This window comes from Pseudomonas sp. HMSC08G10 (genome assembly GCF_001808425.1).
GTDB lineage: Bacteria > Pseudomonadota > Gammaproteobacteria > Pseudomonadales > Pseudomonadaceae > Aquipseudomonas > Aquipseudomonas guariconensis.
This window is the reverse complement of sequence record NZ_KV793294.1, coordinates 1-56,439: the sequence shown is the minus strand read 5'-3', so window position 1 is coordinate 56,439 and position 56,439 is coordinate 1. Positions and strand designations below refer to the sequence as shown.

Genomic DNA, 56,439 nt, shown 5'->3' with positions numbered 1-56,439 from the left:
AGAACTGCACTTTGGACGTGCGGCCCAGCAATTGGGGATTTCCCAGCCGCCCTTGAGCCAGCAGATCCAGGCCCTGGAGCAGGAGCTGGGCGCGCGCCTGTTCGAACGCACTAATCGGCGGGTGGAACTGAGCGAGGCTGGGCGCTTGTTTCTCGAAGAGGCGCGTCAGGTCCTGGCCCAAGTGGAGAAGGCTGCCGATGTCGCCCGGCGAGCGCAGTTGGGCGAGTTGGGCGAGATGAAGATCGGCTTCACCTCATCGGCCCCCTTCACGTCAAAAATTCCCAGAGCATTGCATGCGTTCCGCCAGCGGTTTCCGGCGGTACACCTGAGCCTTAGAGAGATGAGCAGTCGAGATGTGGCCGAGGCGGTGTTCGACGAGTCCATCGAAGTCGGCTTGATGCGGCCGATGCCCTTGCCGGAGGGGTTGGTCGCCACCGAGTTGTTCAGCGAGCCGCTGGTGGCGGTGATCAATGCCTCTCATCCGCTGGCCCAGGGCAATGAGCAGGGGCTGTATATGGAAGCCTTGGCCCATGAGCCCTTCGTGTTCTTTCCGCGCAGCTACGGCAGTGGCCTGCATGCGCAGTTGCTAAGCCTGGCGCGCCAGGCTGGGTTCAGCCCGCATTTTGCCCAGGAAGCAGGGGAGGCGATGACCATCATCGGGTTGGTGTCGGCGGGGTTGGGGGTGTCGGTACTGCCGGCGTCGTTCCAGCGCATGCGCATCGACGGGGTGGTCTATCGCACGTTGCTGGACGAGGGCGCGATCACGGCGGTATGGCTTGTCCAGCGCCAGGTCGGCGGATCGGCCATGGCCCGTGCCTTTGCCGAGTTGTTGACGCAGCAAGTACTGGATTGAGGATGGACGTGGTCTGCGGTGCTGTTCGCGGGTAAAACCTGCTCCCCGAGGAACCAGTGCAAGCCTCAGCGCCAGCGCCGGAAGATCAACGAGGTGTTCACCCCGCCGAAGGCGAAGTTGTTGTTCATCACATATTCGTGGCTCATGGTGCGCATGCCTGCGCGCAGGTAGTCCAGCTCGGCGCAGCGAGGGTCGATGTCATCGAGGTTCAGGGTGTGCACGTACTGGTCGCGATTCATCATCTCGATGCTGAACCAGGACTCCAGCGCGCCGCAGGCGCCCAGGGTATGGCCGAGGAAACTCTTCTGGGAACTGATCGGCATGCGCGGGCCGAACAGCGCGTGGGTGGCCAGGGTTTCGGCGATGTCGCCCTGTTCGGTGGCAGTGCCATGGCCGTTGACGTAGCCAATGGCCTCGGCGGGCAGGCCGGCGTCTTCGAGCGCCAGCTCCATCGCTCGACGCATGGTGACCTGCTCGGGGCGGGTGATGTGCTGGCCGTCGGCGTTGCTGCCAAACCCGACGATCTCGGCATGGATATGCGCGCCTCGGGCCAACGCATGCTCCAGCTCCTCCAGTACCAGCATGCCGGCGCCTTCACCCACCACCAGCCCATCGCGTGCGCGGTCATAGGGGCGCGGGGTCAGGGTGGGGGTGTCGTTCTTCAGGCTGGTCGCGTACAGGGCATCGAACACCATCGCCTCGCTGGGGCACAGCTCCTCGGCACCCCCTGCCAGCATCAGCGGCAGGCGCCCGAACTTGATTGCTTCATAGGCATAGCCGATACCCTGGCTGCCGCTGGTGCAGGCGCTGGATGTCGGGATCAGGCGTCCGGTCAGCCCGAAGAAAATGCTGATGTTGGCGGCTGTGGTGTGCGGCATCATGCGCACGTAGGAGTTGGCATTGAGCCCGTCGGCCTTTGAATTGAGCAACATGTTGCCGAAGGCCTTGATCTCTTCGGTGCTGCCGATCGATGACCCGCAAGCCACGCCCATGCGTCCGTCGCGGATGCTCGGGTCGTCAAGCAGCCCGGCATCGGCCAGGGCGCGTTCGGCTGCGGCGACCGCCAGCCGTGACACGCGTCCCATGCTGCGCAGTTGCTTGCGCGTCCAGTGCCCTGGCACCTGGAAGTCATCCACAGGGCCGGCCAGGCGAGTGTTGAGTTCTTCGAAGCGGTCCCACTCGTCCATGCGCCGGATACCACTGCGATTGGCGGCGAATTGCCGGGCAATGCTGGCCCAGTCGCTGCCCAGGGCAGTGATGCCGGCCATGCCGGTGACCACGACGCGACGCATCAGCACAGCCCTCCGTTGACGGCCAGCACCTGACGGGTGATGTAGGCCGCTTCGTCCGACATCAGGAAATTGACCGCGCCGGCCACTTCCTCCGGGGTCCCCATACGTTGGGCAGGAATCATCTTGAGCAGTTCATCGACCGGCACCTGGTCATCGAGCATGTCGGTGTCTATCAGCCCCGGGGCCACGCAGTTGACCGTGATGCGGCGCTTGCCCAGCTCGATGGCCAGGGCTTTGGCCGCGCCGATCAGGCCTGCCTTGGAGGCGCTGTAGTTGACCTGGCCGCGGTTGCCGATCAGGCCGGATACTGAAGTGATGCAGACGATGCGACCAGGTGCGCGGCGGCGGATCATGGGCATCATGAGCGGGTGCAGGACGTTGTAGAAGCCGTCCAGGTTGGTCCGCATGACCTGGTCCCAGTCGTCTTCACTCAACGCAGGGAAGGCGCCATCGCGGGTCAGCCCGGCATTGCACACCACCCCGTAGTAGGCCCCGTGAGCTTCGACGTCCTCGCCCAGGATGCGGGCGCAGGCCGCCCGGTCGGCGACGTCGAACTGCAGGATCCGCGCCTGACGCCCCAGCCCACGCACCTGTTCGGCGACCGCCTCGGCCGCGTCGCGGCCGCTTCGGCAATGCAGCACCAGGTCGAAGCCTGCGCGTGCCAGGCGCAGGGCAATGGCGCGGCCGATACCGCGGCTGGAACCGGTGACCAGGATGGTGTCAGTCATGGGGTGTTTCCTCGGGGGCCGCTTCGGCCAGGTAGCCGGTGGCCTGGGGCGGACGGTAGACGTTCAGGCGCGCGCTGGCATGGATACCCTCACCGCGCAGGTGACATTCGAACACGCCCATGCCGCTCTCGTCTTCAAGCGATCGCAGGGCATGGATGCGCAGTTCGGCGCCGGCGGGGAACTGTGCCACATCGCATTCGAAGCGACGGGTACCCAACAGAAAGCCCATTTCCACCGCACGCCCGGCGCGGCGAGCCTGGTACCCAGCATAGGCGGCTACGCTCTGGGCCATCAGCTCCAGGCCCAGCCAGGCGGGCAGGCTGCCGTCGGCGCGGTTGAACTGACCGCCCGGGCGGACCGTTGCACGGGTATGGATCTGTTCGTCGTCGCAGCTGTCGATGCGGTCGATGAGGATCATATCTGCGGCATGCGGCAGCAGTTCGGCCAGTGGCCAGGTATTCATGGAGCGTCTCCGAGAATCAGGCTGACATTGTTGCCACCGAAGGCGAACGAGTTGCTCATCAGGCGGCGCGGCCCCTGCGAGCGCAGGCGCTGGCTGCCATTGACCAGGTTCAGCGTCGGCAACTGAGGGTCGCGCTGGCCATCCCAGACATGGGGTGGCAACAGGCCCTGTGGGTTGTGCCTGCTCAGGGCGAGCCAGCAGAACGCCGCTTCCAGCGCGCCGGCGGCTCCTAGAGTGTGGCCGGTCATGGGCTTGCTGGAGGAGCAGGGCACGCGATCGCCGAACAGCCCGTGCACGGCGAGGCTCTCCATGGCGTCGTTGTGGACGGTGGCGGTGCCGTGCAGGTTCAGGTAGTCGATCTGTGTAGGCGTTAGGCCGGCATTGTCCAGTGCTTTGCCCATGGCCTGCAAGGCGCCCTTGCCGTTGGGCTCTGGTGCTGAGATATGAAACGCATCGCAGCTTGCGCCTGCGCCGATCAGGGCGATGCCAGGGCCGTCGCCTGAATGGTCGCGGGTCATGAGAAACAGGGCTGCGCCCTCGCCGATGTTGATACCGTCGCGGTTGGCCGAGAAGGGATTGCAGCGCTCGGCGCTGACGGCCTCCAGCGCGCTGAAGCCGTTGAGCGTCAGGCCACACAGGGTATCCACGCCCCCGCACAGCACGGCATCGCATAGGCCCAGGTCGATCAGGCGGCGGGCACTGAGCAACGCTCGGGCACTGGAGGTGCATGCGGTCGACAACACATAGGCCGGGCCTGACAGTTGCAGCCACGCGGCCAGGAATGTGGCCGGTGCGCCGAGCGCTTGTTGATCGTAGTCGTAGCTGTCCGGGAAGCGGCCGGTGCGCACGTACTGCGCGACGCCGTCGCTGCCTTCGGCGATCCCCGAGGTGCTGGTGCCCAGCACCACGCCCACGCGCTGTGGGCCGTGGCGTTCGATGGCGTGGCGAATGGCAGGCTCGATTTGCAGTGCCGCGCTATAGAGTAATTGGTTGTTGCGGCTTTGGTGACCGGGCAATGGCAGCTCGGGCGGAGGACCCGGCACGGCCCCGACGGGCAGGCGGCGTCCGGCTACCCAGCCCTCTTGCGGCTGCATGCCGCCGCAGTCGCCAGCAAAGAGTGCGCGGGCAACCTGGGCTTGGCCGTGGCCGAGGGCGCAGACCAGGCCCAGGGCGTCGAGGAAGGCGGTCATGGGGTGTTCTCGCTGGGCAAGGGGCTGACTAGATAGCGCAGGCCCTGGCCGAGGTTCAAGGTGAAATCATCCGGGTCTTGGTAGTCCACCTGCCAACGCGTCTGTAGCGAACGCTGCTGTCCGCGCTGGAGGGCGCTGGGATAGAGCTGCCTCAGTTGGGCCTCTGGGGTAAGCGCGAAGAGCACGGCGGCGAACAGTTCGCGGGCGGCCGGGTTGGGGGGCAGCAGGCCGTCTGCGTGCCATTGGCGGCCATCGAGCAGTTGGCGCGCCTGGGGAATGCCCATCGGATCGAGCAACGACCAGCGCAAGCGGCCCTCCTCTCGCTGGATCACCAGCAGCCAGTCCTGGCGCTGGCCATCCTGCTCGCGTTGTACATGCAATTGACGAGGCAGCTGCAGCTCCGGCAACTGCTCAGGCAGGGGAGCTCGCCCGGTGCAGGCGCCGAGCAGCAGGCAGGCCAGCAGAATCCACAGGTGTTTCATGGTTGCCGATGCCCTCCATCATTGGCGCCGGCCCAGGGCGCCAGGAGAAAACTGAACACCAGGCCCAGGCTCACGGCCAGGCCGAAATTACTCACTGCCGGGGTGCTGGAAAGCGCCAGCAAACCGAACGACAGCCACGTGGTGAGCGCTGCCAGCAAGGTACCCAGCAGGCTGACGGCACTGCCGCCGATGCGCTCATGCATCAGGATTGCATAGTCCACGCCGATGGCGGTCACCAGCAGCAGGCCGAACAGGCTGAACAGGGTCAGCGGTTGTCCCAGCCAGCCGAGACTGGCCAAGCTGCACAACGCCGCGAGCAGCGGCAGGGCGACGATGCGCAGGGCGCTGCGCAGGCCGAACGGCAGCATCAGCACCATCCCTATCAACGCGCAAGACAGCAACTTGAGTTCGGCGGCACTGACCTGAGTGGCGGTGAACAGCTGGTTGAGCTCGCCGAGGCGATCGACCAAGTGTACGCCGGGCAGGTCCTGTGCCTGCAGGCGTAACAGCGAGACATCTGCATGGCCTTGCAGGCTGACGATCGCCGCCACGCCCTGGCCGTCCTGGCCCAGCCACAAGGGGCGCCAGGCTTCGCCCAGCGGCCCCTGCAGGGCCTCGTCGATCGACAGCGGTGCCAATGCCTGCAGTTGCGCAAGCTCCGCGTACAAGGCCTGCTCGGGCACACCAAGGGCCAGCAATGGCTGCCAATGCCCAGGCAACTGCAGCAGGGCGCTGCGCACTTGCTGCTGCGTCGCTGGGCTGGTTACCAACTGGCTGAGGGACAGGTAGCCCTTGAGCTTGCCCAGGTCGACCAACTCATCGAGCTTGCCGCTGAGCGTCTGCAAGCGGTCGAGCAATTGACTCTGGTCATCGGCACGCACCAGGAAGAACTGGCTGGTCGGCTGGTAGCCGGTGATGCGCGCCACGGCCTGGGCCTGTTCGAGCAGTTGCGGTGGGGCGCTGATCCACTGGCGGATGTCGTTGCGGCTTTGCAACTGCCACAACCCGGCCACACAGAACACCAGCAACAGACCGAGCAGCATGACGCTGGGCACTTTGCGCAGCAGGCGCTCGCGCAGGTCGGTCAGGGCCTGGGCCACGCGCAGCGGCCAGGGGGAAGGACGCAGGTCCATGTGCTGCAACAGCGCAGGCAATAGGCAGACGGCGCACAGGTAGGCACCCAGCAAGCCTGCGGCGGAAAACGCTGCGATCTGGGTCAATGCCGGGAACGGCGTGAAGGCCAGGGCCAGGTAGCCGATGCAACTGGTCGCAAGGCTCAAGGTCATGCCGGGCAAGGTCAGGCGCAGCGCCGTCCAGCTGTGCCAGGGGCGCAGGCTCCAGCCCTTGGACAGGTAGTGCAGCGGGTAGTCCACCGCCACGCCGATCAGGCTTGCCCCGAGCACCAGGGTCATCACGTGCATCTGGCCGAACAGCGCGACGCAGGCCACCGAGCCGAACAGCATGCCGACCGCCACCGGTAGGAATGCCAGCAGCGCGCGCCAGCGCCGCAGGGCCAGCAAGAGCAGCAGGAAAATGCCCACGGTTGCTCCGCCGCCCACCCAGGTGATCTCCCGGCTGGCCTGGCGTTGACCGGCGGCGGCGTGCAGCAGGCCGCTGGCCGCCAGCAGCTGGGCGCCTGCCTGGTCGGCCTGCCGACGGGCCTGGGCGAGCAACGCCTCTACTTGCAAGGGCAAGTTCAGGTCGAAGGCGTTGCCCACGGTGCGCGCGCGCAGCAGCACCCAATGTTTGCCGTCCGCCTCGGCCACCAGCACGCCGCTGGCGGTGTCGAGCTGGACATTGGCGGGCCTGGGCTGGCTGGCCTGGATGCGTCCGCTCAGGCCCAGCCAGTCGTCCTGGCTCGAGACCAGGCTCAAGCCCGCAAAGGGGTCGACCAGGCTCTGGACGCGTTGCTCGATGAAGGCGTCGGGCTGTTCGGCCAGTTGCTGGCGGTCAGCGGCCGAGAGCATCGCCAGGCGGCCTCGCAGGAGCTGCGCACGCACCGCTTGCAGGTCGGTGTGCAGGTTCCATTGCACCTTCTCGAACAGGCCGCTGGCCTGCCACCGGGTGGCCAGGCCCTCGGCCAGGGCAAGGGCTTGCTGGCGATCGGGGTGGCCAACCAGCACCAGCATTTCGCGGTTCAGCGGCGCCTGCATGCGTTGTTCGGCGCGTTGCACCAGCGGGTCCTGGGGCGCGCCAGGCACCAGGGTCATCAGGTCGGAGGACAGGGGCGCACCGCGGTGCCACTGCCAGGTCGCGAGCGCGAGCATGGCCAGCAACAGGGTGAGGAACAGGCGCGGTAACAGGCGTTCAATCGGCAAAGTCACGACGCTCCGAGTCGCTCAAGGCGCTGGCACTGCGGCTGTCCTGCATGCGCAGGACCGTGCTGTCGCCCTGGGTTTCGGCGAGCACGATGCGTTCGACGAAACGCCCGCCGGTGATATCGATGCGGGTGAAGATCTGCTTGAGCAACATCGAGCGCGGCGTCAGGCGCAGTTGCCAATGCTCGGCGTCACCGCTCAGGCTCAGCTCGAAGTCCCGTTGCAGGCCGCTGCTGTCGCCTTGCAGGACCGCGAAGAACAAACGGTTCTGCTGTGCTCCGGCGCTCTGGCTGGGCAGCGGCTGCCAGCCACCCGGATCACGACGGGCGATGCCGCTTGCATCGATGCGGTAGTCCTGGCGCAGCGGGGTGCGCAATAGCCAGAGCAAGCCATGGTCGCGTGCCAGGACGAAGCGGCCCTGGCTCGTCAGCGGTTGCGCCAGGGCACGCAGGTGTTTCTCCTGCACGAAGTTGCCGCTGACCACCGCTGGCGCGCTCAACTGCTTTTGCAAATCGGCCAGGTCGAAGGCCATCGCCATCGGGCTTGAAAGCAGCACCAGCAATGCTGCCAGCAAGCGGTGCAAGCGGTTCATGGCAGCACCTTGGCTACGGCATCGAGCATCACCTGGGGCGAGGCCAACTGCATTTCGCCGCTCTCGATGTGCACCGCGACCTGTACGGTGCTGGCGCGGGTCATGCGCTCGCCGGTGTCTGCGTCGCTGATCAGGTAGTGGATTTTCAGGCGGCTTTCCCATTCCACCAGGCTGGCGCGGACCTTCAGGCGTTGGCCGAAGGTGGCGCCACGGATATAGCGCAACTGTAAGTCGATCACCGGCCACATGTAGCCGCTGGCCTGCATGCGCCGATAGTCCTGCCCGAGGCGTTCGAGCAGCGCGCAGCGGGCGACTTCGAGGTATTTCACATAATGGCCGTGCCAGACCACGTGCATGCTGTCCACGTCGAAGAAGGGCACGACGATCTCGCTGTCGACATGGAACACGCCGGGGTTACGCATGCAGCCTCCAATGGCGTTCGCCGATACGCGTCAGGCACAGCCGCAGTTCGTGCTCCAGGGCGCGGTCTTCGGTGACCGGGGCGAAGTCCGCCAGCAGCGCTTGGTGCATCTGCGCAAGGGCAGGCGGCAGCGGGGCGGCACCGGCTTGGCGGCCGCGCAGCCAGACGCCCTGGTTGGCGGCCAGCAAGGTGGCGGCGGCGACCTGTTCGGTCAGTTGCAGAACGCGCAGCGCGTCCCGGGCGGCGATGGTGCCCATGCTGACTTTGTCCTGATTGTGGCATTCGGTGGAGCGCGAGAACACGCTGGCCGGCATCGTTTGCTTGAGCGCCTCGGCGGCCCAGGCGCTGGCGCCGATCTGCACGGCTTTGAAACCATGGTTGAGCATGGCCCGGTCGGCTTGGGCCCCGGACAGATTGCTGGGCAGGCCATGGTTGTAGCGGGTGTCCACCAGCAGGGCGAGCTGGCGGTCGAGCAGGTCGGCGACGTTGGCCACCAGGGTCTTGAGGCTGTCCATGGCAAAGGCGATGTGCCCGCCATAGAAATGCCCGCCGTGCAGCACCCGCTCGGCATCGCCATCGATGATGGGGTTGTCGTTGGCGCTGTTGAGTTCGGTCTCGATGAAGCTGCGCAGCCAGCCCAGGCTGTCGGCCAGAACGCCCAGCACATGCGGCGCGCAACGCAGCGAATAGCGGTCCTGCAGGCGGTGCAGGGGGGCGGCTGGGGCGTCGAGGGCCAGGTCCTGGCGCAGCCAGGCCGCGACTTGGTTCTGGCCTGGGTGCGGCTTGGCGGCGAACAGGCGTTCGTCGAAGTGCTCGGGGTTGCCTTGCAGGGCGATGACGTTCAGCGCGGTGATGCGCGTTGCCAGGTGCAGCAGATAGTCGGCGCGGGCGTAGGCCAGGCAAGCCAGGCCAGTCATCACGGCGGTGCCGTTCATCAGCGCCAGGGCTTCCTTGGGGCGTAGCACCAATGGCTGCCAGCCCAGTTCGCGGTGCACGTCCGCGCTGCGGCGGCGCACGCCCTGGTACATCACGTCACGCTCGCCCGAGAGCGCGGCGGCGACGTAGGAGAGCGGCGTCAGATCGCCGCTGGCGCCCACCGAGCCTTCTTCGGGAATCAGCGGCAGGATGTCGTGGGCGAGAAAATCGCGCAGGCGCTCCAGCAGTTCCAGGCGCACGCCGGACATGCCATGGCTCAGCGAGCGCAGACGCGCCGCCAGCACCGCACGGGTGGCGGGCGCATCGAGCAACTGCCCCAGGCCGCAGCCATGGAAGGTGTACAGGTGGCGCGGCAGGGCCTCGACGTGCTCCAGGGGTACGGCCACCACGCAGGAGTCGCCGTAACCGGTGGTGACGCCGTAGATCACCCCTTCCTTGTGCAGCAGGGTATCGAGAAAACGTGCGCCGCGGGCGATGCGCTCCCGGTACTCGGCGTCGGCCTGCAGCAAGGGGCGGGCGTGGCGTTGGCTGAGGGCAAGGATGTCCTCGATGGCCAGCGGCGCTTCGCCGAAGGTCACGGACTCATGCGGATGCGTCGTCATCGTCGCTCCAGAAAGGGTAGAAGTTGAACCATTGGTCCGGTGCCTGCTGGCAATAATGGCCCAGGCGGGCGGCATAGCGACCGGCCCATTGGGCGATTACCTGCTGGCGCTGCTCGCGGCGCCAGTGCAGTTGCTCGGCAAAGGGCTCCAGGGTGATCCGGTAGCGCCCGTCCTGCTTGAGACAGAACAGCAGGTTGACGGGACACTTCAAAAGGCCGGCCAGCAGCCAAGGGCCCTGGGGAAAGGCCGCCGGATAGCCGAGGAAGTCCACCTCGACCGTACGGGCGCCATGCAAGGGGATGCGGTCACCGGCAATTGCGAGCCATTCGCCGCGCTCCAGGCGCTCGGAGAGCTGCAGCATGATCGCCGGGTCCAGCTCGCTGACCTGGATCAGCCGCAGGTGGCTGGCGCCGGCCTCGCCGAGCAGACGGTTGAAGCGTTCGGCGTGGCGGGTGTGCACCAGCACGTTCATGCGCACCTGCTCACCCAGTTCGGCAAGGGCTCGGCATACCTCCAGGTTGCCCAGGTGCGCGCCCACCAGCAATTGCCCACGTGTGCCGCGCAGCTGCTGGCGCAGTTCGCTGGTGTCGCGGATCTCGATGTCTTCCAGGCGCAGCCTGCCGTTCCAGGCATCGAGTTTGTCCAATAGGGCTTCTGCAAAGGCCATGAACTGGCGAAACACTCGCCAGTGACTGGGCGGCGGAGTTCGGCCACCACTGCATTGCCACAAACGCTGCTGGTATTGCCAGGCACTGCGCCGGGCCTTGCGACCGAACAGGAAGAAGTACAGCACGATGGCATGAATCAAGGGGCTGAGCAGGCGACGACCGAGCAGGCGCGCCAGCACGGCGGTGAGTTTCATCAACCAGAAACTGCCGCGTTCACGTTGCGCCGCCCAATGCTGCGATCGGTCGCTCATCGACGCCACCTGCGCCAGAGGATCATCGGCGCGCGCAGGAGCATGCCGACGCACAATCTGGCGTGCATGCGCGAAATCAGAGCGTTGTCATGGAACAGACGAAAGTGCGAAACACCGTCAGCGGGGTAGTGCACCCGGGTCGGCAGCCAGCGCATCGGTTGTCCACGCCACGACAGGCGCACCAGGATTTCGGTGTCGAAATCCATGCGTCTGCCCAGGCGCACCGAGTCGATCAGCGCCAGGGTCGGCGGCAGGGGATAGACACGAAAGCCGCACATGGAGTCCGGAATGGCCAGGGACAAGGTGTTGATCCAGACCCACACGTGGGTCAGGTAGCGGGCGTAGAGCCGGCCCTTGGGAACACTGGCGTCATACTGTGGATAACCGCACACCAGCGCCTGGGGCTGGGCACGCGACAGGGCCAGGAAGTCCCCGACCGCCGTCAGGTCATGCTGGCCATCGGCGTCCACTTGCAGGGCATGGCTGAACCCCAGTCGGGCTGCCTCGCGCAAGCCGGCCATCACCGCGCCGCCCTTGCCCTGGTTCAGGTCCAGGCGCACGAGGAACGTCTGCGGCTGCTGCGCCAGCCCGCGCAGCACCTGGGCACAACCAGGGTGACTGGCGTCGTCCACGAGAATGCAGGGCAGCCCGGCACGCAACAACTCGGCGACCACCGTGGGCACGGCGCGCTCATGGTTGTACACCGGAATCACCGCACAGGGATTATGCACCGGCGGGCTCCAGGAGGATGCGGCCACTGGAACAGGCCTGTTCGCCGTTGGCATAGGTGAAATAGAGCTTGCCGCGCTCGGCGTCGAAACGAAGCGTCAGCTCGATCTCGTCTCCGGGGCGGACCAGTTGCTGGAACTTCAGCACTTCCATGCCGGCAAACCGATGCCCGCTGGGAATCAGCGGCGCGGCAAGGTCCATGGCCCAGTCGATCTGCACCACACCCGGCAGAATAGGGGTGCTCGGAAAGTGGCCGGTGAAGCAGGCCAGATCCGCTGGTACTGCCAGTTTCACGCGCAACTGATGGGCGTCCTGCAGGGTATCGAGGACCTCCGGCGCATTACGCCTGGGCGCTGCCAGCAGGGCCTGAACCTGCGCCTGGGGCAGCTTGCCCTGGGCATTGAGCGGCAGTTGGCGCACCAGGCGCCATCGCCGGGGCAGGGCCACGGCTTCGCAGTGCTGGGCCAGGTGCTCGCGCAGCGCCTCGATCAGGGCACGCCGTCCATGGTTGCGCAATTGATGCAGCCCCAGAGGGCTGAGTACCAGCAAGACGCCGAGGAAGGCACGGCCTTGCTCGACCATGCCCAAGCGCGCCTCGCTGACCCAGGCATGAGTGCACAGGGCTTGCTCCAGCCTGGGCAGGGCGATGCGTTTCTCTTCGAGCTTGACGATCCGGTCCAGCCGCCCGAGCAGGCGTACGCGTCCGTCGGCCTCGATGTGCGCTGCATCGGCGGTGTGTTCCACGTGCCCCTCGGGCAGGTAGGGCGAGCTCACGCACAGGGCACCCTCGGCCGACAGGCTCAAGACCACGCCTGCGAAGGGCGACCAGCGCTGCTCCCCTTGGCGCCAGGCGATGCCACCTGTCTCGGAGCTGCCGAGGATTTCCACCGGCCATTGCCCCAGGCGCTGCTGCAAGCGCTGCGCGGCATCGCCGGGCAGTTCGCCGCCCGATGAGAACACGCAGCGCACCTTGGCCAGGGCCGTCCAATCCAGATTGTCGCCCATGCGCTTGAGCAGGGCAGGGCTGGCGACCCAGGCAAAGGCTGGCTGGGCCAGGCTGGCGCGTTGCAGGTCTTCGGGGAACGGCACCTGACGCCGCAGGAAGCCGCGCCCGGCGCACAGCGGCCAGAGCACGCGGAACAGCAGCCCGTAGATGTGCTGCGAGGCGACACTGCCGATGATCCAGGCGTCGCCCAACGCGGTGCCCCATTGCTGCTCCAGGGCGCGTACCTCGTTGGCCAGCTGGCGCAGGGTCTTGCCGATGAGCTTGGGTTCGCCGCTCGAGCCCGAGGTGCACAGGCCGATGCGGCATTGGTCCGGATCGAGGTCGACCGGTGCCAGCGGGGAAGTTTGCAGCGACGCCAGGTCGAGGTCGCCGGGCTGATCAGTGAGCCACAGGTCGACCTGGTCGTTCCAGCGCAGCCGGATCTGGGGCTGCAGGTCGGCGGGCAGCAGGACCTGGGCGCCTGCGCGCCAGGCACCCAATAGCGCGATGGCCAGGTCGGCGGCGTCTTCCAGATGCACCGCCAGACGGCGCACGCCCCGCTGCTGCAGGCCCGCGGCCAGGCCTAGGGCGGCATTTTGCAGCCCTTCGTGGTCCAGGGGCGGTTCCAGGGTCACTGGGCGCGCGGTCGTCAGTGGGCGCAACAGGTGCTCGGGATCGATCCAGTTCATGAGCGTCCTCGCACATGGTGTCGTGTCAGCCATTCGGCAGCGAACAGCACGCCCATCGCCAGGTACGCGATCAGGCCGTTGTACAGCGTCCACCAGGTCAGTGGCGCCCATAGCGTGAGCCCGGCGGCGATCATGCCATTGATCACGAAAAACAGACTCCAAACCTGCGTCACGCGCCGCGTATAGGCGACGGCCGCAGGCGGCAGGTCAGGCTCGCGCAGGCGTGCCATGCGCTCGACGAGGGGCGGGCCGTACTTCAGGCTCGAGGCGAACAGGGCCAACATGAATGCGTTGACCAATACCGGGTACCAGCGCAGCAACTGCGCGCTGTCACTCAAGGCCAGCACAGCGCAGAACGCCAGGGCCACGGCGGTCATCCCCAGGTCGCCTGGCCTGCGCGCCGTGCCCACGGCGCGGGCCAGCCAAAGGGCAGCGAGCAGCAAGGCGAACTGCCAGGGCGCGAACCGGGCCAGGCCGAAGTACACGGCGAAGGGATAAAGCACCCCGGCGATGACCAGAGCGAGGCCGAACAGGCGTTTCATGCTGCGGTATTGACCAGGCGGAAGACCGCTTCGACCACGTCATTGACGGTGCGCACCGACTTGAAGTCCTCGGCGGTTATCTTCTTGCCGGTCTGGCGCTTGATGTGATCGATCAGGTCGATGGCGTCGATGCTGTCGATTTCCAGATCCTGGTACAGGTGGGACTCCAGGCTGATGCTGGCCGGGTCGAGCTCGAACAGCTCGACGAGGGCGTTGCGCAGGAGGTTGAAGATGTCTTCGCGGTTTTGCATGGTGCGGTCTCAGGCGGCCTGACGGGCAGTGACGAATGCTGCCAGGGTGGCGATATTGGTGAAATGGGAGCGGGTGTCCTTGGCGTCGGCGTCGATCTTGATCCCGAAACGTTTCTGCAAGGCCAGGCCGAGCTCCAGGGCATCCACCGAGTCCAGGCCCAGGCCCTCGCCGAACAGAGGTTGTTGATCATCGATGTCCTGGACGTCGATGTCTTCCAGCCCCAGGGCGTCGATGATCAATTGCTTGATATCACGGTGCAGGTCTTGCTGTGGATCGCTCATCTTCGGCGAGCTCCTTGATGAAATACTGATGCAGGTAATCGTTGAGGCGTCGAGAGGCCACCGGTGCCGGGCCCAGCGCAGCGAACGAGGCGGGGTCGATATCGGCACCGACATGTAGGCGAAAATGCACGCGTCGGCGCGGAATGCGGTACCAGGGCTCATGTTTGGTCAGGGTGCTGGGGCTGACGCTGATGGTCACGGGTGTAATGATTTTCGCACCGCGCAAGGCGATCGCGGCGGCACCGCGATGAAAGGCCGGGGCCTGGCCGGGCGGTGTGCGGGTGCCCTCGGGGAAGATGATCAGCGGCTGTCCCTGGCGCAGGGTGTCGGCGGCGGTTTCGAGCATCTGCACGCTGCCGTCGTTGCCGATGTAGCGTGCCTCGCGCACCGGGCCGCGGGTGAAGGGGTTGTCGAACAAGCTCTGCTTGACCACGCAATTGGCGTTGCGTGCCAGGCCGATGAGAAACACTACGTCGATCAGCGATGGATGATTGGCGATGATGAGCTGCCCTGGACGGCCCAGACCCTCGGCTCCGACGACCTCGTAGGTGAGCACGCCGCTGACCCGCATGAAACGTATGAACCGCCAGAACAGCCAGCCGATGGTTCGGCGGGCGCGTTGCTGGTGGCGTTCGACGCCACCGGGCAGGCAGGCGAGCAGCGGAAACACCAACACGCGCAGGCACAGGCTGCCCACACCGAACAGGGCAAAGCTCAGTGCGGTCGCCACCAGGCGCCAGGGGTAGGCATCCCGTGGCTTGTTCACGCGAGCCGTTGCCAGTTCCATGAGCGTTGCTTTCCTGGGTGGGTGAGCCTGGACTGGTCGGTGAGCAGGGCGCGCAGCCAGCTCAAGGCGTGGGGCAGGTTGCCAGGGTCGGCTTCGCTGCCTGGGGTCAGGTCCAGCTGCCATTGCTCGCCAGGGGTCAACAGCAGGCCCAGGGCATAGGAGAACGGCACGTCGCTGATCCAGGGTGCATAGGCCGCTGGCGGCAGTTCTTCGGTAACGATCAGCAATACGGACGGCGCGCCTTCATGGAGCAGGCCGGCCGCCTCGACGAGGCCATGTTCGAAACCGTCGCCGGACGCGGCCAGGGCGGTCATTTCGCAGGTCTGCCCGCGCAGGATCGACCACAGGCCGATCACCGCATTGTGCACCGAGAGGCTGAACTGGGTGGGCGAGAGCGGCTCGCCCTGGGCGAGGTCGCTGAGGATGGAGAAAGTGCGCGGGGTTTCACCGTGGCGCGAGACGTACACCAGCGGCAGCGATTCGTACCCCTCGGCAAGCGGCCAACCGACAGCGAACGCCATGCGTGCCAACGGGCTCAGGCGCCGGCGTTGCAGGGCCGGAAGGAAGGACACGTCGGGCACCTGGCTGTCGCCTGGCGACCCGGACTCACCGTCGGCCCAGGCACGCCAGTCGGCAGGCGTGTGCAGGCCGGGGGCCCAGGCGCGCCATTGGCTGATGTTGAAAGTGATCACGATGTGCTTGTTTCCCGCCCTGCGGGCGACCTTTGGCGTCGGAGTGGCTCGGAGCGGCCTGAGGGATTCACACTCGCCGAGTGGCGCGCATTATCCCGGTGCAGGGGACCGCTAGCAAATACGCCTTGGACAATGACGGATGAACAACGCTCTGGCCAGTCGACCCGCTCCGATCGATTACCCGCGGTTTCCGATGAACGGTTACGAAGTTTATCGGCACCGGGGTAGGAAAGGTTGAGCGGGCGGTACTGGTCATTGTCGCTCGCCGGACACATACTCGGACATTCGTTGATACACGGAGGTCTTCCATGCGGCGCGTGGTGTTCAATCAGAAAGGTGGCGTGGGCAAGTCGAGCATCGCCTGCAACCTGGCGGCGGTCAGTGCCAGTGAAGGCTATCGGACCCTGTTGATCGACCTGGATGCCCAGGCCAACTCCACCCAGTACCTCACCGGGCTGACCGGCGAGGACATTCCCATGGGCATCGCCGACTTCTTCAAGCAAACCCTCTCCAGCGGGCCTTTTGCCAAGAAGAACAAGGTCGATATCTACGAAACGCCGTTCGACAACCTGCACGTGGTCACCGCGACCCCGGAACTGGCCGACCTGCAGCCCAAGCTGGAGGCCAAGCACAAGATCAACAAGCTGCGCAAACTGCTCGATGAGCTGGACGATGACTATGAGCGTATCTACATCGATACGCCACCTGCGCTCAATTTCTACGCGGTTTCTGCGTTGATCGCCGCCGATCGGGTGCTAATCCCATTCGACTGCGACAGCTTCTCGCGCCAGGCGCTGTATGGCCTGCTCGCGGAAATCGACGAACTCAAGGATGACCACAACGAAGACCTGCTGGTCGAAGGCATCGTCGTCAATCAGTTCCAGTCACGCGCCAGCCTGCCGCAGCAGATGCTCGACGAGTTGCTGGCCGAGGGCTTGCCGGTCCTGCCGGTGTATCTGGCCAGTTCGGTGAAGATGCGTGAATCCCACCATGCGAGCTTGCCGTTGATCCACCTGGAGCCTCGGCACAAGCTGACCCAGCAGTTCGTCGAGCTGCACGCGCTACTCGAAGAGAACGCCTAGACCCCCTGGCTGCGCAACCACTCCAGCAAAGACTGGAGTGGGAACGCGCCTGCCTGGCGGGCGACCTCACGACCATTCTTGAACAGGATCAGGCTGGGAATCGAGCGGATGCCCAACTGACCGGCGAGGTTGCGGTTGGCCTCGCTGTCCAGCTTGGCCAGGCGACAGCGCCCGGCAAGCTGGCGGGCGGCTTGTTCGAAGACCGGGGCGAACGATTTGCACGGCCCGCACCAGTCTGCCCAGACGTCCAGCAGCAGGGGCAAATCGCCCTTGATCTGGCTGGCATAGCTGCGCTCGTCGAGGTCGAACGGCGTGGCCAGCAGTACCTCTTGCTTGCAGCGTCCGCACTTGGGATGGTCCCGCAGGCGTTCGGCGGGCAGGCGGTTGAGGCCGTTGCAATGGGGGCAGGGGATTACCAGAGGTTCGGACATTTCGTCTCCTGTTCGGGTTTATCGCAGGCTGTCGCAGCGCCAACGGGGTCTATCCTGTGGGCGCCGGCGACAGCCCTCGCTGGGCATTCATGAGGAGCAGCTGATTTCCAGGTGCTTGCCCCACTCGGGCGGACGTTCAGCATAGGCCTGCATGGCGGGTTGTTCTTCGAATGGATTGCTCAGCACCTGATGCAACCGCCGCACCTCGCTGTAATCCCCCGCTTCGGCCGCTTCAATGGCTTTTTGCGCCAGGTAATTGCGCAGGATGTACAGCGGGTTGACCGCATGCATGCGCTCGCGCCGGCCTTCGGCGTTGGCGGGTTCACGCTGGCAGCGGGCCAGGTAATCCTCGCCCCAGGCGTCGAACCCGGCCAGGTCGATGAAGTCATCGCGCACCACCTTGAGGGCATCGGCCACGGGCTGGTCGCCGAGCCTGCGGAAGAACAGGGTGTAGTCCACGCCGCCGCTCTGCATGCGTTGCAGCAGGCGCTCCACCAAGGCCATGTCACCGTCCTCGGCTGTGGTGAAGCCCAGGCGCCGACGCATCAGATCCAGGTAGTGAGCCTGGTACAGCGGCAGGAACAGGCCCAGCGCTTCCTTGAGCGGCTCCACCTCGATCACCGTGGTCAGGGCCTGGGCCAGGGCACTCAGGTTCCAGTGGGCGATGGGCACCTGGTTGGCGTAGCTGTAGCGACCGCGGTCGTCGGAATGGTTGCAGATGAAATTGGCGTCGAAGTCGTCGAGGAAGGCGTAGGGGCCGAAGTCGAAGGTGATGCCCAGGATCGACATGTTGTCGGTGTTCATCACGCCATGGCAGAAGCCGTAGGCCTGCCACCGGGCGATCAGCTCGGCGTTGCGTTCGACGATGGTGCGGAACATGGCCAGGTAGGGCTGTTCTGCTTCCCGGCACTCGGGGTAATGCTGCTCCAGGGCATGGTCGATGAGTTGGCGCTGCTGCTCTGGCTGGCGGGTGTAGTAGAAGTACTCGAAGTGACCGAAGCGCACATGGCTCTGGGCCAGGCGCAGGAGCATCGCGGCGCTTTCACGGGTCTCACGCCACACCGGGGTACTCGAGCCGATCACGCACAATGCGCGGCTACTGGGAATGCCCAGGGCGTGGAGGGCCTCGGAGGCGAGGAACTCGCGGATCGAGGAGCGCAGTACGGCACGGCCATCGCCCATGCGCGAATAGGGGGTCTGGCCGGCGCCCTTGAGGTGCAGGTCCCAGTGCTCGCCGGCGTCATTGAGCACTTCGCCCAGCAGCAGGCCACGGCCGTCGCCCAGGCGTGGGTTGTAGGAGCCGAACTGGTGCCCGGAATAGACCATCGCCCGCGGCTCGGCCTCTTCCCACAGCTTGTGGCCGCTGAACAGCTCGGCGAACACCGGCAGTTCGGCCTGGGCCGGGTCGAGGTCGAGCAGGGCCATGGCCGATTCGCTGGCCACCACCAGGCGTGGCTCGGCAATCGGGTCGGGCAGGACCTCGGTGGAAAAGGCATCGCCCAGGCGGGCGAAGCGGTTGTCGAAGGTCAGTTGGTCGAGGGCTTTCACAGGCCGGCTCCTGGGATCGGGGGTCAGGGGCCGCTTTGCGGCCCTTCGCGGGTAAACCTGCTCCCACAGGTCCAGCGCTGTGCCTGTAGGAATGGGTTTACCCGCGAACGAGGGCGTAGCCCTCGCAAGGGTTGTGCACAGAATAAAGTATTCGAGTGCACTCAGGCCGGTGCAGTGCCATCCGGTTTCGGGTTCTCCACCGGAATCAACTGCTGTTTGCCGCCTTGCATGTCCATCAGGAATACCTCGACCTGGCGCACCGAGATCTTGATGTTGTGCGCCTTGAACTCGCGGTTGATGTAGCGGTTGATCTCGTCCAGCGTCGGGTTGCGGTCGCCCAGGTCGCGGACGTGCATGCGCAGTTCGTGGTCCAGCGAGCTTTCGCCGAAGTTGAGGAAGTACACGATCGGCTCAGGATCCTTGAGCACCCGTGGGTTTTCGTGGGCGCCCTTGAGCAGCAGTTCGCGCACCAGATCCAAATCCGAGCCGTAGTCGATGCCCAGCTTGAGCGTGACGCGGGTGACGGTGTCGGTCAGCGACCAGTTGATCAATTGGCCCGTGATGAAGGTCTTGTTGGGGACGATGATGTCCTTGCGGTCGAAGTCGGTGATGGTGGTCGCACGGATGCGGATCTTGCTCACCGTGCCGGACAGATTGCCGATGGTGATGGTGTCGCCGATGCGCACGGGGCGCTCGAACAAAATCATGATGCCGGAGATGAAGTTGGCGAAGATCTCCTGCATGCCGAAGCCCAGGCCCACCGACAGGGCCGCCACCAGCCATTGCAGCTTGTCCCAGCTCACCCCGAGGGTCGACAGGGTGCTCACGATGCCCACACCCACGATGGTGTAGGAGAGCAGCGTGGTGGTGGCGTAGGCGCTGCCTTGGGCCAGGTTCAGGCGCGACAGCACCAGCACCTCCAGCAGGCCCGGCAAGTTGCCGGCCAGGGCGAAGGTGATACCGACGATCACCAGCGCACCGAGCAGGTCGCCCAGGCTGATCGGCACCATGCTGGCCGCCGCGCCAGTGCCGCTGGTGTATTCGTACAAGGTGAAGTTGTTGAGATAGGCGAAGACCGAGATCAGGTCCGACCAGACCCAGTACAGGCCGGCGATGAAGCCGCCAAGCAGGGCCAGGCGGATAAGGCGCAGTGACTGCTGGTTGACCTGTTCGATATCCAAGGTTGGTTCTTCGACGATCACCTCGCCGTCCAGCCCTTCCTTGGCAGCCTGGCGTTTGCTCAGGGCGCGCTGGTAGGCCAGGCGCCGGGCCGCAACCGAGAGCCCGCGTACGAACGCGGCCTCGATCACCAGCCAGAACAACAGCAGGTAAAGGGTATAGATGAGTCGGTCGGTGAGCTTGAGCGCGGTGTAGTAGTAGCCGAAGCACACGGCCACGAACAGGGCGATGGGTAGCGCGGTGAAGGCCACCCCGACCGCTTTGCGGAACAGCGAGGTGTCCCGGTGCGCGGGGCTGCTCAGCAGCAGGCGGCTGAGCAACCAGGCCATCAGGGCATAGCAGGTGAGCACCACGCCGATGCCCAGCACGTCATCGGCCAGGGCCGACGGCTGATGCTCGGCCACCGCCACCACGCCTACCAGGGCCAGCACCACGGTGCCCAGCCGGCGCACCCAGCCGCGCAGGAACTCGACCTGCGGCTTGTGCCAGCGGAAGTGGATCTCGGCAACGCCGCCCGGCGCGAGGATGCGGTAGGCGGTGTAGAACACCAGCCAGGCCTGGGCGATCTGCCACAGGGCGGCGCCCAGGTTAGCGTTCTGGCCGCGAGCGTCGATCTGCAGGGCGTAGCTGCCCAGGGCCAGGGCCAGGGCGACCGGCATGGCCAGGAGGATATTGATCAGGATCGCCTGGGGCGTGTGCCACTGGCTATCGCGACGGAAATGGCCGATGTCTTGGTGAACCTTGCCCAGGCGCTGATAGAGGTACTTGCGCCGCCACAGCAGCGCGCCGATCACCAGCAGCAGCGGCAGGAACAACAGCGGGCGCTGCGCCAGGCCGTCTGTCAGTTCCTTGAGGCCCGAGCCCCACGGCAGGTTGGCGACCTGGTCGGCAAACCGCTCGGGCACATGGCTCAGCCACTCCCAGTCCAGCGGCTTGTTGCTGGGAATCCAGAACATCTGCTCTTCCAGGGTGGTGCGCAGGCTCTGGGCGGTGCTGAGCAGTTGCTTCTGGTTCAGCTGCAGGGTGATGGACTCATTGAGCAGCGCCGACAGCTCGCGGTTCAGGCGCTCGAGCAGGTCGCTGCGGGTGATCACCACCTCCAGCAAGGCCTTGCGCAGCTGTGGCGTGGCTTCTTCTTCGGGCTGGGCGGCCAGCAGCTTGTCGACGTAGGTCGAGGGGCTGCTCATCTGCTCGCGCTGCTGATTGATCTCGAACTGATAGAGGCGAATGTCGGCGATCTGGTCGGCCAGGTTGCGATCGACTTTCAGGTGCGGCAGGGCCTGCTTTTGCTTGTAGAGGATCTTGGACAGCAGCAGGCTGCCCTTGAGCACGTCGATCTGTTCGTCCAGTGCCTGGTCGGCCTGGGTCAGGCTGTCGAGTTGCTGTTTGGTGCGCAGGTTCTGCTGGGTGACCTCGTTGAGCCGGTCGGTGCTCTTGAGCAGGTAGTCCGAAAGCTTGACGTTGGCGGTGCTCTCGGTGGCCAGCAAGGTGCTGCTGCCGGCCTTCTGGGCTTCGAGCGACTGTTGGGTGACGGTCTGCTGGGACTGGGCCAGACGCTTGTCGTTGATCAGCGTCTGCAGCTCCTGGATTTCTTGCTCTAGGCGCGCGGCGCGCTCGATCAACAGGTCGTGGCGGGCATTGCCCAGATCCTGCAGTTGGCTGTTGCTGGTCATTTCCTGGCGGCGCAGAGCCATGCGTGCATTGAGCGCGGCCAGCTCGGCGTTGAGCTGGTTGCGTTGGTCTGCGGAAATCGGTTTGCCGCCGTCCTTGCCCGATTTGAGGCTGCTGTTGATCTGCTGGATACGGGTCTGGCTGCTGCTGATTTCGGCCTGGGCCCGTTCAGGGCGGGTCTGGGAGTTGATGATCAGGCTGTTAGCTTCGGAGAGCGCTTTTTGCAGTTCACCTTGCTCAGTGCTGCGTTCGCTGAGCATCTGCTCCAGCTGGGGTACGGCCAGGTTGGCATAGCGCTCAGCCACCGGCACGCTCTTGGTTTGCTTGAGCTTGGTCAGCTCGCGTTGACCGTCGCGGATCTCGTTGGGCGCGCTGGCCAGCTGCTGTTTGAGCTCGGCGAGTTTCTTTTCGCTGTCTTCCTTGCTGGCGAGCAAGACCAGGGTCTGCTCGAGCACTTGCTGCAGGGCCTTCTGCTCGGCTTCCGGAAGTTTGCGCTCGGCGATCTTGTCGAGACTGTGCTGGACGCTGGCGGTGGTCGGGACCTCGGCCGCCACGACGGCGAACGAGAGGGACAGGCACAGCCCGAGCAGGGCTGCGCGGAGGGACACACGCAGGGACATAGGCAGAATTCTTGCGAAACGAGGCAAATCGAAGTTTAGAGGAACAACCCGGGGCCGGGTCGAGTACCTTCCGGGAATCTGACGCCCACTTTCTGGATCTTGTTCCCGTCCATGGTCGCCACGGTCCAGATCGTGCTGTTCCATTCGACCTGGTCGCCCACTACTGGAGCGCCTCCGACCTTCTGTCGGATGAACTGGGCAAGCGGCATTTTCGCGTCCAATCCGTCCAGCTTAAGGCCATAAAGCGCCGCCACCGCGCCGAGCTCGGCATCGCCTTCGAGAACGAAGTCGCCGAAGAAGCGCAGGTCCAACCCTCGCTGCGGCGCCTGGCTGAACAGTTTGCCCAGCGCCGGCAGGTTGTGCTCGTGGCCGATCACGCACAGCATGTCGCCGACCTCCAGCACGGTGCTGCCTGAGGGGTGCAGCAGTTGCTCGCCGCGGAACAGTGCGGCGATACGGGTGCCCTCTGGCATCTTCAACTCGCGCAGGGCGGCGCCGATGCACCATTTTTCAGCACCCAGGCGATAGACGAACAGCTCCCACTCGCTGGTGATGTGCACCTCCAGAGCGGAGCGGGAAATCGGGGCCGGGTCCGGCGGCACGGTGACTTTCAACAGCTTGGCCATCCACGGCAGGCTGGTGCCTTGCACCAACAGCGAGACCAGGACGATGAAGAAGGCCAGGTTGAAGAACAGCTGGGCATCGGGCAGGCCGGCCATCAGTGGGAACACGGCAAGAATGATCGGCACCGCGCCGCGCAGGCCGACCCAGCTGATGAAGGCTTTCTCGCGGCCGTGGAAGGCCTTGAACGGCAGCAAGCTGGCCACCACCGACAGGGGGCGCGCGAACAGGATCATCCATAGCGCAAGGCCCAGCGCTGGCAAGGCGATCGGCAGCAGATCGTGAGGCGTGACCAGCAGGCCCAGCACCAGGAACATGCCGATCTGCGCCAACCACGCCATGCCATCGAGCATGTGCAGAATGCCGTGACGGCTGCGGATAGGGCGGTTGCCCAACACCAGGCCGCACAGGTAGACCGCCAGAAAACCGCTGCCGTGCAAGGCGTTGGTCAGCGAGAACACCACCAGGCCGCCGGCGATCACCAGGATCGGATACAGCCCGCCGGCCAGGTTGATGCGATTGACCAGTTGCAGCATCAGCCAGCCACCGCCCAGGCCCAGCAGGCTGCCGATGCCGAACTCGCGCACCAAGTGGGTCAGCAGGCTCCAGTGCAGGCCTGTCTGGCCGCTGGCGATCATGTCGATCAGGGTGACGGTGAGAAAGACCGCCATCGGGTCGTTGCTACCCGACTCGATCTCGAGCGTCGCGGTGACACGCTCGTTCAGGCCCTTGCCACCGAGCAGGGAGAACACCGCCGCGGCGTCGGTTGAGCCGACGATGGCGCCGATCAGAAGGCCTTGGATGAGGCTCAGGTCGAACAGCCAGGCGGCGACCATGCCGGTCAGCCCGGTGGTGATCAGTACGCCGACCGTGGCCAGCGACAACGCGGGCCACAGCGCCACGCGAAAGCTCGCCACCCGCGTGCGCAGGCCGCCGTCCAGCAGGATCACGGCCAGGGCCAGGTTGCCCACCAGATAGGCGGTCGGATAGTTGTTGAAGATGATGCCGCCACCATCGACGCCGGCGACCATGCCGACGGCGAGGATGATGACCAGGATAGGAATGCCAAGACGCGATGACAGCGAGCTGACCAAGATACTTGCCCCGACCAGCAGTGCGCCGATCAGGAACAGGCTGTTGATGGTGCTCGCATCCAAAGGCAGTACTCCGGTACATCGCGGGGAAAAAAGGACTTGATAGCGTTGACTAGCAGGTCGCGTGCCAATCGATTCTAACCTGATGAATTGGCAGCCTGTAAAGCGTTTCTGAAAATGAAAAAGGCACCCCGGAGGGTGCCTTTTCAGGTGTTGCCAGTACGGACGCTATCGCGGGACAAGCCCGCTCCTACCGGTACTGCGCTGCGCTTATGGGTAGCGATATCCCTGTGGGAGCGGCGTTGGTCACGGACAGGCCGGGACAGGTTCAGCCCTGCTTGACCTCGCGCATAGGCTTGCCCTTCACCGGTGCGCCATTGGCTACGTAGTACTTGGCGGTGCTGCGCGGCAGCGGCTTGCGGCCACGGATCTTGTCCGAGATTTTCTCGGCGATCATGATCGTGGTGGCGTTGAGGTTGCCGGTGATGATGATCGGCATGATCGACGCGTCGACCACACGCAGGCCCTGCATGCCGTGCACGCGGCCTTCGCCATCGACCACCGCCATGTCGTCGGTGCCCATCTTGCACGAGCAGGACGGGTGGAAGGCGGTTTCGGCGTGCTCGCGGATGAACTTGTCCAGTTCCTCGTCGGTCTGCACGTGGGCGCCCGGGCTGATCTCGCGACCACGGTAGGGATCCAGCGCCGGCTGGGCCATGATCTCGCGGGTCAGGCGGATGCCGTCGCGGAATTCCTGCCAGTCCTGCTCGGTGGCCATGTAGTTGAACAGGATGCTTGGGTGCTGGCGCGGATCCTTGGACTTGAGTCTGATGCGGCCACGGCTAGGCGAGCGCATCGAACCCATGTGGGCCTGGAAGCCGTGTTCCTTCACGCCGTTGGAGCCGTTGTAGTTGATCGCAACCGGCAGGAAGTGGTACTGGATGTTCGGCCATTCGAACTCAGGACGGGTGCGGATGAAACCGCCAGCCTCGAACTGGTTGCTGGCGCCGATGCCGGTGCCGTTGAACATCCATTCGGCGCCAATGGCTGGCTGGTTCCACCACAGCAGCGACGGGTACAGCGAAACCGGCTGGGTGCACGCGTATTGCAGGTACAGCTCCAGGTGGTCCTGCAGGTTCTCGCCGACGCCTGGCAGGTCGTGGACGACCGGGATATCGAGGCTTTCGAGCAGTTCGCGCGGACCGACGCCGGAGCGTTGCAGCAACTGCGGCGAGGCGATGGCGCCGGAGCTGACAATGACCTCCTTGCGGGCGCGGGCTTCGACGCGCTCTTCGCTGTCGCCGACCAGGTAGGTCACGCCGATGGCGCGCTTGCCGTCGAACAGCACGCGGTCGGTCAGGGCGTGGGTGACGATGGTCAGATTCGGACGCTTCTTGGCCTGGTCCAGATAGCCGCGGGCGGTGCTGGAGCGACGACCGTTCTTGGTCACGGTACGGTCCATCGGACCGAAGCCTTCCTGCTGGTAGCCGTTGAGGTCTTCGGTACGCGGGTAACCCGCCTGCACGCCGGCTTCGACCATGGCGTGGAACAGTGGGTTGTTGCCGGCTTTAGGCGTGGTCACGCTGACCGGGCCTTCACCGCCGTGGTAGTCGTTCGGGCCGATGTCGCGGGTTTCGGCCTTGCGGAAGTACGGCAGGCAGTCCAGGTAGGTCCAGTCTTCGAGGCCTGGCAGTTTCGCCCAGCCGTCGAAGTCCATGGCGTTGCCGCGGATGTAGCACATGCCGTTGATCAGCGAAGAGCCACCCAGGCCCTTGCCACGGCCACATTCCATGCGGCGGTTGTTCATGTGCGGCTCAGGATCGGTTTCGTATGCCCAGTTGTAGCGACGGCCCTGCAGCGGGAAGGCCAGGGCGGCTGGCATCTGGGTACGGAAGTCGAAGCGGTAGTCGGGGCCACCGGCTTCCAGCAGCAGTACAGTGACGCCGGCGTCTTCGGTCAGGCGGGTCGCCAGGGTGTTACCGGCGGAGCCGGCACCGACGATGATGTAATCGTATTCTTTGGACATGAAAGTACCCTCATGTTGGCGGTGATCAGGGAGCGGAAACGCCCGTGCGCAGCGGCACGGGCGTGGCTAGACAGGGTTCAGAAAACCGAGTTGTAGCCGCCCAGCTCGACCTGTACCGACTTGATGCGAGTGTATTGAGCCAGCGAGCTGACACCGTTCTCACGGCCGACGCCCGACTGCTTGTAACCGCCGACCGGCATTTCGGCCGGCGATTCGCCCCAGGCGTTGATCCAGCAGATGCCCGCTTCGAGCTTGTGGATGATGCGGTGGGCGCGGCTGATGTCGTTGGTGCAGACGCCGGCGGCCAGGCCGTACTCGGTGTCGTTGGCGCGACGGATGACTTCTTCTTCGGTTTCGTAGGTCAGAATGCTCATGACCGGGCCGAAGATCTCTTCCTTGACGATGGTCATGTCGTCGGTGCAGTCGGTGAAGACGGTCGGGGCAACGAACGCGCCCTTGGCGAAGTCACCGGCCATCAGACGCTCGCCGCCGCACAGGACGCGGGCACCTTCTTCCTTGCCCTTGGCGATGTAGCCCAGGACGCTTTCCATGTGCGCGAAGCTGACCAGCGGACCGAAGTTGGTGTTCTCGTCTTCCGGGTTGCCGACACGGATGCGGGCGACGCGTTCGGCGATCTTGGCTTCGAAGGCCGCTTTCATCGACGACGGGATGAATACGCGAGTGCCGTTGGTGCAGACCTGACCGGAGCTGTAGAAGTTGGCCATCATGGCGATGTCGGCGGCCTTGTCCAGGTCGGCGTCGTCGCAGATGATCAGCGGCGACTTGCCGCCCAGTTCCATGGTGACTTCCTTGAGCGTGGAGCTCGAGGCGCTGGCCATGACTTTCTTGCCGGTGGTGGTGCCGCCGGTGAAGGAGACTTTCTCGATGCGCGGGTGCTCGGTCAGCCAGGTGCCCACTTCGCGACCGCTGCCGGTCAGGACGTTGAACACGCCGTCCGGCAGGCCGGCTTCGGTGTAGATCTCGGCCAGCTTCAGGGTGGTCAGCGAGGTGACTTCCGAAGGCTTGAAGATCATGGCGTTGCCGGCAGCCAGGGCCGGGGCGGATTTCCACAGGGCGATCTGGATCGGGTAGTTCCAGGCACCGATACCGGCGGTCACGCCCAGTGGCTCGCGGCGGGTGTAGACGAAGGAGCTCTCGCGCAGCGGGATCTGCTCGCCTTCGATGGCAGGAACCAGGCCTGCGTAGTATTCCAGCACGTCGGCGCCGGTGACGATGTCGACGTAACGGGTTTCGGAGTAGGACTTGCCGGTGTCCAGGGTTTCCAGCATGGCCAGCTCGTCGTTGCGCTCGCGCAGAATCTCGACGGCGCGGCGCAGGATGCGCGAACGCTGCATGGCGGTCATTGCGGCCCAGACTTTCTGGCCGCGCTCGGCGCTTTCGACGGCGCGCTCGACGTCAGCCTGGGTGGCACGTTGCACGTGGGCGAGGACTTCGCCGGTGGCCGGGTTGATGGCTTCGAAAGTGGCGTCGGTGCTAGCGTCGACGTAACCACCATCAATGTAGAGTTTTTGCGTTCCGAAACGGGCCATAGTGTCCTCGCAAGTGCAGTGTGTGGTTGGCTACCGCGTCACGCTCCTGCCTGGTTGGCAATCGCCGCGCGCGGTTGTTCAGAGGCCTGGTCGGTAGTGTCCAGACTCTGCTGTTTAGCCAGTTGTAGATCCATGTATTCGTAAGCAATCCGTATTGCCTGGTCGGTGTCGAATGCATCACCGGACAGCGCGCCACGCAGCCACAGGCCATCGATCAGGGCCGCCAGCCCGCGGGCAGCCTTGCGCGCATGGTAGAGCGGCAGGACGCGGCGGAACTGGCAGCACAGGTTGGAATACAAGCGGTGGTCGTTGATCCGCTGCAACCTGTGCAGGTCTGGCTGGTGCATGCTGGAGGCCCAGAAGGCCAACCAGGTTTTCATTGCCGGGCCGTTCACCTGGCTCGCATCGAAGTTGCCCTCGATGATCACTTTCAGGTGGGCGCGCGGGCTGTCGTCCGTCAGTGCCTGGCGACGCGCCGCAACGCCTTCGTTGAGCATGCTCATGATGTAACCCATCGTCGCTGCGATCAGGCCGTTCTTGTCCCGAAAGTAGTGACTGATGATGCCGTTCGACACACCGGCCAAACGGGCAATCAGCGCAATGCTGGCATCTCCCAGTCCCACCTGATCGACCGCCTGCAACGTGGCTTCGATCAACTGCTGGCGGCGGATGGGTTGCATACCGACCTTGGGCATGTTGCATATCTCCTCAGGCCTGCGAGCAGACGACGAGCGGCTGCCTCGGCGAAGGCCAGTCTATTTTGTTTTGATTGAACGTTCAATCAATAAAGAATAAGCTCTGCGACAATTTGTGCCATTGACAGTTTTTCAGCTGATCGAGAAGGCACGGATTGACACCCCAGGAAATCGCGTAACCCCCGGAATACAAGGCGTTGACGGGCAAGAGCGATGCGAAATGCAGATTCCGCCGAGCGGTCATGGGCCGCGCGGGCAGCCACTGGAGCGGGCTTGGATCTGTTTTATTTGCAACGATTCGATTCGGGATCGCGATTTCCTAGGTGCTTTTATAACACCTGATGCTGTGGGGCTATTGCACCATTTGCTCGGGAAGACTGATTAGCCTCCACTCCCGCACTGCCCGGAGCATTCGTGCAATGAGTTCTGCCTCCCTAACCAACCCTCCCGCCGAACGGGTACGGGTCAACCGCGTTGTGTTCTATACCTCCGCGTTGCTGGTCCTCGTTTTGACCGCCCTGCTTATCGCTGTCCCTGAAACCGCCGGCCGTGTGCTGAGCGTGGCGCAGGCCTGGCTGACCCGTACCTTCGGTTGGTACTACATGCTGGTGATCTGCGGATACCTGCTGTTCGTCGTCTATCTGGCCTTCTCCGACTTCGGCAAGCTCAAGCTTGGCGGCAAAGATGACCAACCCGATTTCAGCTACGGCGCCTGGGCCGGCATGCTGTTCTCCTCCGGTATCGGTATCTCGCTGCTGTATTTCGGCGCCTCCGAGCCGCTGGACCATTATTTCAACCCGCCTGAAGGTGCCGCCGCGAGCCATGAAGCCGCGCGCCAGGCGCTGCAACTGACCTTCCTGCACTGGGGCCTGCATGGCTGGGCGATCTACGCCCTGGTTGGCTTGGCCGTGGGCTACTTCGCCTATCGCCACAACCAGCCGTTGGCCCTGCGTTCGGCTCTGTACCCGCTGGTCGGTGAGCGCTGGGTCAAGGGCGCTGCCGGCAACGCAGTGGACATCTTCGGCATGTTCGTCACCTTGCTGGGCCTTGTGACCAACCTGGGTATCGGTTCGATGCAGGTGGCGTCGGGTCTTGAGTACCTGTTCGGCATCGACCACAGCAAGACCAACCTGCTGGCGGTGATTCTGGTCATGGCCGGCGTGGCGACCGTGGCTGCTGTGTCGGGCGTGGAAAACGGCATCCGCCGTCTGTCCAACCTGAACATCATGCTGTTCAGTGGTCTGTTGATCTTCGTTCTGTTGGGTGGCAACACTCTGCACCTGCTCAATGGCTTCGTGCAGAACATCGGTGACTACCTCAATGGCATCGTGCTTAAGACGTTCGACCTGTACGTCTATGAAGGCGACGGCGCCAAGTCCGAGCGCTGGCTGGGCCTGTGGACCGTGTTCTACTGGGCCTGGTGGATCTCCTGGGGCCCATTCGTCGGTATGTTCATTGCCCGTATCTCCAAGGGCCGTACCGTGCGCCAGCTGGTCAGTGGCGTGCTGTTGATCCCGCTGGGCTTTACCCTGGCGTGGCTGTCGATTTTCGGCAACACCGCGCTGGACCTGGTGGTTAACCAGGGCGCTGTGGAGTTGGGCAAGACCGCGTTGGAACAGCCGTCGATGTCGATTTATCAGTTGCTGGAATTCTTCCCGGCAGCCAAGTTCGTCATCGGTGTGGCGGTGTTCGTCGGCTTCGTGCTGTTCCTCACCCCGGCCGACTCCGGCGCGGTGATGATGGCCAACCTGTCGTGCAAAGGCGGCAAGGTGGACGAAGACGCCCCGCACTGGATGGTGGTGTTCTGGTCCGTCGTCATTACCCTGGTGACCATCGGCCTGCTGTTCGCCGGTAACTTCGAAGCCATGCAGACCATGGTGGTTCTGGCTGGCTTGCCGTTCTCCGTGGTGCTGGTGCTGTTCATGTTCGGTCTGTACAAGGCCATGAAGCAGGACGTTGCGGTCGAGCAGGAGCGTGCCGAACTGGCTGCCCGTGGCCGTCGTGGCTTCAGCGAGCGCCTGAGCCAGATGGATCTGCAGCCGAGCCAGGCCGTGGTCCAGCGCTTCATGGACAAGTACGTCAGCCCGGCGCTCAAGGAAGCCGCCGCGCAGATGCGTAACCAGGGCTTCGATGTCGAAGCACGTGCCGGTCACTCCCGTTCGCTGATGGGCCTGCGCGTGATGATGGAAGAGGGCAATCCCTTCGTCTACGAAGTGAGCCTGGATGGCTACCAGGCCGCGCCGAGCGAGGCCGCGGCAGAAGGTGAGGCAGAAGTGCGCCAGCGTTTCTACCGCGCTGAGGTCTACCTGCATGATGGCAGCCAGGAATACGACCTGATGGGCTTCACGCCGGAGCAGATCGTGCGCGACGTGCTGGATCAGTTCGAAAGTCACCGCCAGTTGCTGGGGCGTGTCTACAGCTGATAGCGCCTGAGCTTGTCACGACAAAGGCCCGACTCACGAGAGTCGGGCCTTTGTCGTTTCAGGGGGCTTGCAGGAGCAACAGGTCTTCGCGTGGCGCCGAGTGGTGTTTGGCGATGTCCTCGGCTTTGGTGCAGAGCTTCAGGGGCAGGTCCTGCCATTTGAATTCCTGGCTGGCATGGCGAAGCATTTGGTAGCCAGCCGGCTCGTTGCAGTCGAGGGTCCCGGGTGGGCCGTGCTTGATGCGATAGCACTGAAGGTCCGGCGGGGCGATCTTCCAGGTGACCTTCATGTCGCCGTTGTCGAGACGCTCTAGGGTCATGTCCGGATCGGGAACGGGCGCTGGCCAGAGCATCCGCGCAGAAGGCCAGGCCTGCATGCCGGGCACTGGGCCGGCCAACGCAGGCGAGGCAATCCAGGCGAATGCCAGTCCTAGGCAGATCGAATGTCGCGCGAGCATGGTGACCCTCCTTATTTGTGTAGAAGGGTCACTGTGAGTGCTGAAAGTGAGCGCAGCGCGGTACATCTTTAGTGAAGCGTGATGGCTTCAGCGGTTGCTGTAACGGCCATGCTTGCCATGGGCGGGCATGGCCTGGTTGCTCCGTTCGGCGATCATCTGGTGAAGGCCGATCAGCTCTATGCCCTGCTGCTTGAGTCGGGGAAGTTCTCGTTCCAGCACGTCCAGGGTCTGAGGGTAGGGGTGGCCGATGAGCACTGCCGAGCCTTGTCTGCGGGCCAAGGCCACGCCCTGCTGCAGCTGCGCGGAGATGGCCTCGGTGGTGCGGGTATCGTCCAGGAAGACATCTCGCGAAACATGCGCCAGTCCAAGTGCCTGGGCCTTGGCCGCGGCCACGGTGGCGGCACTGGTGCGGCTGTCGACGAAGAACAGGTGGCGCCGCTGCAACTCTCCCATCAGCCAGGCCATGGGCTCGGCCTGGGAGGTCATGCGGCTGCCCATGTGGTTGTTGATGCCAGCGGCGAAGGGCACTTTGGCCAAGGCGGCATCCAGGCGGCGGGCGAGCTCTTCGATAGGGGTGCCTGGGTGCCAGGCGTACGGGCCGGTGGCAGGGTCCATGGGCATGTGCAGGATCACCGTGCGCCCGGCTTTGTGGGCCTGGCGGGCGAAGTCGGTGGCATGGGGCGTATCGGGCATGATCGCCATCGTGATCGGGCCCGGCAGGGCGAGGGTACGGCTGTCGCGCTCGCTGCTCTGGCCCAGGTCGTCGATAATGATGCTCATGTAGGCCTTGGCCGGCGCCGCATGGGCGGTGCCGGCCAACAGGCAGAACAGCGTCAACAGCAGGTAACGCATGAGACGGGTCAGTCGCCCTTGGTGATGTTCAGGCCTTTGAGCAGGCTGAGGGCTTGGCTGAGCTGGAAGTCACCATCCTGCGGCCGCTCCTTGCGCTTGCTGCTGCCGGTCGGACGGTCGGCACCGCCGTTGCCGTTGCCCAGGTGGCCCTGCAGGTCGGCTTCCTTGAAGTTCTCGGTGTCCGCTTCGGCGGTGAGCTTGGCTGGGCGTACCTCGATGTCCGGGACAATGCCCTGGGCCTGGATCGAACGGCCGTTGGGCGTGAAGTACAGCGCGGTGGTGAGCTTGAGCGCACGGTCGTTGTTCAGCGGCAACACGGTCTGTACCGAGCCCTTGCCAAAGCTGTCGGTGCCCATCAGCACCGCACGCTTCTGGTCCTGCAGGGCGCCTGCGACGATTTCCGAAGCCGAGGCGCTGCCGCCGTTGATCAGCACCACCAGCGGCACGCCTTCGCTGGCGTCGGCCCGGTCGGCGGAGAAGCGCAGCTCGGAGTTGGCGATGCGGCCCTTGGTGTAGACGATCAGGCCTTTGGTGAGGAAGTGGTCGGCCACTTCCACCGCCGATTGCAGCACGCCGCCGGGGTTGTTGCGCAGGTCCAGGACCACGCCGCGCAGTTTCTTGCCGTTGTCCTTGCGCAGCTTGGCCAGTGCCTTGCCGACTTCCTCGCCGGTCTTGACCTGGAACTGGGTGATACGGATGTAGCCGTAGTCGTTCTCCAGCAGCTGACTCTTGACGCTCTTGACCTGGATCACCGCGCGGGCGAGGGTCACGTCGAAGGGCGTGCCGCCGTCGCGGACCAGGGTCAGGGTGATCTTCTCGCCCACCTTGCCGCGCATCTTGTCCACAGCTTCTGTCATGGTCTGGCCGCGGGTCGGGGCGCCGTTGATCTTGACGATCAGATCGCCCGCCTCGATGCCGGCGCGCGAGGCCGGGGTATCGTCGATCGGCGACACCACCTTGACGAAGCCGTCCTCCATGCCCACTTCGATCCCCAGGCCGCCGAACTCGCCGCTGGTGCTTTCCTGCAGCTCTTGGAAGTCCTCTGGCCCCAGATAGGCCGAGTGAGGATCGAGATTGCTCAGCATGCCCTTGATGGCGTTTTCCAGCAGGGTCTTGTCGTCCACCGGCTCGACGTAGGCGGCCTTGATGCGATCAAGGACCTCGGCGAAGGTGCGCAGCTCATCCAGCGGCAGTGGCGCCTTGGCGGTCACCTCGGTGGCCGGTACCGCCGCGCGGCTGGCCGGTGCGGCCGGCTCGGCGGCGGAAACCAGGGGCGCGCCGACCACCAGGGCGATGGTCAGGGCCAGCTGGGTGAGGCGAGACGAGTGCAGCATGTCGAACGAACTCCTGATCCTGTTGGTGCTCCCTCGAAGGAGCATCGGCGCAGCTGTGGCTATGCCGTAAAAAAGGTGACTAACCGCGGCACCACTGCGAAGGGTCGGTGGGGCGACCCTGCTGGCGAATGGCGAAATACAGGCCCGAGCTGTCCTGTCCACCGCTGTCGCCAACGGTAGAGATGGCCTCTCCGGCCTTGACGATGTCGCCGGCGCGCTTGAGCAGGCTCTGGTTGTGGCCGTACAGGCTCAGGTAACCATTACCATGGTCGAGAATGACCAGAAGTCCAGCGCCACGCAACCAGTCGGCGAACACCACGCGCCCGCCGTGTACGGCGCGCACCTGGGTGCCCGGGTTAGCGCCGATCATCACACCGTCCCACTTGGCCCGGTCATCGCCACCGCGTGCATCGCCGAAGCGTGCCAGCAATCGACCATTGACTGGCCAGGGAAGTTTTCCGCGGGCAGCAGAAAAAGCGCCGCCGTAGCTTGCGCCTTCGCTGGAAACGAGGGGGCCGAGGGTGGTGCGGGCTTTTTTCGGGGCTTCTTCTTCGTTGGCGGCAAGGGCCTGCTGCTGGCGGCGCTGCTCTTCGGCCTGCTGCTGGGCTAGCAAGGCTTTCTTGCGGGCCTCTTCGGCTTCGCGGGCCTGGCGGGCGAGGGTTTCCTCGATGGTCTTGAGGACCTTGGTCAGCTCGGCCTGATCCTGCTGGCGGGACTGCAGTTTCTGGTCGCGAGCCTGCATGTCGGTGTTGAGCTTGGCCAGGACTTGCCGGCGTTCGTTGCGCACGGCCTCAAGTTCCTGGCGGCGGCTGTCGAGGTTGCCACGCTGGGCCAGCAATTGCGCCTGTTGGCGGCTGATGTCCTGCTCGACGTTGGCCAGCTGGCGCAGGGTCTCGTTGAAGGTGCGCAGTTGTTCGAGGCGCGCCTTGCTCAGGTAGTCGTAATAGGTGAGGGTGCGGGCGAATTTCTCGGGATTCTGCTGGTTGAGCAGCAGCTTGAGGTATTCCTCGCGGCCGCTCTGGTAGGCGGAGCGGGCCTGGATGGCGATCAGTCGCTGTTGTTCAACGCGGGCGCTCTGGAGTTTTTTTTTCTCGGTATCAAGGCGCTCCAGCTCGCCCTCGGTCTTTTTTAGTTCTTGTTGCAGAGCCTCCACCTGCTTTTCCAGGTCGCCGATTTCGGTCTCGGTGGACTTGAGGTCTTTCTGCACGCCGGACTTTTCCTCCTGGAGCTTGCCCAGCATCTTCTTCAGCTCGGCGATGTCCTGGCGGGTGGCTTCCAGTTGTTGCTGGGTCTGCGCGCGCTCGTCGGCAAAGGCCGGGCTGAGCAGGCAGGACAGGGCGAGTAGGATCAGGGCGCGAAGCATGGAGTTGGGCGTACCAGGGATGGAGACTGGCCTAGTATGCCCGCCTGGGCCTGCAAAAAAAACGTCTCGCAGTGTCAGCGGTCAGCTTCAAGCTGCAAGTGTCAAGAAACAGCGAGCGCTGGCCCGCTTTTTATTGCCACTTGCAGCGTGTGCCTCGCGACGTGTGGATCAGTCGTCGACGAGGATCGACGTACCGGTCATTTCGGCAGGCTTTTCCAGGCCCAGCAGCTTGAGCATGGTTGGCGCCACGTCCGCCAGCACGCCGCCTTCACGAACCTTGAGGTTGCGCTTGCCGACATAGATGAACGGCACAGGCTCGGTGGTATGGGCGGTGTGCGCTTGGCCCGTGCAGGCGTCTTCCATCTGTTCGACGTTGCCATGGTCGGCGGTGATCAGCGCTTCGCCGCCCACCTTGTCCAGTGCCTGGACGATGCGTCCGACGCAGCCGTCCAGCGCCTCGACCGCCTTGACCGCGGCTTCGAACACACCGGTGTGGCCGACCATGTCGCCGTTGGCGTAGTTGACCACGATCACGTCGTAGCGCTGCTGCTCGATGGCCTCGACGATACGATCGGTGACTTCCGGTGCGCTCATTTCCGGCTGCAGGTCGTAGGTGGCGACCTTCGGCGATGGGATCAGGATGCGCTCCTCGCCTTCGAACGGCTCCTCACGCCCCCCCGAGAAGAAGAAGGTGACGTGGGCGTACTTCTCGGTCTCGGCGATGCGCAGTTGGGTCTTGCCCTTCTTGGCCAGGTACTCGCCGAGCACATTGTCCAGGCTGGCTGGGGCGAACGCGGCCGGGGCCGGGATCTTGGCCGAGTACTGGGTCAGGCCAATGTAGGCGGCCAACTTGGGCAGGCGGGCGCGGGGGAACTCGTTGAAGTCTGTCTCGACGAATGCGCGGGACAGCTCGCGGGCACGGTCGGCGCGGAAGTTCATGAAGATGACGGCATCGCCGTCCTCGACCTTGACGGCTTCACCGATGCGGGTGGCTTTGACGAACTCGTCGCTTTCGTCACGGGCGTAGGCCGCTTCCAGGCCGGCCAGGGCCGATGGCGCGGTGTGGTCGGCGACGCTGTCGACAATCAGGTTGTAGGCGGCGCTGACGCGGTCCCAGCGGTTGTCGCGGTCCATGGCGTAGTAGCGACCGATGAGGCTGGCGATGCGGCCCTTGCCCAGCTTGGCGAAGGTGGCATCGAGCAGTTCGATGGACGACTGCGCGCTGCGCGGCGGAGTATCGCGGCCATCAAGGAAGGCATGCAGGTAGATCTTGTCGGCGCCACGCTGCGCGGCCAGTTCGGCCATCGCAATGAGGTGATCCTGGTGGCTGTGTACACCACCGTCGGACAGCAGGCCAAGAATGTGCACGGCCTTGCCGGCGCCTGCGGCCTTGTCGACCGCGCCGGTGAGCACCGGGTTGCTGAAGAACTCGCCATCGCGGATGGCCTTGGTGACCCGGGTGAAGTCCTGGTACACCACTCGCCCGGCACCGAGGTTCATGTGACCGACCTCGGAGTTGCCCATCTGGCCGTCAGGCAGGCCGACATCCATGCCGGAACCGGAGATCAACCCGTTGGGCTGGCTGGCGCGCAGGCGATCGTAGACCGGGGTATTGGCGGCGAAGATGGCGTTGTACTCGGGGCTTTCGCTATGCCCGAAACCATCCAGGATAATCAGGACCAAGGGTTTTGGCGTGTTCGTCATCAATCCTACTCACGGTTGCAAGATGATAAAGACACGCATTTTAGGGCAAATCGGCCAGCGGCGGCCAATTTCCTCCAAATGAACGGGCAATGCCCGACAGGCTGTCGATGCGGGCGATTTTCCAGCGGGCCTGCCGGGCTTTGGCGGGCCTGGGGGGCTGTGTATACTGGCCGGCATTTTCAATCGCGTGGAACACCCTCAGATGGTTGCTAACCTGATTCAATTTGCGACAAACCACTACATCCTGGTGGCGATCTTCGTTGTTCTGCTGGTCCTGCTGCTCATCAACGAAATCCGCCGCGGCGGCCAGAGCCTGAGCAACGGCCAACTGACCGCGCTGGTCAACGCCGACAAAGGCGTGGTGATCGACATCCGTCCGAGCAAGGAATACTCGTCGGGCCACATCGTCGGCGCCCTGAACATCCCGCAGGACAAACTGGTCAACCGTATGGCCGAGCTGGACAAGCACAAGGGCAAGACCCTGATCGTTGTGGACAGCATGGGCCAGCAGTCCGGCACCATCTGCCGCGAGCTGCTCAAGGCTGGTTACACTGCCGCCAAGCTCAGCGGTGGCGTTTCCAGCTGGAAAGCCGATAACCTGCCCCTGGTGAAGTGATCATGAAGCCTGTCATCGTGTACTCCAGCGACTATTGCCCCTATTGCATGCGTGCCAAGTACCTGCTCGAGAGCAAGGGCGTGGCCTTCGAGGAAATCAAGGTCGACGGCAAGCCGCAAGTGCGCGCCGAGATGAGCCAGAAGGCGGGCCGCACCTCGGTACCGCAGATCTGGATCGGCACCACCCACGTTGGCGGATGCGATGACCTCTATGCACTGGAGCGGGCGGGCAAACTCGATGCCCTGCTCGAGGCCTGAATCACAGCTCTTACATAACCATTAGGAAAAGATCTGCCATGACTGACCAGCAGAACAACGGCGCCGCCGACGACAATTCCCCGCAATTCTCCCTGCAGCGCATCTACGTGCGCGACCTGTCCTTCGAGGCGCCGAAGAGCCCGCAGATCTTCCGTCAGCAGTGGGAGCCGAGCGTCTCGCTGGACCTCAACACCCGCCAGAAAGCTCTGGAAAGCGATTTCCACGAAGTGGTGCTGACCCTGTCCGTGACCGTCAAGAACGGTGAAGAAGTGGCCTTCATCGCCGAAGTGCAGCAGGCCGGTATCTTCCTGATCAAGAACCTCGACGCGGCCTCCATGAGCCATACCCTTGGTGCGTTCTGCCCGAACATTCTGTTCCCGTATGCTCGCGAGACCCTGGACAGCCTGGTGACCCGTGGTTCGTTCCCGGCGCTGATGCTCTCCCCGGTCAACTTCGACGCCTTGTACGCGCAGGAAATGCAGCGCATGCAGGAAGCCGGCGAAGCGCCGACCATGCAGTAATCGCTGTAAAAAAAAAAACGCAAAGGGCGACTTCGGTCGCCCTTTTTTTGTCGGTGAGTTCCCGGTTCGCGGGTTTGCCCCCGAACAGGCTGGGCATCAACTGCCGGCAAAGCCCTGCTGGCGCCACGCCTCGTAGACGGTTACCGCCACGGTGTTGGACAGGTTCAGGCTGCGGCAGCCGGGCCGCATGGGCAGGCGCAGGCGCTGCTGCGCAGGCAGGCTGTCCAGCACCTCGGTGGGCAAGCCCCGGCTCTCGGGGCCGAACAGAAAGGCATCGCCCGGTTGGTAATCGACCTCGTGGAAGGCATGCGAGCCTTTGGTGGTAAAGGCGAACAGTCGCGGCTGGCCGAGGCTCTCCAGGCAGTCAGCCAGGCTCTGGTAGCGCTTGAGCGTGGCATACTCGTGGTAATCCAAACCTGCCCGGCGCAAGCGCTTGTCGTCCAGCTCGAAGCCCAGCGGCTCGATCAGGTGCAGGGCGCAGCCGCTGTTGGCGCAGAGGCGGATAATGTTGCCGGTATTCGGCGGAATCTCTGGTTGAAAGAGGATGACGTGAAACATGCACGGCTCCAGGCGTGAAGATGACGAGCATTCTACCCTCGAACCCGACCTGCGTTCGAAGGCTTGGCCACGCGTGCTGTTGTCCCTGGCAATCGTCGGCATGATGGTGGGGTTGATGATCGGACGCCTGACTGCGCCCCAAGAGCGGGTGCTCGAACAGGTGGAAGTGGTGCAGGACGGCCTGGATTTGTGGTTCAACAACGAGCCCAAGCTGCACGGTGAAACGGTGCAGGGCACGGTGGCTGTTGTGTTCCAGGCCGAGGGCCAGCCCCAGCGAGGCCAGTTGCAAGTGCAAGGAAAGCCGGCTGGCTGGCGGTTACAGAACAGCGAGGAAGGTTTGTTGCTGACGGTGGTCGCCGCGCGCCCTCTGCACGGCGAGTGGAGCGGTGCACAGGACGCTGGGCGCTGGCGGGTGCAGGTGAGGCTGCACGAATAAAAGAGGGGATATCCCGGCCTGCCTGTACCGAGGTCCCCGAAACTGGAGATATCTGTCTTATTGCAGATGCCGTGCCAGTTTCTGAACCTACAGAAACGCTGGGTATTGAGCGGTTTTGGCGGGGTTTTTCGAGATTTTGTGCCTCGGTGCGGTGCAGAGGGCACAGGATCGGTGCAGATGGAGCCTTTGGGGCTGCTGGGGGCCGCGGTGCGGCCCCACAATAAATGGCGGATTCAGCGAGGATCAATGATCGTCGCCATCTTCCTCATCCCCGCCGTCGACGCGCATTCCCAGCTCCTTGATCTTGCGTGTCAGGGTATTGCGTCCCCAGCCCAGCAGCACGGCGGCATCCCGGCGGCGGCCTGCGGTGTGCTTGAGGGCGGTCTCGATCATGATGCGCTCGAAGCTCGGCACGGCGCTGTCGAGCAGGTTCGACTGGCCGCGGGCCAGGGCCTGGTCGGCCCACTGGCGCAGGGCCTGTTCCCAGTTGGTGACCGGCGCCGAGTCCTGCGGCAGGTTGAGCAACTCCGGCGGCAGGTCGCCGATCAGCACTTCGCGGCTGGAGGCCATGACGGTGATCCAGCGGCAGGTGTTCTCCAACTGGCGGACGTTGCCCGGCCAGGGCAGATTGCGCATGAACTCTTCGGTTTCCGGCTTGAGCAGCTTGGGCTCGACGGCCAGTTCCTTGGCGGCGCGGCCAAGGAAGTGCCGCGCCAGGGCAGGGATGTCCTCGCGCCGATCGGCCAGGCGCGGAATATGTATGCGGATCACGTTCAGGCGGTGGAACAAGTCTTCGCGAAACTTGCCGGCCTGCACCAGCGACTCCAGATTCTGGTGGGTCGCGGCGATGATGCGCACGTCCACCTTGACCGGCACATGACCACCCACCCGGTAGAACTCGCCGTCGGCCAGGACCCGCAGCAGGCGGGTCTGGGTGTCGGCGGGCATGTCGCCGATCTCATCGAGAAACAACGTACCGCCATCGGCCTGCTCGAAGCGGCCGCGGCGCAGGTTGGCGGCCCCGGTGAAGGCGCCCTTCTCGTGGCCGAACAGTTCGGATTCCATCAAGTCCTTCGGGATTGCCGCCATGTTCAGGGCAATGAAGGGTGATGCCGCCCGCGGACTGTGGCGGTGCAGGGCGTGGGCGACCAACTCCTTGCCGGTACCGGACTCGCCGTTGATCAGTACCGTGATGTTGGAATGGCTGAGGCGACCGATCGCGCGGAACACCTCCTGCATCGCCGGCGCCTCGCCGATTATTTCCGGCGTGCGGGCCAGGCTTGTCGGCACATCGAGTGCCTGTTGCTCCTGGGCGTGCTGATTGGCGCGCTTGACCAGCGAGACCGCATCGTCCACGTCGAACGGCTTGGGCAGGTATTCAAAGGCGCCACCTTGGTAGGAGGCGACGGCGCTGTCCAGGTCCGAATGGGCGGTCATGATGATGACCGGCAGGCGCGGGTGTTGCTCGCGGATCTGTGCAAGCAGGTCCAGGCCGCTGGTGCCGGGCATGCGGATGTCGGAGATGATCACGTCCGGTTGCTGGCGGGCCAGGCGGCCCATGACGCCATCGGCGCTGTCGAAGCTCTGGGTGGTCATGCCTTCTTGCTGCAGGGCTTTTTCCAGGACCCAGCGGATGGAGCGATCATCATCGACGATCCAGACGGTTTCACTTCGGCTCATGAGGCGGTGGCTCCTTGTTCCAGGGGCAGGTAGATCGAGAAGGTGGTGTGGCCGGGGTGGCTGTCACATTCGATCAAGCCCTGGTGCTGGCTGATGATGTTCTGAGTGATGGCCAGGCCCAGCCCGGTGCCGTCCGGGCGGCCGCTGACCATGGGGTAGAAGAGGGTGTCCTGCAATTGCACAGGGATGCCCGGGCCGTTGTCGGTGATCTCGACCCGCGCGACCAAGCGATGGCGCACATGGCCAATGGTGAACTGGCGCACCGCGCGGCTGCGCAGGGTGATGCGGCCCAGGCGCAGGTCGTTCTGGCTGGCAATCGCTTGCATGGCGTTGCGCACGATGTTGAGCACCGCCTGGATCATCTGTTCGCGGTCGACCAACACATCCGGCAGGCTCGGGTCGTAGTCGCGCACCAACGTGATGCCGCCCTGGCTTTCGGCTTCGACCAGGCTGCAGACCCGCTCCAGCACTTCGTGGATGTTGGTCATGGCCAAAGATGGCAGTTTGTTGGAGCCGAGCATGCGGTCGACGAGGTTTCGCAGGCGGTCGGCCTCCTCGATGATCACATTGGTGTAGTCGCGAAGGTCGTCATGCGGCAGCTCCCGGGCCAGCAGTTGCGCCGCCCCGCGGATGCCGCCGAGGGGGTTCTTGATCTCGTGAGCCAGGCCGCGTACGAGCAGCTTGGTGGTTTCTTGCTTGCTCAGCTGGGCTTCTTCCTTGGTGATGCGCAGCAGGCGGTCACGGGGGTGGACCTCCAGCAGTAGTAGGGTCTGGCCCTGGTGCAGGATCGGTGTCACGGCGTAGTCGACGGTGATGCTCTGGCCGGTCAGCGAGGTCAGTTGCGCTTCGCGTTTGGTGAACGGGTGCGCCTGCTCCACGGCCAGGCGCAGAGAGTTGAGCGCTTCGGCCGACTCGGTGAACAGCTCGCTGATGAATTGCCCGTGACTGCGCTGACCACTGACCGCTAGCAGCATTTCGGCGGCAGGGTTCATGTACTCCAGGCGCAACTCGGCATTGAGCAGGAGCGTGGCGGTGGTCAGGTTGTCGAGGAGCAGTCGGTGCTGTGCATCGCTGATGGTCATAAGGCTTCGTCGACCTCTTTTGGCGCTTGCCAGGCACTGTTTTGGAAGGGCCGGGCGCGGGATGGATCCGCGGGTGCGATTCCGTCCTATACAAAATGCAAGAAACAAACCAAAGCTCTGAAAAGATGCGGTATTTACCGATAAAGGCCTGAATTTGCGCGAATCCGGACCAGAAACTCTGGGTGAAGCGTTTTATTTGAACCAGATTGGGGAACAGTCTGCGGTTAGGCGCACTGGCGTGCACCAAGATAGAGCATAGCGTGGTGGGGAAGGTTTCTGCGTGGGCAGAAACGAAAACGGCCTCCCGAGGGAGGCCGTCTTTGATCATGTCATCGGCGCGAGGCGCCGATCAGATCAGCAGCTGTAGTACAGCTCATATTCCAGCGGGTGAACGAAGGTACGGACCTTGATCTCTTCCTCGCTCTTCAGCTCGATGAAGGCATCGATGAAGTCGTCGGAGAAGACGCCGCCCTTGGTCAGGAACGCACGACCTTTGTCCAGCTCTTCCAGGGCTTCTTTCAGGCTGCCGCAAACCTGTGGGATGTCCTTGGCCTCTTCAGGCGGCAGGTCGTACAGGTTCTTGTCGGCAGCATCGCCTGGGTGGATCTTGTTCTGGATGCCGTCCAGGCCGGCCATCAGCAGGGCTGCGAAGGCCAGGTACGGGTTGGCCGATGGGTCCGGGAAGCGCGCTTCGATACGGCGGGCTTTAGGGCTGCCGACGTAAGGAATACGGATCGAGGCGGAACGGTTGCGAGCCGAGTAGGCCAGCATGACCGGGGCTTCGAAACCTGGGACCAGACGCTTGTAGGAGTTGGTCGACGGGTTGGTGAAGCCGTTCAGGGCCTTACCGTGCTTGATGATGCCGCCGATGAAGTACAGGGCGGTGTCGGACAGACCGGCATAGCCTTCGCCGGCGAAGGTGTTCTTGCCGTCTTTCCAGATCGACATGTGCACGTGCATGCCCGAGCCGTTGTCGCCGTACAGTGGTTTCGGCATGAAGGTGGCGGTGCGGCCGTAGGCATCGGCAACGTTGTGCACGACGTACTTCAGGGCCTGTACTTCGTCAGCCTTCTTAACCAGGGTGTTGAACTTGACGCCGATTTCGTTCTGGCCGGCAGTCGCCACTTCGTGGTGGTGAACTTCGACGGTCTGTCCCATTTCTTCCAGTGCGTTGCACATGGCAGTACGGATTTCGTGGTCGTGGTCGAACGGTGGGACCGGGAAGTAGCCGCCTTTGACGCCTGGACGGTGGCCTTTGTTGCCGCCTTCCACGTCAGCGCCAGTCATCCACGAGCCTTGCTCGGAGAAGATCTTGAACATCGAGCCGGAGATGTCCGACTGGAACTTCACTTCGTCGAAGATGAAGAACTCAGGCTCTGGGCCTGCGAATACGGTGTCACCGATGCCGGTGCTCTTGAGGTACTCTTCGGCGCGCTTGGCGATCGCACGTGGGTCGCGGTCGTAGCCCTGCATGCTCGAAGGGTCGACGATGTCGCAGGTCAGGATCAGGGTCGGCTCTTCGGTGAACGGGTCCAGTACGGCGGTTTCATCGACCGGCATCAGGATCATGTCGGAGGCTTCGATGCCTTTCCAGCCAGCGATGGAGGAACCGTCGAACATCTTGCCGACTTCGAAGAAGTCGTCTTCCAGCGCATCGCGCGCCGGCATGGTCACGTGGTGCTGAGTGCCTTTGGTGTCCGTGAAACGCAGATCAATCCACTTGACGTCATGATCTTTGATGAGTTGAACCGACTTCGACATAGTGTCCTCCGGATGGTCTAGGGCGCGGTGGGCCGCTGCCCTGGAAAAAGGGTGTCGCCGGGCGCGGATAGTCGGCCAAGCTTGCCTGCCTCACAAGGGAGCAAATTGCATGCCAGTGCCCGAAAATGGCGAAGGCGGGACAAAAGGGGGCGGTTACAGGCAATTGGAGCCCCCGGTGCGGCGAGAAATGCACTCTTGCGAGGCGTGTTTTTAAGTGCGCGCACCAAATGTGTGCATTCTTTGGGTGGCGTGTTTCCCTTGAGGTCCGTTCGCGACTAAAAGCGCTCCTGCAAGGGGCGCACACCGGCTGCAATTCATGCTGACCCTGGCGGCAGGGGCATTACCCCAAAAGGGGCAGCACAGGCAGCGCAAAATGCGCCTTCGGCAATATCTGGAAGCTTCTGATCAAAAGTTGCTCAAAGCTTGAGCAATTTCCGCTATAATTCGCGCCCCTCATTTTCGGCAGGCCCGGTGCGCGCTGTTAAACCAATGAAACTTATCGTCAAAGTCTTCCCAGAGATCACCATCAAAAGCCGGCCGGTGCGCAAGCGTTTCATCCGCCAGCTCGGCAAGAACATCCGCGTCGTGCTCAAGGATCTGGATCCTGAGCTCGCGGTCGATGGCGTCTGGGACAATCTCGAGGTGGTCACCCGCGTCGAGGACGAGAAGATCCAGCGCGAGATGATCGAACGCCTGACCTGCACGCCCGGGATCACCCACTTCCTGCAGGTGGAGGAGTATCCGCTGGGCGACTTCGACGACATCGTCGCCAAGTGCAAGCACCACTTCGGCCACCTGCTGGCCGGCAAGCGCTTCGCCGTACGCTGCAAGCGCGGTGGTCACCACGACTTCACCTCCATGGATGTCGACCGTTATGTCGGCAGCCAACTGCGCCAGCAGTGCGGCGCCACCGGCATCGACCTCAAGACCCCGGAAGTCCTGGTGCGCATCGAGATCCGCGATCAGCGCCTGTACGTGATCCATAACCAGCACCAGGGCATCGGCGGCTATCCGCTGGGCGCTCTGGAGCAGACCCTGGTGCTGATGTCCGGTGGCTTCGACTCCACCGTCGCGGCCTACCAGATGATGCGCCGTGGCCTGATGACCCACTTCTGCTTCTTCAACCTTGGCGGCCGTGCCCACGAGCTGGGTGTGATGGAAGTCGCCCACTACCTGTGGAAGAAGTTTGGTAGCAGCCAGCGCGTGCTGTTCATCAGCGTGCCGTTCGAGGAAGTGGTCGGCGAGATCCTGAACAAGGTCGACAACAGCTACATGGGCGTGACCCTCAAGCGCATGATGCTGCGCGCCGCCGCACGTATGGCCGACCGCCTGGAAATCGAGGCGCTGGTCACCGGCGAGGCGATCTCCCAGGTTTCCAGCCAGACCCTGCCGAACCTGTCGATCATCGACTCGGCTACCGACAAGCTGGTGCTGCGCCCGCTGCTCGCCAGCCACAAGCAGGACATCATTGACACCGCTTATCAGATCGGAACCGCCGAGTTCGCCAAGCACATGCCTGAATACTGCGGCGTGATCTCGGTTAACCCGACCACCCATGCCAAGCGCCACCGCATGGAGCACGAAGAGAAGCAATTCGACATGGCGGTGCTCGAGCGAGCCCTGGAGCGCGCTAAGTTCATCTCGATCGACCACGTCATCGACGAGCTGGGCAAGGACATCGAGATCGAGGAAGTGGCCGAGGCCTTGCCAGGCCAGATCGTTCTCGACATTCGTCATCCCGATGCCCAGGAAGACGAACCCCTGGTGATCGACGGCGTCGAAGTCCAGGCCATGCCGTTCTACGCGATCAACAGCAAGTTCAAGCATCTGGATGCCAACCGCCAGTACCTGCTGTATTGCGACAAGGGTGTGATGAGCCGTCTGCACGCACACCACCTGCTCAGTGAGGGACATGCCAATGTGCGTGTTTATCGTCCGGCATAAGACGCCAGGGCTGTATGGCGGCAGCATCCGCCATCGCCCTCCCGACCATCGGGCCCGCTGAACCTCAAACCGTACATATTCGCCGCCTACACTGGCGGCAACCGAATCCTCTGATCGAGATACAGTTGTGATCGAAAATCTGCGTAACATCGCCATCATCGCCCACGTTGACCATGGCAAAACCACCCTGGTCGACAAACTCCTGCGCCAGTCCGGCACCCTGGAGCGTAACGAGCTCAACGACGAGCGCGTTATGGACTCCAACGATCAGGAAAAAGAGCGCGGCATTACCATCCTGGCGAAGAACACCGCCATCCGCTGGAACGACTACCGCATCAACATCGTCGACACCCCTGGCCACGCCGACTTCGGTGGCGAGGTCGAGCGTGTGATGTCGATGGTCGACTCCGTGCTGCTGCTGGTCGACGCCCAGGACGGCCCGATGCCCCAAACCCGTTTCGTGACCAAGAAAGCGTTCGAAGCCGGCCTGAAGCCGATCGTCGTGATCAACAAGGTCGACCGTCCGGGCGCGCGTCCTGACTGGGTTCTGGACCAGATCTTCGATCTGTTCGACAACCTCGGCGCCACCGACGACCAGCTGGACTTCCAGGTGGTCTACGCCTCGGCCCTGAACGGCATTGCCGGCCTGGACCACACCAACATGGCCGAAGACATGACCCCGCTGTACCAGGCCATCGTCGACCACGTGCCGGCACCGACCGTCGACGTCGACGGCCCGTTCCAGATGCAGATCTCCGCACTGGACTACAACAGCTTCCTGGGCGTGATCGGCGTTGGTCGTATCGCCCGTGGCCGCATCAAGCCGAACACCCCGGTCGTCGCCATCGACACCGAAGGCAAGAAGCGCAACGGTCGTATCCTCAAGCTGATGGGTCACCACGGTCTGCACCGCGTTGACGTCGAAGAAGCCACCGCCGGCGACATCGTCTGCATCAGCGGCTTCGACGAGCTGTTCATCTCCGACACCCTGTGCGACATGAACCACGTCGAAGCGATGAAGCCGCTGACCGTCGACGAGCCGACCGTTTCGATGACCTTCCAGGTCAACGACTCGCCGTTCTGCGGCAAGGAAGGCAAGTTCGTAACCAGCCGTAACATCAAAGAGCGTCTGGACAAAGAGCTGCTGTACAACGTTGCCCTGCGCGTTGAAGAAGGCGACTCGGCCGACAAATTCAAGGTTTCCGGTCGTGGTGAGCTGCACCTGTCGGTTCTGATCGAAACCATGCGTCGCGAAGGTTTCGAAATGGCCGTGGGCCGTCCTGAAGTGATCATCCGCGAAGTCAACGGCGTCAAGCAGGAGCCGTTCGAAAACGTCACCATCGACATCCCTGAAGAATCCCAGGGCAAGGTCATGGAAGAAATGGGTCTGCGTAAAGGCGACCTGACCAACATGGCGCCGGATGGCAAAGGCCGTGTGCGTCTGGAGTACAACGTTCCGGCCCGTGGCCTGATCGGTTTCCGTAACCAGTTCCTGACCCTGACCAACGGTGCGGGCATCCTGACCTCGATCTTCGATCGCTACGACACCATGAAGCCAGGCACCATGTCGGGTCGTCTGAACGGTGTTCTGGTTTCGATCGAGACCGGCAAGGCCCTGACCTACTCGCTGGAAACCCTGCAGGCTCGCGGCAAGCTGTTCATCGAGCACGGCCAGGACATCTACAACGGTCAGATCATCGGCCTGAACAGCCGTGACAACGACCTGGGCGTGAACCCGACCAAAGGCAAGAAGCTCGACAACATGCGTGCTTCGGGCAAAGACGAAGTCATCGCTCTGGTTCCACCGGTTCGCCACACCCTCGAACAGGCCCTGGAATTCATCCAGGACGACGAGCTGTGCGAAGTCACGCCGAAGTCGATCCGTCTGCGCAAGAAGATCCTCGACGAAGGCGAGCGTACCCGCGCTGCCAAGAAAGCCAAGGCTTGATGTACTAGCCTGAGCTGAACGAAAACGCCCCCGGTCGAAAGGCCGGGGGCGTTTTTGTTTGTCTGATGTTCTTGTGCTGCCCGCGCTGTCGGCAAGCCCGCGCCCACAAGGATTGCAATGAGCGCTGTGGGGGCGGGTTCAGCCGCGAACAGGTCGTTACAGGCAAACGATCAACGGGTGGTCGCCTTGGGCTTGTAGGCGCAATACCCTGGTCGCGGCCCGATTTTCGGATGATTGCGGCAGGTGTCCGGGCGCTTGTCATAGATGGTGCATAGCCGGCTCTTGCGATCCAGGTACAGGCAGTCATCGTTGCTCATTCGGGTCAGGGTGAAGATTCCCGACTTCTGGTTAAAGCGCTCGATGATGCCGTCCTTCTGCAGGCGCTTGGCGATGTTCTTCGGGGGTTCGTCCTTTTCGAACTCGTCCACCACGCCGATGCGGATCAGGTCCTTGATCTTGACCTCCACCGGCAGGGTGCAGCAGGTCGAGTGGCAGCCCCCGCACATATGGCTGGCATAGCGTTGCCAGGTTTCCAGGCGGTCGACTTCGGCGGCGGCGATCAGGGTCGGTTTCATCGTTGTGTGGGCGTATCACAGTTGGGGCGCGCGATAATACCGGAGTTGTTCAAATTGTGAACAACCTTTCGCCCGAATCGCCGAGTGGATGTGAAAACCGCGAACCCATGCTGTCGCTCTGTGTCGAAGCGTCTAGGCTGAACAACCTGTGCTTTCGTCAAACTTGCCCGAGGATGCCGCATGTCCCAGGAACCCAAAGCGCGTGATGCAGAAGTGGCTGAGTTCCGCGCCGCTGTACTGGCCAAGCTGACCTACGCGGTCGGCAAGGATCCGGAGCATGCCTTCGATCACGATTGGTTCGAAGCCATTGCCCTGGCTGCCCGCGACCACATGGTCGATCATTGGATGGACCACACCCGCCAGGCGTATCGACGCAGCCAGAAGCGGGTCTATTACCTCTCGCTGGAATTTCTCATCGGCCGGCTGCTCTACGACAGCCTGAGCAACCTCGGTCTGCTGGACATCGCCCGTGAGGCCCTCGAAGGCCTGGACGTAGACCTCGAACGCATCCGCCTGCTCGAGCCGGATGCCGCGCTGGGCAATGGCGGCCTGGGGCGGCTGGCGGCCTGCTTCATGGAGAGCATGTCGACCTTGGGGATTGCCGCCCATGGTTACGGCATCCGCTACGAACATGGTCTGTTCCGCCAGGCCATGGTCGATGGTTGGCAGCAGGAGCAGACCGAGAACTGGCTGGATTTCGGCAACCCTTGGGAGTTCGAGCGGGCCGAGGTGATCTACCCGATCAGCTTCGGCGGCAGCGTCGAGACGGTGCAGGACACCCACGGCCAGCCGCGCCAGGTCTGGTGGCCGGGCGAGACGGTGCGGGCGGTGGCGTACGACACGCCGGTGGTCGGCTGGCGCGGGGCCAGCGTCAACACGCTGCGCTTGTGGCGCGCCCGGGCACTCGAAGAGCTGCACTTGGAGCGCTTCAATGCCGGTGACCATTTGGGCGCTGTGGCCGAGGTGGCACGGGCCGAGAGTATCTCGCGGGTGCTGTACCCGGCCGACAGCACCGAGGCGGGCCAGGAACTTCGCCTGCGCCAGGAGTACTTCTTCGTGTCGGCCTCCCTGCAGGACCTGTTGCGCCGCCACTTGAACATGCATGACAACCTGCTCAACCTGCCGGACGCGGCGGCCATCCAGCTCAACGACACGCACCCATCCATCGCTGTGGCCGAGTTGATGCGCCTGTTGGTGGATCAGCACGAGATCCCCTGGGATACCGCCTGGGAGCTGACCGTCAACACCCTGGCCTACACCAACCACACCCTGCTGCCCGAAGCCCTGGAAACCTGGCCGGTGGCGTTGATGGAACGCATGCTGCCACGGCACATGCAGATCATCTATCTGATCAACGCCTACCACATCGATGCGCTGCGGGCCAAAGGCCTGCACGACTTCGATGTGCTGCGGGCGGTGTCGCTGATCGAAGAGGACAACGGCCGTCGGGTGCGCATGGGTAACCTGGCCTTCCTCGGCTCACACAGCGTCAACGGCGTGTCGGCCCTACATAGCCGGCTGATGCGCAGTACGGTGTTCGCCGAGCTGCACAAGCTCTACCCGCAACGGATCAACAACAAGACCAACGGCATCACCTTCCGACGCTGGCTGTACCAGGCCAACCCGCAGCTCACCGCGATGCTGGTCGAGGCGCTGGGCCCGGAGGTGCTGGACGACCCGGAAGGCAGGCTCAAGGCGTTGGTGCCGTTTGCCGAGAAGGCGACCTTCCGCAAACAGTTCGCCGCCCAGCGCCTGCACAGCAAGCGGGCGCTGGCCAGCATCATCCAGGATCGGGTCGGGGTCACGGTCGACCCGCAGGCGCTGTTCGACGTGCAGGTCAAGCGCATCCACGAGTACAAGCGCCAATTGCTCAACCTGCTGCACACCGTGGCCCTGTACCAGGCCATGCGCGCCGAGCCCGGGACCGACTGGGTGCCGCGGGTGAAGATCTTTGCGGGCAAGGCTGCGGCCAGCTATCACCAAGCCAAGCTGATCATCAAGCTGGCCAACGACATCGCCCGGGTGGTCAACAACGACCCGACCGTGCGCGGCCTGCTCAAGGTGGTGTTCCTGCCCAACTACAACGTGAGCCTGGCCGAGAGCATCATTCCGGCAGCCGATCTTTCCGAGCAGATCTCCACGGCCGGCTATGAGGCTTCCGGCACCAGCAACATGAAGTTCGCCCTCAACGGCGCGCTGACCATCGGCACCCTCGACGGCGCCAACGTGGAGATGTGCGAGCAGGTGGGAGGCGAGAACATGTTCATCTTCGGCCTGACCGCCCAGCAGGTGGAGGAGCGGCGGCGCTCCGGTGACTTTGGCGCCGGCGCTGCGGTCTCGGCGTCCAGCCGCCTGGCCGATGTGCTGCAGGCGATCCGCAGCGGGGTGTTCTCGCCGGATGATCCGGCGCGATACACCGGGCTTGTGGACGCGCTGGTGGCCTACGACCGCTTCTTGGTGTGCGCCGATTTCGATGCGTACTGGGACGCCCAGCGGCGGGTCGAGGCGTTGTGGCATGCGCCGCAGGACTGGTGGCGCATGGCGGTGCTCAACACGGCGCGCATGGGCTGGTTCTCCTCGGACCGGACCATTCGCGAATATGCCAGCGAGATCTGGAAGGCATTGGACTGAGGTGACGCCATTCGCGGGTAGACCGCCCCCACGGGGGCATCGCAGGCCTGGGGGGAATGCGGTCCTTTGGGAACCGGCCCGCCCGCGCATGGACCCTAACGCCGACCACCGGCCTGGCGAGGGCTGAACTACCCACCTATTGTGCCGTCTGAGAGCCGTGGCGAGTCTCATCGCTCGCTAGCCCGCAACTCTCCCTGTAAACTGCGGGGGTTTTTCTCCCCCTTTCCATTTCGGAGCCATACATGTCCCGCGTTACCCTGAGTCGCTATCTGATTGAGCAGACCCGCAGCAACAATACCCCTGCCGATCTGCGCTTCCTGATCGAAGTGGTGGCGCGTGCGTGCAAGGAAATCAGCCACCACGTTTCCAAGGGCGCCCTGGGCGGTGTCCTGGGCAGCATGGGCACCGAAAACGTGCAGGGCGAAGTGCAGAAGAAGCTGGACGTCATCTCCAACGACATCCTGCTCGAAGCCAACGAATGGGGCGGCCACCTGGCCGGCATGGCCTCCGAGGAAATGGACAACGCCTACCAGATCCCGGGCAAGTACCCTAAAGGCGCCTACCTGCTGGTCTTCGACCCGCTGGACGGTTCGTCGAACATCGACGTCAACGTTTCGGTCGGCACCATCTTCTCGGTACTGCGTTGCCCTAACGAATACCTGAGCCAGAACGAAACCCTCAACGAAAAAGCCTTCCTGCAGCCCGGCACCCAGCAGGTCGCCGCCGGTTATGCCATCTATGGCCCGCAAACCATGCTGATCCTGACCCTGGGCAATGGCGTCAAGGGCTTCACCCTGGATCGTGAACTGGGCAGCTTCGTCCTGACCCACGAAAACATCCGCGTACCGGAAACCACCGCCGAGTTCGCCATCAACATGTCCAACCAGCGTCACTGGGAAGCCCCGGTCCAGCGCTACGTGGGCGAGCTGCTGGCTGGTGAGACCGGTCCGCTGAAGAAAAACTACAACATGCGCTGGATCGCCTCGATGGTGGCCGATGTGCACCGCATCCTGACCCGTGGCGGCCTGTTCATGTACCCACGCGATGCCCGCGAGCCGAGCAAGCCGGGCAAGCTGCGCCTGATGTACGAGGCCAACCCGATGTCGTTCATCATCGAGCAGGCTGGCGGCGCGTCCACCAACGGTTACGATCGCATCCTCGACATCCAGCCAGAGAGCCTGCACCAGCGTGTGTCGGTGATCCTCGGCTCGAAGGAAGAGGTCGAGCGCGTCACCGCCTACCACAAGGAGTAAGTCATGCTCGCACCTTGGCAGCCGTTACTGGAATGGTGGTTCGGATGGGGTAGCAGCCCCCAGGCCGTGGCTGACGAGAAGAGCTCGCTGTGGTTCGGCAAGCACCATGACGATGAAGCCCGCGAGTACTTCGGCGAGCTGGTCGAGCATGCCCTGGCCGGCGGCCTGGACGAGTGGCAGCAAAGCCCCCAGGGTTGGCTTGGCCTGCTCCTGCTGCTCGATCAGCTGCCGCGCATGATCTACCGTGACACGCCGCGCGCCTTCGATGGCGACCGTCGTGCCCAGGTGGTCGCCATGCAGGGCCTGCAGAAGGGCTGGGACTACCAGCTGCTGCCGATCCAGCGTGTGTTCGTGCTGCTGGTGCTGGAGCATGCCGAGGTGCTGGACTGGCAAAACCTGTGTGTCGAGCGTTACCAGATGCTGCTCGACGAGCAGCCCGAGGCCAATGCCCGGTTGTTCGAGGGTTTCCTCGATTATGCCGAGCAGCACCAACGGGTGATCGCTCGCTTCGGTCGCTTCCCCCACCGTAACCTGGTGCTGGGCCGACCGAGCACCAGCGAAGAAATGGACTTTCTGCTGGAGCCGGGTTCGCGTTTCTAAGCATTTGAATCGATTGCGGGGCAGTTCGCTCCCACGCTTGTCGTGGACGTGAACGGCCCCGCAATCGTTTCCGCTGTGATCCGCGTCTCACGGCGCGCGCCAGCCGACCAATGGCGTAGGGTGAAAACCAGGGGAGCAGGGAACCGAGGCGGCTTTTTGTCTTCTAAGCTGTCTGCAGGCCACCATGCCTGTGCCTTCATCTCCAGGAGTGTCCCTTCATGTCGTTGCGTTCCCTCGCCCTGTTGTCCTTGTGCGTCGTCCTGACCGCTTGCAGCAAGATCAACCAGGAAAACTATTCCAAGCTCAAGACGGGCATGAGCAAGGCTGAAGTGGAGCAACTGCTCGGCACCCCGGCCGAGTGTTCGGGCGCGTTGGGCATGAGCAGCTGCACCTGGGGGGACGAAAAGAGCTTCATCAGCGTGCAGTATGCGGCGGACAAAGTCCTTATCTATTCCGGGCAGGGTCTCAAATGAAGCGTTTGCACCTGCTGTTGGCGTTCTGCGCGGTGGTCCTCCTGGGTGGCTGCGCCACTTCGGCGACCGATCCTCTGGTGCCCAAGACTGCCGGAAACATCGACCTCAAGCGCTATGAAGGCAAGTGGTTCGAGCTGGCACGCTTGCCGATGCTGTTCCAGCGTGACTGTGCCCAGTCCGAAGCTCACTACAACCTGCGGCCCGATGGCACGATGGGTGTGCTCAACCGCTGCCGCATGTTCGATGGCGAGTGGCTGCGCGCCGAAGGTTCGGCCTGGCCGCAGGAGCCGGGGCACAATGACCGGCTGTGGGTAGAGTTCAACAATTGGTTCACGAAGCTGGTGCCGGGCGTGGCCAAGGGCGAGTACTGGGTGCTTTATGTGGACGAGCGCTACCGCACGGCGATTGTCGGCAGCCCGGACCGCAAGTACCTGTGGCTGCTCTCGCGAACCCAGACCCTGCCGGCGGTGGAGCGCGAAAGCCTGTTGGCCAAGGCGCGTCAGCAAGGCTATGACACTACCCGCCTGATCTGGCGTGCCTCGGACAAGCAGATAGTCGCTTCGCACTGAGTCAGGCAGGTAGAACGCAATCGCGGCGGTCCGGCATTACGGAGCGCCGCGATTGCGTTTGGGCAGGTGAGGGATCAGTCCAGCAACTGACGCAGTACCTCCATGAACGCTCGAGCGCTCGCTTGTTCCTGCGCGTGGCGGCCCTGGCGCACAACCCATTGCCCATTGACCATCACGTCACGCACCTGGCGATCGCCCCCGGCGAACAGCCAGCGATTGAGGATCCCATCACCGTTGGCTGTGGCGAGGTAGGGGTCCTGTCCATCCAGCACCAGCCAATCGGCGCGTTTGCCGACAGCCAGCTCGCCGACCGCCTGGCCCATCGCTTGGGCGCCGCCGACCAAGGCTGCGTCGTACAAGGTACGACCGACCATTGGCTGGTCGCCGCGATACAGCCGGTTGCGGCGCTGGTCACGCAGGCGCTGGCCGTATTCCAGCCAGCGCAATTCCTCCACGACGCTGAGTGACACATGGCTGTCCGAGCCGATGCCCATGCGCCCACCTTGGGCCATGAAGTCGACGGCGGGGAATATGCCGTCGCCCAGGTTGGCTTCGGTGGTCAGGCACAGGCCGGCCACGGCATGGCTGCGGGCCATGGCGCTGACCTCGTCGGCCTCGGCGTGAGTGGCATGGACCAGGCACCAGCGCGCGTCTACCTCGACATTCTCATAGAGCCACTGCAAGGGACGGCGACCACTCCAGGCCAGGCAATCGTCGACTTCCTTCTGTTGCTCGGCGATATGGATGTGCACGGGGCACGCCTGGTCGCCGGCAGCCAACACTTCGGCGATCTGCTGCGGCGTGACTGCGCGCAGGGAGTGGAAGCACAAACCCAGGCGCTGGGCTGGCTGGGCCGCCAGGTGCGGGGCGAGGCGCTCCTGCAGACGCAGGTACTGCTCGCTGGAGTTGATGAAGCGGCGCTGGCCCTGGCTCGGCGCCTGACCGCCGAAGCCTGCGTGGCTGTAGAGCACAGGCAGGAGGGTCAGGCCGATACCCGTGTCGGCGGCGGCGGCGCTGATACGCAGCGACAGCTCGCCCGGGTCGGCGTAGGCGTGGCCGTTGTGGTCGTGGTGGACGTAGTGGAACTCGGCGACCGAGGTGTAACCGGCCTTGAGCATCTCGATGTACAGCTGGCGGGCGATGACCTGCACTTGCTCGGGGGTAATGCGCCCGACCAGACGGTACATCAGGTCGCGCCATGTCCAGAAACTGTCGTTAGGGTTGCCAGCCACTTCCGCCAGGCCTGCCATCGCACGTTGGAAGGCGTGGGAGTGCAGGTTCGGCATGCCCGGCAGCACCGGACCACCCAGGCGCTCGGCGCCTTCGGCCGAGGCGTCGGCCTCGACATGGGTCAAGCGGCCATCCTCGGCAACTTCCAGGCGGACATTGCTGGCCCAGCCAGTAGGCAGCAGGGCGCGTTCGGCGAAAAAGGCAGGCATCGGGGAAAATCCTGTTATTGTTTAACTTGTATATACATATACAGGCGTTTGCCTGCCGGGTAAACTGCGGCAAGCTACCGCTCAATCAAATTGCACAAGGATTCAACGCCGTGCCGACACCTCCTGTCTCCGCGCTGGTTGCCCAGATGGGCGAAGGGCCGGCGCCGCTCTACGCCCGGGTCAAGCAGATGATCGTCCAGCAGATCGAAAACGGCAGTTGGCCGCCGCATCACCGGGTACCGTCCGAGAGCGAGCTGGTCAGCCAACTGGGCTTCAGCCGCATGACCATCAACCGTGCCCTGCGCGAACTCACCGCAGAAGGGCTGCTAGTGCGCATGCAGGGCGTGGGCACGTTCGTCGCCGAGCCCAAGACCCGTTCGGCGCTGTTCGAGGTCAACAACATCGCTGACGAGATCGCCGGCCGTGGTCACCAGCATAGCTGCCAGGTCATCCGCCTCGCCGAGGAGACCGCCGGTTCCGAGCGTGCCCTGGCCCTGGACATGCGCGAAGGCCAGCGGGTCTTCCATTCGCTGATCGTGCACTACGAGAACGGCGTGCCGGTGCAGATCGAAGATCGCTACGTCAATGCTCAGATCGCCCCGGACTACCTCAAGCAGGACTTCACCCAGCAAACGCCCTATGCCTACCTGTCGCAGGTCGCGCCACTGACCGAGGGTGAGCACGTGGTGGAGGCGATCCTCGCCGAACCCGAGGAATGCCGATTGCTGCAAATCGAGCAAGGTGAGCCTTGCTTGCTGATTCGCCGCCGCACCTGGTCCGGTCGCCAGCCGGTGACTGCGGCGCGGCTGATCCACCCCGGTTCCCGTCATCGCCTCGAAGGACGATTCAGTAAATGACTCATTTGCAGTTGCTGCGCGCCAAAGATTACCCGCGCATGCCTTGGAAGAACGGTGGCGGTTTCACCGAAGAGATCACCCGCGACGCCGGCGAAGGCCTGGATGGCTTTGGCTGGCGTTTGTCGATCGCCGACATCGAGGAGTCTGGCGGATTTTCCACCTTCGCTGGCTATCAGCGGATCATCACCGTGCTTCAAGGCGATGGCATGCGCTTGCTGGTCGATGGCCAGGCCAGCCGGCCGCTGCTGCCGTTCGACGCCTTTGCTTTCAATGGCGAGAGCCAGGTCGGTTGCAAGCTGCTCGGTGGCGCGATCCGCGATTTCAACCTGATCTACGCGCCGCAACGCTACCGCGCGCGGTTGCAGTGGTTCGACGGCACCAGCCGGATATTCAGCTCGGCCTCGACGGTGTTGCTGTTCGCCGCCAGCGGGCATGTGGAGGTGACGGCGTCGGGACAGCCCAAGCAGCAGCTCGGCTTGTATGACTGCTTGCACCTGGAAGGCAATGACGGATTGCTCGGGTTGGATGTGCAAGGGCGATTCTGCCTGATCGAATTGATGCCGCGTTAAATCCGGCATTGTGAAAAGGGGCTGCTGCGCAGCCTGATCGTGGGTTTTTCCTGCGGTTGGGTCGTGCAGCGGCCCTTTTTGTTTTTCGGCTTCCCGAGGAACGGTACGAAAAATTTGGTTGTCCATGCTTGTACATACAAGTAAAGGTGTGTTTGTATATTCACATCGACACACCGCCGTCGACCTGACCGCAGAGGACATTCCCGTGACCGACAACAACAAATACCGTGACGTAGAAATCCGCGCCCCGCGTGGCAACAAGCTGAC

The 56,439-nt window shown here is 63.8% G+C and carries 51 protein-coding genes (1 of these 51 only partly in view); 16 read left to right on the top strand and 35 right to left on the bottom strand.

Annotation, left to right across the window (positions count from 1 at the left end; translation table 11 throughout):
• A protein-coding gene (locus HMPREF3173_RS04480; RefSeq protein WP_070571708.1) for a LysR family transcriptional regulator crosses the window boundary here: on the top strand, positions 1-853 show its 3' portion. It extends 41 nt beyond the left edge of the window; 853 of the gene's 894 nt are visible here — the last part of the coding sequence; its start codon lies off the left edge, out of view; it ends in the stop codon at positions 851-853.
• 65 nt (positions 854-918) lie between these two features.
• Here HMPREF3173_RS04480 and HMPREF3173_RS04475 read toward each other — a convergent pair whose 3' ends face one another.
• From HMPREF3173_RS04475 to HMPREF3173_RS04395, 17 genes are read right to left on the bottom strand one after another with little or no spacing between them, the layout of a single operon-like run.
• Entirely contained in the window at positions 919-2,145 is a 1,227-nt protein-coding gene (locus tag HMPREF3173_RS04475) for a beta-ketoacyl-ACP synthase (protein ID WP_070571707.1), read from the bottom strand.
• On the bottom strand, positions 2,145-2,873 hold the full coding sequence (fabG, locus tag HMPREF3173_RS04470; RefSeq protein ID WP_070571706.1) for a 3-oxoacyl-ACP reductase FabG: 729 nt from the start codon (positions 2,871-2,873) through the stop codon (positions 2,145-2,147). Before fabG ends, HMPREF3173_RS04475 begins: the two co-directional genes overlap by 1 nt.
• Positions 2,866-3,336 (bottom strand): hotdog family protein, encoded by a 471-nt coding sequence (locus HMPREF3173_RS04465; RefSeq protein ID WP_070571705.1) that lies wholly within the window; start codon positions 3,334-3,336, stop codon positions 2,866-2,868. Before HMPREF3173_RS04465 ends, fabG begins: the two co-directional genes overlap by 8 nt.
• Entirely contained in the window at positions 3,333-4,526 is a 1,194-nt protein-coding gene (locus tag HMPREF3173_RS04460) for a beta-ketoacyl-[acyl-carrier-protein] synthase family protein (RefSeq protein WP_070571704.1), read from the bottom strand. The genes HMPREF3173_RS04465 and HMPREF3173_RS04460 overlap by 4 nt, the downstream gene beginning before the upstream one ends.
• Positions 4,523-5,008, bottom strand: coding sequence for a DUF3261 domain-containing protein (locus HMPREF3173_RS04455; RefSeq protein ID WP_070571703.1), 486 nt, complete (start codon positions 5,006-5,008; stop codon positions 4,523-4,525). Before HMPREF3173_RS04455 ends, HMPREF3173_RS04460 begins: the two co-directional genes overlap by 4 nt.
• Entirely contained in the window at positions 5,005-7,332 is a 2,328-nt protein-coding gene (locus tag HMPREF3173_RS04450) for an MMPL family transporter (protein WP_256543922.1), read from the bottom strand. The genes HMPREF3173_RS04455 and HMPREF3173_RS04450 overlap by 4 nt, the downstream gene beginning before the upstream one ends.
• Complete coding sequence (locus tag HMPREF3173_RS04445; RefSeq protein ID WP_070571701.1) at positions 7,316-7,918, bottom strand: outer membrane lipoprotein carrier protein LolA; 603 nt, start codon at positions 7,916-7,918, stop codon at positions 7,316-7,318. Before HMPREF3173_RS04445 ends, HMPREF3173_RS04450 begins: the two co-directional genes overlap by 17 nt.
• Entirely contained in the window at positions 7,915-8,340 is a 426-nt protein-coding gene (locus HMPREF3173_RS04440; RefSeq protein ID WP_043208556.1) for an acyl-CoA thioesterase, read from the bottom strand. The genes HMPREF3173_RS04445 and HMPREF3173_RS04440 overlap by 4 nt, the downstream gene beginning before the upstream one ends.
• A complete protein-coding gene (gene hutH, locus HMPREF3173_RS04435) occupies positions 8,333-9,877 on the bottom strand; it encodes an HAL/PAL/TAL family ammonia-lyase (protein WP_070571700.1) in 1,545 nt (514 codons plus the stop codon). The genes HMPREF3173_RS04440 and hutH overlap by 8 nt, the downstream gene beginning before the upstream one ends.
• Positions 9,858-10,796, bottom strand: coding sequence for an LpxL/LpxP family acyltransferase (locus HMPREF3173_RS04430; RefSeq protein ID WP_070571699.1), 939 nt, complete (start codon positions 10,794-10,796; stop codon positions 9,858-9,860). The genes hutH and HMPREF3173_RS04430 overlap by 20 nt, the downstream gene beginning before the upstream one ends.
• Entirely contained in the window at positions 10,793-11,527 is a 735-nt protein-coding gene (locus HMPREF3173_RS04425; protein ID WP_070571698.1) for a glycosyltransferase family 2 protein, read from the bottom strand. The genes HMPREF3173_RS04430 and HMPREF3173_RS04425 overlap by 4 nt, the downstream gene beginning before the upstream one ends.
• Entirely contained in the window at positions 11,520-13,199 is a 1,680-nt protein-coding gene (locus tag HMPREF3173_RS04420; RefSeq protein WP_070571697.1) for an ApeI family dehydratase, read from the bottom strand. The genes HMPREF3173_RS04425 and HMPREF3173_RS04420 overlap by 8 nt, the downstream gene beginning before the upstream one ends.
• Positions 13,196-13,741, bottom strand: a complete 546-nt coding sequence (locus tag HMPREF3173_RS04415; protein ID WP_070571696.1) for a COG4648 family protein — start codon at positions 13,739-13,741, stop codon at positions 13,196-13,198. The genes HMPREF3173_RS04420 and HMPREF3173_RS04415 overlap by 4 nt, the downstream gene beginning before the upstream one ends.
• Positions 13,738-13,992, bottom strand: a complete 255-nt coding sequence (locus HMPREF3173_RS04410) for an acyl carrier protein (RefSeq protein ID WP_070091934.1) — start codon at positions 13,990-13,992, stop codon at positions 13,738-13,740. Before HMPREF3173_RS04410 ends, HMPREF3173_RS04415 begins: the two co-directional genes overlap by 4 nt.
• A 9-nt stretch (positions 13,993-14,001) precedes the next feature.
• Positions 14,002-14,274 carry a phosphopantetheine-binding protein gene (locus tag HMPREF3173_RS04405; protein WP_043212500.1) on the bottom strand — a complete coding sequence of 91 codons (273 nt, stop codon included), beginning with the start codon at positions 14,272-14,274 and terminating at the stop codon, positions 14,002-14,004.
• Positions 14,243-15,061 carry a lysophospholipid acyltransferase family protein gene (locus HMPREF3173_RS04400; protein ID WP_043212502.1) on the bottom strand — a complete coding sequence of 273 codons (819 nt, stop codon included), beginning with the start codon at positions 15,059-15,061 and terminating at the stop codon, positions 14,243-14,245. The genes HMPREF3173_RS04405 and HMPREF3173_RS04400 overlap by 32 nt, the downstream gene beginning before the upstream one ends.
• Positions 15,037-15,753, bottom strand: coding sequence for a beta-ketoacyl synthase chain length factor (locus tag HMPREF3173_RS04395; protein ID WP_070571695.1), 717 nt, complete (start codon positions 15,751-15,753; stop codon positions 15,037-15,039). Before HMPREF3173_RS04395 ends, HMPREF3173_RS04400 begins: the two co-directional genes overlap by 25 nt.
• Before the next feature lie 308 nt (positions 15,754-16,061).
• Between HMPREF3173_RS04395 and HMPREF3173_RS04390 the strand changes: the two genes are divergently transcribed.
• Positions 16,062-16,835 (top strand): ParA family protein, encoded by a 774-nt coding sequence (locus HMPREF3173_RS04390; RefSeq protein ID WP_043212506.1) that lies wholly within the window; start codon positions 16,062-16,064, stop codon positions 16,833-16,835.
• On the opposite strand, the gene trxC is transcribed toward HMPREF3173_RS04390, so the two are convergent.
• The 7 genes from trxC to betI form a co-directional block, all read right to left on the bottom strand.
• Positions 16,832-17,266 (bottom strand): thioredoxin TrxC, encoded by a 435-nt coding sequence (trxC, locus tag HMPREF3173_RS04385; RefSeq protein ID WP_070571694.1) that lies wholly within the window; start codon positions 17,264-17,266, stop codon positions 16,832-16,834. The genes HMPREF3173_RS04390 and trxC overlap by 4 nt on opposite strands.
• 87 nt (positions 17,267-17,353) lie before the next feature.
• Positions 17,354-18,814, bottom strand: a complete 1,461-nt coding sequence (selO, locus tag HMPREF3173_RS04380) for a protein adenylyltransferase SelO (protein WP_070571693.1) — start codon at positions 18,812-18,814, stop codon at positions 17,354-17,356.
• Between the two features lie 161 nt (positions 18,815-18,975).
• Positions 18,976-22,284, bottom strand: a complete 3,309-nt coding sequence (gene mscK, locus HMPREF3173_RS04375; RefSeq protein ID WP_070571692.1) for a mechanosensitive channel MscK — start codon at positions 22,282-22,284, stop codon at positions 18,976-18,978.
• A gap of 35 nt (positions 22,285-22,319) precedes the next feature.
• Entirely contained in the window at positions 22,320-24,062 is a 1,743-nt protein-coding gene (locus tag HMPREF3173_RS04370) for a potassium/proton antiporter (RefSeq protein ID WP_043212513.1), read from the bottom strand.
• A 265-nt stretch (positions 24,063-24,327) separates the two neighbouring features.
• The gene (betA, locus tag HMPREF3173_RS04365; RefSeq protein ID WP_043212515.1) at positions 24,328-26,025 is read right to left on the bottom strand and encodes a choline dehydrogenase; all 1,698 of its coding nucleotides are present in this window, start codon (positions 26,023-26,025) and stop codon (positions 24,328-24,330) included.
• 77 nt (positions 26,026-26,102) lie between these two features.
• Positions 26,103-27,575, bottom strand: coding sequence for a betaine-aldehyde dehydrogenase (gene betB / locus HMPREF3173_RS04360; protein WP_070571691.1), 1,473 nt, complete (start codon positions 27,573-27,575; stop codon positions 26,103-26,105).
• Positions 27,576-27,613: 38 nt separating this feature from the next.
• The gene (gene betI / locus HMPREF3173_RS04355) at positions 27,614-28,270 is read right to left on the bottom strand and encodes a transcriptional regulator BetI (RefSeq protein ID WP_070571690.1); all 657 of its coding nucleotides are present in this window, start codon (positions 28,268-28,270) and stop codon (positions 27,614-27,616) included.
• Positions 28,271-28,689: 419 nt separating this feature from the next.
• Between betI and HMPREF3173_RS04350 the strand changes: the two genes are divergently transcribed.
• Positions 28,690-30,693 carry a BCCT family transporter gene (locus HMPREF3173_RS04350; protein ID WP_070571689.1) on the top strand — a complete coding sequence of 668 codons (2,004 nt, stop codon included), beginning with the start codon at positions 28,690-28,692 and terminating at the stop codon, positions 30,691-30,693.
• A 58-nt stretch (positions 30,694-30,751) separates the two neighbouring features.
• On the opposite strand, the gene HMPREF3173_RS04345 is transcribed toward HMPREF3173_RS04350, so the two are convergent.
• The 5 genes from HMPREF3173_RS04345 to gpmI form a co-directional block, all read right to left on the bottom strand.
• Entirely contained in the window at positions 30,752-31,150 is a 399-nt protein-coding gene (locus tag HMPREF3173_RS04345; protein WP_070571688.1) for a hypothetical protein, read from the bottom strand.
• An 87-nt stretch (positions 31,151-31,237) separates the two neighbouring features.
• Complete coding sequence (locus HMPREF3173_RS04340) at positions 31,238-32,002, bottom strand: divergent polysaccharide deacetylase family protein (protein WP_070571687.1); 765 nt, start codon at positions 32,000-32,002, stop codon at positions 31,238-31,240.
• Positions 32,003-32,010: 8 nt separating this feature from the next.
• Positions 32,011-33,336, bottom strand: a complete 1,326-nt coding sequence (locus tag HMPREF3173_RS04335; protein WP_043212530.1) for a S41 family peptidase — start codon at positions 33,334-33,336, stop codon at positions 32,011-32,013.
• Positions 33,337-33,415: 79 nt separating this feature from the next.
• The gene (locus HMPREF3173_RS04330) at positions 33,416-34,699 is read right to left on the bottom strand and encodes a murein hydrolase activator EnvC family protein (protein ID WP_070571686.1); all 1,284 of its coding nucleotides are present in this window, start codon (positions 34,697-34,699) and stop codon (positions 33,416-33,418) included.
• A gap of 168 nt (positions 34,700-34,867) precedes the next feature.
• Positions 34,868-36,403, bottom strand: a complete 1,536-nt coding sequence (gene gpmI, locus HMPREF3173_RS04325) for a 2,3-bisphosphoglycerate-independent phosphoglycerate mutase (protein ID WP_070571685.1) — start codon at positions 36,401-36,403, stop codon at positions 34,868-34,870.
• Between the two features lie 202 nt (positions 36,404-36,605).
• Between gpmI and HMPREF3173_RS04320 the strand changes: the two genes are divergently transcribed.
• Genes HMPREF3173_RS04320 through secB form a run of 3 tightly spaced genes read left to right on the top strand, consistent with a single transcriptional unit; the run spans position 36,606 to position 37,797 of the window.
• Positions 36,606-37,019 (top strand): rhodanese-like domain-containing protein, encoded by a 414-nt coding sequence (locus HMPREF3173_RS04320; RefSeq protein WP_043212541.1) that lies wholly within the window; start codon positions 36,606-36,608, stop codon positions 37,017-37,019.
• Positions 37,020-37,021: 2 nt separating this feature from the next.
• Positions 37,022-37,276, top strand: a complete 255-nt coding sequence (gene grxC / locus HMPREF3173_RS04315) for a glutaredoxin 3 (protein ID WP_043212544.1) — start codon at positions 37,022-37,024, stop codon at positions 37,274-37,276.
• Positions 37,277-37,314: 38 nt separating this feature from the next.
• The gene (gene secB, locus HMPREF3173_RS04310; RefSeq protein WP_043212546.1) at positions 37,315-37,797 is read left to right on the top strand and encodes a protein-export chaperone SecB; all 483 of its coding nucleotides are present in this window, start codon (positions 37,315-37,317) and stop codon (positions 37,795-37,797) included.
• A gap of 96 nt (positions 37,798-37,893) precedes the next feature.
• Here the strand turns inward: secB and trmL are convergent, their stop codons facing one another.
• A complete protein-coding gene (trmL, locus tag HMPREF3173_RS04305; RefSeq protein WP_043212548.1) occupies positions 37,894-38,355 on the bottom strand; it encodes a tRNA (uridine(34)/cytosine(34)/5-carboxymethylaminomethyluridine(34)-2'-O)-methyltransferase TrmL in 462 nt (153 codons plus the stop codon).
• Between trmL and HMPREF3173_RS04300 the strand changes: the two genes are divergently transcribed.
• A complete protein-coding gene (locus HMPREF3173_RS04300) occupies positions 38,354-38,791 on the top strand; it encodes a hypothetical protein (protein WP_070571684.1) in 438 nt (145 codons plus the stop codon). The two genes, trmL and HMPREF3173_RS04300, sit on opposite strands and share 2 nt — an antisense overlap.
• 243 nt (positions 38,792-39,034) lie before the next feature.
• On the opposite strand, the gene ntrC is transcribed toward HMPREF3173_RS04300, so the two are convergent.
• From ntrC to glnA, 3 genes are all read right to left on the bottom strand, one after another.
• Positions 39,035-40,471 (bottom strand): nitrogen regulation protein NR(I), encoded by a 1,437-nt coding sequence (ntrC, locus tag HMPREF3173_RS04295; RefSeq protein ID WP_043212552.1) that lies wholly within the window; start codon positions 40,469-40,471, stop codon positions 39,035-39,037.
• A complete protein-coding gene (gene glnL, locus HMPREF3173_RS04290; RefSeq protein ID WP_070571683.1) occupies positions 40,468-41,553 on the bottom strand; it encodes a nitrogen regulation protein NR(II) in 1,086 nt (361 codons plus the stop codon). The genes ntrC and glnL overlap by 4 nt, the downstream gene beginning before the upstream one ends.
• 354 nt (positions 41,554-41,907) lie before the next feature.
• Positions 41,908-43,314 (bottom strand): type I glutamate--ammonia ligase, encoded by a 1,407-nt coding sequence (glnA, locus tag HMPREF3173_RS04285; RefSeq protein WP_070571682.1) that lies wholly within the window; start codon positions 43,312-43,314, stop codon positions 41,908-41,910.
• Positions 43,315-43,803: 489 nt separating this feature from the next.
• Between glnA and thiI the strand changes: the two genes are divergently transcribed.
• Positions 43,804-45,258 (top strand): tRNA uracil 4-sulfurtransferase ThiI, encoded by a 1,455-nt coding sequence (gene thiI / locus HMPREF3173_RS04280; protein ID WP_043212559.1) that lies wholly within the window; start codon positions 43,804-43,806, stop codon positions 45,256-45,258.
• 127 nt (positions 45,259-45,385) lie between these two features.
• Positions 45,386-47,206: a translational GTPase TypA gene (gene typA, locus HMPREF3173_RS04275; RefSeq protein ID WP_043212561.1), complete on the top strand. Its 1,821-nt coding sequence runs from the start codon at positions 45,386-45,388 to the stop codon at positions 47,204-47,206.
• 170 nt (positions 47,207-47,376) lie between these two features.
• Here typA and HMPREF3173_RS04270 read toward each other — a convergent pair whose 3' ends face one another.
• Positions 47,377-47,781 carry a YkgJ family cysteine cluster protein gene (locus HMPREF3173_RS04270; RefSeq protein ID WP_043212564.1) on the bottom strand — a complete coding sequence of 135 codons (405 nt, stop codon included), beginning with the start codon at positions 47,779-47,781 and terminating at the stop codon, positions 47,377-47,379.
• Positions 47,782-47,961: 180 nt separating this feature from the next.
• Here HMPREF3173_RS04270 and HMPREF3173_RS04265 point away from each other — a divergent pair, with 180 nt between their 5' ends.
• The 5 genes from HMPREF3173_RS04265 to HMPREF3173_RS04245 all read left to right on the top strand — a co-directional run bounded on the left by HMPREF3173_RS04265 (position 47,962) and on the right by HMPREF3173_RS04245 (position 53,307).
• The gene (locus HMPREF3173_RS04265; RefSeq protein ID WP_070571681.1) at positions 47,962-50,412 is read left to right on the top strand and encodes a glycogen/starch/alpha-glucan phosphorylase; all 2,451 of its coding nucleotides are present in this window, start codon (positions 47,962-47,964) and stop codon (positions 50,410-50,412) included.
• A gap of 242 nt (positions 50,413-50,654) precedes the next feature.
• The gene (locus HMPREF3173_RS04260) at positions 50,655-51,665 is read left to right on the top strand and encodes a class 1 fructose-bisphosphatase (protein ID WP_013974568.1); all 1,011 of its coding nucleotides are present in this window, start codon (positions 50,655-50,657) and stop codon (positions 51,663-51,665) included.
• Positions 51,666-51,668: 3 nt separating this feature from the next.
• Positions 51,669-52,265: a DUF924 family protein gene (locus HMPREF3173_RS04255; protein WP_070571680.1), complete on the top strand. Its 597-nt coding sequence runs from the start codon at positions 51,669-51,671 to the stop codon at positions 52,263-52,265.
• Between the two features lie 218 nt (positions 52,266-52,483).
• Positions 52,484-52,738, top strand: a complete 255-nt coding sequence (gene bamE / locus HMPREF3173_RS04250) for an outer membrane protein assembly factor BamE domain-containing protein (RefSeq protein WP_043212571.1) — start codon at positions 52,484-52,486, stop codon at positions 52,736-52,738.
• The gene (locus tag HMPREF3173_RS04245) at positions 52,735-53,307 is read left to right on the top strand and encodes a lipocalin family protein (protein ID WP_070571679.1); all 573 of its coding nucleotides are present in this window, start codon (positions 52,735-52,737) and stop codon (positions 53,305-53,307) included. Before bamE ends, HMPREF3173_RS04245 begins: the two co-directional genes overlap by 4 nt.
• Positions 53,308-53,381: 74 nt before the next feature.
• On the opposite strand, the gene HMPREF3173_RS04240 is transcribed toward HMPREF3173_RS04245, so the two are convergent.
• On the bottom strand, positions 53,382-54,746 hold the full coding sequence (locus HMPREF3173_RS04240) for a formimidoylglutamate deiminase (protein ID WP_070571678.1): 1,365 nt from the start codon (positions 54,744-54,746) through the stop codon (positions 53,382-53,384).
• Between the two features lie 146 nt (positions 54,747-54,892).
• Here HMPREF3173_RS04240 and hutC point away from each other — a divergent pair, with 146 nt between their 5' ends.
• A complete protein-coding gene (hutC, locus tag HMPREF3173_RS04235; protein ID WP_177343683.1) occupies positions 54,893-55,603 on the top strand; it encodes a histidine utilization repressor in 711 nt (236 codons plus the stop codon).
• On the top strand, positions 55,600-56,172 hold the full coding sequence (locus tag HMPREF3173_RS04230; protein WP_070571677.1) for a HutD/Ves family protein: 573 nt from the start codon (positions 55,600-55,602) through the stop codon (positions 56,170-56,172). The genes hutC and HMPREF3173_RS04230 overlap by 4 nt, the downstream gene beginning before the upstream one ends.
• The last annotated feature ends 267 nt before the right edge of the window (positions 56,173-56,439 follow it).

Coding starts and splice junctions, on each gene's coding strand:
- HMPREF3173_RS04475 (WP_070571707.1), bottom strand. CDS start 2,145: ATGCGTCGCGTCGTGGTCACCGGCATGGCCGGCATCACTGCCCTGGGC.
- fabG (WP_070571706.1), bottom strand. CDS start 2,873: ATGACTGACACCATCCTGGTCACCGGTTCCAGCCGCGGTATCGGCCGC.
- HMPREF3173_RS04465 (WP_070571705.1), bottom strand. CDS start 3,336: ATGAATACCTGGCCACTGGCCGAACTGCTGCCGCATGCCGCAGATATG.
- HMPREF3173_RS04460 (WP_070571704.1), bottom strand. CDS start 4,526: ATGACCGCCTTCCTCGACGCCCTGGGCCTGGTCTGCGCCCTCGGCCAC.
- HMPREF3173_RS04455 (WP_070571703.1), bottom strand. CDS start 5,008: ATGAAACACCTGTGGATTCTGCTGGCCTGCCTGCTGCTCGGCGCCTGC.
- HMPREF3173_RS04445 (WP_070571701.1), bottom strand. CDS start 7,918: ATGAACCGCTTGCACCGCTTGCTGGCAGCATTGCTGGTGCTGCTTTCA.
- HMPREF3173_RS04440 (WP_043208556.1), bottom strand. CDS start 8,340: ATGCGTAACCCCGGCGTGTTCCATGTCGACAGCGAGATCGTCGTGCCC.
- hutH (WP_070571700.1), bottom strand. CDS start 9,877: ATGACGACGCATCCGCATGAGTCCGTGACCTTCGGCGAAGCGCCGCTG.
- HMPREF3173_RS04430 (WP_070571699.1), bottom strand. CDS start 10,796: ATGAGCGACCGATCGCAGCATTGGGCGGCGCAACGTGAACGCGGCAGT.
- HMPREF3173_RS04420 (WP_070571697.1), bottom strand. CDS start 13,199: ATGAACTGGATCGATCCCGAGCACCTGTTGCGCCCACTGACGACCGCG.
- HMPREF3173_RS04415 (WP_070571696.1), bottom strand. CDS start 13,741: ATGAAACGCCTGTTCGGCCTCGCTCTGGTCATCGCCGGGGTGCTTTAT.
- HMPREF3173_RS04410 (WP_070091934.1), bottom strand. CDS start 13,992: ATGCAAAACCGCGAAGACATCTTCAACCTCCTGCGCAACGCCCTCGTC.
- HMPREF3173_RS04405 (WP_043212500.1), bottom strand. CDS start 14,274: ATGAGCGATCCACAGCAAGACCTGCACCGTGATATCAAGCAATTGATC.
- HMPREF3173_RS04400 (WP_043212502.1), bottom strand. CDS start 15,061: ATGGAACTGGCAACGGCTCGCGTGAACAAGCCACGGGATGCCTACCCC.
- HMPREF3173_RS04390 (WP_043212506.1), top strand. CDS start 16,062: ATGCGGCGCGTGGTGTTCAATCAGAAAGGTGGCGTGGGCAAGTCGAGC.
- trxC (WP_070571694.1), bottom strand. CDS start 17,266: ATGTCCGAACCTCTGGTAATCCCCTGCCCCCATTGCAACGGCCTCAAC.
- mscK (WP_070571692.1), bottom strand. CDS start 22,284: ATGTCCCTGCGTGTGTCCCTCCGCGCAGCCCTGCTCGGGCTGTGCCTG.
- betA (WP_043212515.1), bottom strand. CDS start 26,025: ATGTCCAAAGAATACGATTACATCATCGTCGGTGCCGGCTCCGCCGGT.
- betB (WP_070571691.1), bottom strand. CDS start 27,575: ATGGCCCGTTTCGGAACGCAAAAACTCTACATTGATGGTGGTTACGTC.
- betI (WP_070571690.1), bottom strand. CDS start 28,270: ATGCCCAAGGTCGGTATGCAACCCATCCGCCGCCAGCAGTTGATCGAA.
- HMPREF3173_RS04350 (WP_070571689.1), top strand. CDS start 28,690: ATGAGTTCTGCCTCCCTAACCAACCCTCCCGCCGAACGGGTACGGGTC.
- HMPREF3173_RS04345 (WP_070571688.1), bottom strand. CDS start 31,150: ATGCTCGCGCGACATTCGATCTGCCTAGGACTGGCATTCGCCTGGATT.
- HMPREF3173_RS04340 (WP_070571687.1), bottom strand. CDS start 32,002: ATGCGTTACCTGCTGTTGACGCTGTTCTGCCTGTTGGCCGGCACCGCC.
- HMPREF3173_RS04335 (WP_043212530.1), bottom strand. CDS start 33,336: ATGCTGCACTCGTCTCGCCTCACCCAGCTGGCCCTGACCATCGCCCTG.
- HMPREF3173_RS04330 (WP_070571686.1), bottom strand. CDS start 34,699: ATGCTTCGCGCCCTGATCCTACTCGCCCTGTCCTGCCTGCTCAGCCCG.
- gpmI (WP_070571685.1), bottom strand. CDS start 36,403: ATGACGAACACGCCAAAACCCTTGGTCCTGATTATCCTGGATGGTTTC.
- HMPREF3173_RS04320 (WP_043212541.1), top strand. CDS start 36,606: ATGGTTGCTAACCTGATTCAATTTGCGACAAACCACTACATCCTGGTG.
- grxC (WP_043212544.1), top strand. CDS start 37,022: ATGAAGCCTGTCATCGTGTACTCCAGCGACTATTGCCCCTATTGCATG.
- secB (WP_043212546.1), top strand. CDS start 37,315: ATGACTGACCAGCAGAACAACGGCGCCGCCGACGACAATTCCCCGCAA.
- HMPREF3173_RS04300 (WP_070571684.1), top strand. CDS start 38,354: ATGCACGGCTCCAGGCGTGAAGATGACGAGCATTCTACCCTCGAACCC.
- trmL (WP_043212548.1), bottom strand. CDS start 38,355: ATGTTTCACGTCATCCTCTTTCAACCAGAGATTCCGCCGAATACCGGC.
- ntrC (WP_043212552.1), bottom strand. CDS start 40,471: ATGAGCCGAAGTGAAACCGTCTGGATCGTCGATGATGATCGCTCCATC.
- glnL (WP_070571683.1), bottom strand. CDS start 41,553: ATGACCATCAGCGATGCACAGCACCGACTGCTCCTCGACAACCTGACC.
- glnA (WP_070571682.1), bottom strand. CDS start 43,314: ATGTCGAAGTCGGTTCAACTCATCAAAGATCATGACGTCAAGTGGATT.
- thiI (WP_043212559.1), top strand. CDS start 43,804: ATGAAACTTATCGTCAAAGTCTTCCCAGAGATCACCATCAAAAGCCGG.
- HMPREF3173_RS04270 (WP_043212564.1), bottom strand. CDS start 47,781: ATGAAACCGACCCTGATCGCCGCCGCCGAAGTCGACCGCCTGGAAACC.
- HMPREF3173_RS04265 (WP_070571681.1), top strand. CDS start 47,962: ATGTCCCAGGAACCCAAAGCGCGTGATGCAGAAGTGGCTGAGTTCCGC.
- HMPREF3173_RS04260 (WP_013974568.1), top strand. CDS start 50,655: ATGTCCCGCGTTACCCTGAGTCGCTATCTGATTGAGCAGACCCGCAGC.
- HMPREF3173_RS04255 (WP_070571680.1), top strand. CDS start 51,669: ATGCTCGCACCTTGGCAGCCGTTACTGGAATGGTGGTTCGGATGGGGT.
- bamE (WP_043212571.1), top strand. CDS start 52,484: ATGTCGTTGCGTTCCCTCGCCCTGTTGTCCTTGTGCGTCGTCCTGACC.
- HMPREF3173_RS04245 (WP_070571679.1), top strand. CDS start 52,735: ATGAAGCGTTTGCACCTGCTGTTGGCGTTCTGCGCGGTGGTCCTCCTG.
- HMPREF3173_RS04240 (WP_070571678.1), bottom strand. CDS start 54,746: ATGCCTGCCTTTTTCGCCGAACGCGCCCTGCTGCCTACTGGCTGGGCC.
- hutC (WP_177343683.1), top strand. CDS start 54,893: ATGGGCGAAGGGCCGGCGCCGCTCTACGCCCGGGTCAAGCAGATGATC.
- HMPREF3173_RS04230 (WP_070571677.1), top strand. CDS start 55,600: ATGACTCATTTGCAGTTGCTGCGCGCCAAAGATTACCCGCGCATGCCT.